A 54898-nucleotide genomic window follows, 5' to 3' on the forward strand; every position below is an offset into this window, starting at 1 on the left:
ACGGTGGAGTACGCCCTGGACGGTGGCGAGTTCCAGGCCTACACGGCTCCGGTGCCGGTGAACCAGGTCGGCGAGCACACTGTGCGATACCGGGCCGCCGACAAGGCCGGCAACACTTCTGAGGTGCAGTCGGTGACGTTCACGGTGGTGGCCCCGCAGCCGAAGGACACCACCCCGCCGACGGTGTCGGCCAATGTGTCCGGCACGAAGGACGCCGACGGCGACTACGTGGAGTCCGCCACGGTGACCATCTCCGCGACCGACGCCGAGTCCGGGGTGGACACGGTGGAGTACGCCCTGGACGGTGGCGAGTTCCAGGCCTACACGGCTCCGGTGCCGGTGAACCAGGTCGGCGAGCACACTGTGCGATACCGGGCGACCGACAAGGCCGGCAACACCTCCGGCGTCGCCACGACCGGCTTCACGGTCGTCGCGGCGCCGCCGCCCGCCGAGACGCCGCTGACCGTTACCGCCTCGTCCCGCTGCCTGGGCACGTCGGTGTACGTCGCGGTCACGGCGGTCAACGACGGCGACGTGCCGGCGACCGTGGCGCTGACCACCCCGTACGGCACCAAGACCGTGGCCGACGTGGCCCCGGGCAAGCAGGCGTACCAGTCCTTCAACGCGCGGGCCACGCAGATCGGCGCGGGCGAGGTCACCGTGACCGGCACGTCGTCCATCGACGGCGAGAAGGTCACCACGCCCTACGAGGCCGCCTACAGCGCGATCAGCTGCGGCTGACCGGGCCGGCGTGACGGTCACGGTGTACGCACCGGGGACGCCACCGCAGTGAAACAGGAGCCGACCGGCCGATGGGCCGGTCGGCTCCTGCCTTTTACAGCCCCGCCTTTTACAACCCCGGCCTTTACAGTCCCGCCGCCGAGGGACCGCCGTTCAGCAGCTCCACCGCGGCCTGGGCGTTGGCGCGGGCCGCGCCGTAGGTCGCGATGTAGGCCCCCGCGCCGGGCCGCCAGATCGGCAGGCCCATCTCCATCACGACGGCGTCCGGGCGCGCGGCGAGCAGTTCGGAGATCAGTTCGCGGCTGTCCGGGTGGCGGTGGGCGTCCTTGACGACCACGATCAGCGAACGCTCCCGGGCCCGGCCGAGCAGCCCCCCGGCGTCGGCCTCTGCCGGCTTGACCCGGACGATCTCGGCCTCCGGCAGCCACGGGGCGATCCCCCAGGGCACCTCGCCCACCGCGATCGTCGGCGGCGTGTCGATCTCGACCACGAACGGATCGGCCAGCGGCCCCGCCGAGCCCGTCAGCGACACGGCGCGCCGGGCGGCGTCCAGGCCGACGACCTCGCCGTCCGCGGCGTCCCCGTTCCTCGACGGGTGTCCTGACGGCAGGTGTGCGCCGGCGAACCAGTCGCGCAGCCGCTCGACCCGGGCGGCGGCCTCTTCCAGCCGCTCGGCCGCGAGCCTGCCCTCGGCCACGGCGTCCACGATGTGGTCCACCATGCCCCGTACGTCCTCCGCGGTGGGCAGCGGCCCGAGGCACAGCAGGTCGGCGCCCGCGGCCAGGGCCCGCACCGCGCCCTCCGCGAGCCCCACGGTCCTGCTGATCGCGTGCATGTCGAGGGCGTCGGTGAGCACGACGCCGTCGTAGCCCAGTTCACGGCGCAGCAGCCGGGTGAGCGCCTGCGCGCTGAGCGTGGCGGGCAGGTCCCCGGTCAGCTCGGGCACCGCCACGTGCGCCGTCATGATCGACTTCGCCCCGGCCCGGATCGCCGCGAGGAACGGAACGAGCTCGCGCTCCCTGAGCACGTCGAGGGAGGCGTCCACCAGCGGGATCTCCAGGTGGGAGTCCTGATGGGTGGCGCCGTGGCCGGGGAAGTGCTTGACGCAGGCGGCGATCCCCGCCGACTGCAGGCCGCGTACGGCGGCGACCGTGTGCCGGGCCACGAGGTCCGGCGACGAGCCGAACGACCGGGTGCCGATGATCGGGTTGTCGTCGGCGGTGTTGACGTCGGCCACCGGGCCCATGTCGAGGTTCACCCCGCACCGCGCCAGGTCGGCGGCCATCGCCTGGTAGACCCGCTCGGTCAGGGCGACGTCGTCCACGGCGCCGAGCGCCGCGTTGCCGGGGTAGGCGCTCCCGGTGTGGTAGGCCAGCCGGGTGACGTCCCCGCCCTCCTCGTCCAGCGAGACGACCGGGCGGCCCGCCTCGTTCAGGCGGGCGCTGAGCGCCGCGACCTGCTCGCCGTCCGCGACGTTGAACCCGAAGAGGCAGACGCCGCCCAGACCGTCCTCCAGGCCGCGCAGGACCCAGTCCGGCGCGGTCGTGCCCTGGAACGAGATCAGCAGTGCGCCCGCCGCGAGCCGGTGCAGGCCCGGGTCGCCGGTACGCGTGGACAGGTCGGCGGCCCCCGCCAGGGGGTCGCGGGTGGCGGACATGGTGTCTCGGCTCCTTTGGTGACAGTGGGAGTGAAGACGCGCGGGCAGGGCCCGTACGGCCACCGGGTCGGGTGGCCGTACCAGCGGTCTTCAGGAGAGGGGGATGCCGGGTGGCGGAGGGGTTACCCCTTGACCGCGCCCGCGACGAGGCCGGAGACCATCCGCCGCTGGACCAGCAGGAAGAAGATGAGGACCGGGATGGTCATCAGGGTGGAGGCGGCCATGATGCCGCCCCAGTCGGTCGACCTCTGACCGACGAAGAACTGCAGCGCGACCGGCATCGTGTATTTGCCCTGGTCGCCGATGAGGGTCAGGGCGTAGACGAACTCGTTCCAGGTGGTGATGAAGGCGAAGATGCTGGTCGCGACGAGACCGGGCGCGACGAGCGGGAACAGCACCCGCCAGAACGTGGTGAACCGGCCCGCGCCGTCGATCCAGGAGGCCTCCTCCAGTTCCTTGGGGACGGCCGCGACGAACGTCCGCAGCATCCAGACGGAGAACGGCAGCGTCAGGCCGACGTTGATGATGATCAGGCCGAGCAGCTGGTCGTACAGGCCGAGCCGCTTGACCATGGTGAACAGCGGGATCAGCAGCGCCTCGGCCGGCACCATCTGCACGATCAGCAGCAGGATCAGGAACGAGGTGCGGAACCGGAAGCGGAACCTGGCCACCGCGGTCGCCGCGAGCAGCGCGAACACCGCGCCGAGCACGACGGCGCTGAGCGCGACGAGCGTGCTGTTGAACAGGTACTGCCAGATGGAGTGGCCGGCGACGCCCTTGGTGAAGACCCGCGAGATGTGGTCCATCGAGGGCGGGCTGGGGAACGGGATGAAGCTCGTGGTGAAGATCTGGTCGTTCGGCTTGAAGGCCGTGGTGACCATCCAGTAGACGGGGAAGACCGCGAAGAGGAACACCACGACCCCGGCCGCGTTCAGCGCGGCCCGTCCGAGCCTCCTGCGGGCGAGCGGGCTCATCGGATGTCGTCCTCCGTCTTCACGATCTGACGCACGTACACGAAGGTGATCAGCAGCAGGATCACGGTCAGCACGACCGCGATGGCGGCGCCCAGGCCCATCTTCGGCGGGCTGCTGAACGCCTCGGCGTAGCTCCACAGCGACAGGTTGAACGCGTCGCGGTTCACCGTGCCGCCGGCCAGCAGGTAGAGCTGGGTGAAGACCTTGAAGTCCCAGATGATCGACAGGACGACCAGCACCGAGAACACCGGCCTGAGCAGCGGGAGAGTGATCCTCCTGAACGTGTGGACCGCGCTGGAGCCGTCCATCTTCGCCGCCTCGTACAGCTCGGAGGGGATGCTCTTGAGCCCCGCGAGCACCGACACCGCGATGAACGGGAACGACGCCCACACCACGGCCACGATCAGCACGAAGTAGAGCGTGAGCGTGTCGTTGAACCAGGGGTAACCGCTCCAGTCGGCGTGGCCGAACAGCAGGTTCGACAGCCAGTCGGGCAGGAGGTTCAGCGCCCAGTTGACGATGCCGGAGTCGGAGTCGAACAGCCACTTCCACACGATCGCCTGAGCGGTGGGCGGGGTGGCCCAGGCGGCCATGATGCCGACGACCACGAAGGTCGACATCTTCGGGCCGAGCTTGTTGAGCAGCAGGCCGACGAGGGTCCCGAGGATGAGTGTCAGCGCGACGGTGACGACGGCGAACAGCACCGTGTTGCGCAGCGACGACCAGAACAGGTCCGAGCCGAGGATCTGCGTGTAGTTGTCCCAGCCGACGAAGTCGGCGGGCGCGGGGTTGACGGCCTTGATCTGCCGGAGCCCGACCTTGTGGAAGGACATCTCGACCATCTGGTACAGCGGGTAGAGCAGCAGCACCGCGATGACCAGTAAGCCGGGCAGGAGCAGGACGTACGGGACGGCCTTCGGGGACAGCCCCGGTCCGCGCTCCCGCTTGCGACTGCGCCGCGACGGGGCGGAGGTGTCGGCTCCGCCCCGGGCGAGGGTTGACGTGTCGGTCATGATCTACTGGTTGAGGATCGTCTCAAGCTCGGAGTTCGCGTCCCTCAGAGCCTGGTCGACGTTCTTCTTGCCCTCGATCACCTCACGCGCCGCGTTCTGCAGCACGGCCTTGGTGTCGTTGGCCTCCGCCCAGTTGGGGCTGGCCGGGAAGCCCTTGGCGACCTGGAAGGTGTCCGTGAACGGCTTCTGGGCGGGGTCGCTGCCCATCTCCGCGAGCGCGTCGGGGTAGAGCGGGAGCAGGCCGCCCTCCTTGGCGTACCGGACGCCGAACTCCTTGCCCGCGGCGAGCTTGACGTACTCGAGGGCGAGCTCGGGGTTCTTGGCGTCCTTCCAGACGGCGATGTCGTTGCCGCCCTGGAAGGCCGGGGCCGGGCCGGATCCGTCCTTGGCGGGCAGCGAGAAGAAGCCCATCTTCGACTCGTCGACCTTGCCCTTGCTCTGCTCCTTGATGGCCGCGATGTCCCAGCCGCCGGTGACGTACATGCCGACCTTGCCGGCGGCGAAGCGCTGGGCGATGTCGACGGAGTTCTGCGTCAGGCGGCCCTTGCCGGACACGCCGTCCTTGGCGACCAGGTCCGTGTAGAACTGGAAGCCCTCCTTGAAGCCCGGCTGGGTGAGCTGGCCCACCCACTTGCCGCCCTCGAACTTGGCGAAGTCGCCGCCGGCCGACCAGACGAACGGCGACAGCGACATGTTCGCGTCGGAGCCGCCGTTGAAGGCGAAGCCGTCGACGTCCTTGCCCTGCTTGTCCACGATCTTCTTGGCCGCGGCGACCAGGTCGTCCCAGGTCTTGGGGACCTCGATGCCGAGCTTGTCGAACCAGTCCTTGCGGTAGAGCACGGCGCGGGTGCCGCCGCCCCACGGCACGGCGTAGACCTTGCCGTCGATCGTCTCGTAGCTCCACAGGTTCTGCGGGATCTGCTGGAGCTCGGCGTCGCCCTTGACGGAGTCGGTGATGTCGGCGAGCGCGTCCTGCGCCACCCAGGCGGCGACCTGGTCGTTGCCGAACTCGGTGACGTCCGGACCCTCGCCGCCGGCGAGCGCGGTGGTCCACTTCTTCTGCGCGTCGGGCCAGGGGATCCACTGGACCTTCGCCTCGGCGCCCGTCTGCTCCTTGAACTTGGCGTTCAGGTCGTCCATGTATTTGGTGAAGACGTCGGTGGGGGCACCGAGTCGCCACACGGTAAGAGTCTGGCCGGCGAACTTCGGACCGCTCGCGGCGGCGGAGGCCGACGGGGCGGTCGTGCTTCCGGAGTCGTCGCTTCCGCAAGCGGCGAGTCCCAGGGCCAGGGCAGCGGTCGCGGTAGTCGCGACCGCGAGCTTCACGATCTTCACGATTGGTCTCTCCCTTCCCGGCTTCGCGTCGGGGGTGCGCCTCGTGGGGGGTGTCGGCGGGCCGCTCACCTGCTGGAAGGCGCTCTCCTTTCGGTCGGCGCTCTGGCGTCCCGAGGCTGATCGGTTGCCTCCGGGCTGGCTGGCGATAAACTAACAAGAAACTTTCTTATAAAAAAGACCGCGTTAGCGGATCGTGACGAGAGGGGAACCAGCCGGTGGCTCAACGACCGGGTACGCCTCGCCTGCTCCGGCAGATGAACGACCGCGCGGCACTGGAACTCCTCATCTCCAGAGGCCCGCTGACCAGGGCCGAGTTGGGAGAGCTTACCGGGCTGTCCAAGGTCACATCCGGCCAGCTCCTGGCCCGGCTGGAGGCGCGCGGGCTGGTCACGGCGGCGGGGGAGCGCCCCGGCGGGCGCGGTCCCAACGCCGCGCTGTACGGCGTCAACCCGTCCAGCGCGTACGTCGCGGGGCTGGAGGTGCTGCCGGACAGCGTCACGGCCGCCGTCGCCGACATCGCCGGCACCGTCGTCGCCCAGGTGACCGTGGACCCGAGCGAGGCCCGCGACCCGGTGGGCCTCGTCCACGAGGCCGTGCAGCGGGCCTGCGGGACGGCCGGGATAGAACTCGCCCGGCTGCGCTGCTTCGTCATCGGCACGCGCGGGGTGGTCGATCCGCTCACCGGCGACGTGCGCTACTCGGTCGACCTGCCCACCTGGCACGTCGGCATCCTGGCCGGGCTGCGCACCCTGCTCGGCGAATGCGTGATCATCGAGAACGACGTCAACCTGGCGGCCCTCGCCGAGCAGATGTACGGCGCGGCGCACGGCGCCGACGACTTCGTGATCCTGTGGACCGGCGTCGGCCAGGGCCTCGGCGTCATGCTCGGCGGCCGGCTGCACCGGGGCATCACGGGCGGCGCGGGCGAGATCGGCTGGCTGCCCGTCCCCGGCGAACCCCTGCCCAGCGCGGTCACCGCGCCGCAGACCGGCTCCTTCCAGCGCCTCGTCGGAGGAGAGGCGCTGTGGAACCTGGCCCGCGCGCACGGCCTCCCCGCCCCGGACGCGCGGGGAGCGGAGGTGGCCGACCTGGTCCGTACGGCCATCGACACCGGCAACGACGACTTCGTCGAGGATCTGGCAGGACGGCTCGCGGTCGGGGTCGCGGCGGTCTCCGTGGTCCTCGACCCGGGACTCGTCGTGCTCGGCGGTGACGTGGGCAGGGCCGGCGGCGGTCACCTCGCGGAGCGCGTCGAGGAGGCGGTGGCCCGGGTGTGTCCGAGCCGTCCCACGGTGGTGGCCACCGGAGTGGAGGGCAATCCCGTTCTCATGGGGGCGATCGTCGCTGCATTGGACAGAGCGCGTGAAGAGGTCTTTTCGGACACTGTCTGACGGTAGGTTGATCCTCATGCCCGACTTCCCCCGTGATCGCTCAACCGCGCCCGCCCTCGCCGAGGGTCCGGTGCTCATCTCCGACCCCCGCGTGACCTCGATCGGCGTGAACGAGTGCGGGGAGAAATTGAGCGACGTACGCGGGCGGCTGCGGGTGGACGGGCGGCTCGCCGACCCCGCCGGGGCCTACGCCCATCTGCGCGAGGGCCTGCTCGCCCGTCTGGAGGAGGCCCAGGAGCGCCTGCCCGCCGGGTGCCACCTGGTGGTGGTCGAGGGCTACCGCCCGCCGGCGCTGCAGACCAGGTATTTCGAGGAGTACAAGGACGAACTGCGGGCGGCGTTCCCCGGGATGTCGGCTGCGGAGCTGCACGTCGCCGCGAGCCGGTACGTCTCGCCGATCGAGGTGGCCCCGCACACGGCGGGCGCGGCCGTCGACCTCACGCTCTACGACGACGACGGGGTGGAGCTCGACATGGGCACGGCGGTCAACGCCACCCCCGAGCAGAGCGGCGGCGCGTGCTACACCGCCGCCCCCGTGGGGGCCGAGGCGCGGCGCAACCGCGACGTGCTGGGCGCCGCCCTGGAGGCGGCCGGGCTGGTCAACTACCCGACCGAGTGGTGGCACTGGTCGTACGGCGACCGCTACTGGGCCATGACCCGCAGCGCCCCCGCCGCCATCTACGGCCCCGTCGAGCTGTAGGGACTCACCCCCCGCAGTCCGCGTCCGCGTGGTGCGGCGGGGCGAGCGAGTCCGCGGACACGGTGCGCGCGGGCCGGCCGTGAAACGCCCGGCGGTAGTCCATCGGGGCCACGCCGGCCGACCTGGTGAAATGGTGCCGCAGGTTCCCGGCCGTGCCCATGCCGCACAACCGGCTGACCTGCTCGATCGGCAGATCGGTCGTCTCCAGGAGGTGCCGGGCCCGCGCGAGACGCTGGGCGTGCAGCCATCGCAGCGGGGTGGTGCCGGTGGCCGCGTGGAACCTCCGGACCAGCGTGCGTGTGCTGACCGATGCCCACGCGGCCATCTGCGCGACGGTGAGCTGCCGATGCAGGTGTTCGAGCGCCCATTGGAGGACGGGGGCCAGCCCGTCATCGCCGCAACGGGGCACCGGAGCCTCGATGTACTGCGCCTGCCCGCCGGGCCGATGAGCGGGTGTGACCATGCGCCGGGCGACCTGATTGGCGACCTCGGCGCCGAGGTCGGTCCGGACGAGGTGCAGGCACAGGTCGATCCCCGCGCTGCGTCCCGCGCTGGTGAGCACGTCGCCCTCGTCCACGTAGAGGACAGCGGGGTCGACCCGCACCCGGGGATGACGCGCGCCGAGGATGCCGGTGTACATCCAGTGCGTGGTGGCCCGCCGCTCGTCGAGGAGTCCCGCCGCGGCCAGAACGAAGGCGCCCGTGCACAGCGAGACGATCCGGGCGCCGTTCGCGTGCGCCGCCCGCAGCGCCTCCGGCAGCCCCGAGACGTTCATGCGGGCCGTGTCGCCCGCGAGTACGGCGTCGGCCGGGATCGCGGGGACCACCACGGTGTCCGCGGTGGTGAGGGCGTGGAAATCGTAGGGCGTGTGCAGCGCGAACCCGTTCTGCGTACGTGTCGTCCCGGGTTGGGCGGCGCACAGCCGCAGCTCGTACCAGGGATCGGCGAGTTCGCTGCGGTCGGTTCCGAAGATCTCACAGGCGATGGACAGCTCGAACATCGGCATGTCCGAGGTGACGGCGAGGGCCACGACGCCGGGAACGGCTCTCATGCGCTCACCATAGCGGCAGGATTTTGACGGACAGCGGCAGTTCTGCCACTCGTCCGCGCGCGGCGCCCCGGTCAGGCTGACACGTGTGAACAACGCGACTCCCACTGCTCCGTCCGCGCGACGGCCGACGCCGGGGCAGGCGTTCGCTCTGACGGCCGGGGTCATCGGGCTCTGCCTCGCCGCGTCGGCCGTGCCGTCTCCGCTGTACAGGTTGTACACGGTCCGATGGCATCTGCCGACCTCCACCGTGACCCTGATCTACGCCACGTACTGCCTGGGGGTGCTGGCCTCGCTGCTGGTCTTCGGCCGGGTCTCCGACACCTGGGGCCGCCGGCCGGTCATCATGACGGGCCTGGCCGGCCTGCTCGCCTCGATGGGCCTGTTCGTGTACGCGTCCGGCGCGGCCTGGTTGTTCGCCGCCCGCGCGGTCCAGGGGCTGGCCACCGGCATCGCGATCAGCGCGTCCGGCGCGGCCCTGCTGGAGTTGCGCCAGGGCCGCGATCCGGCCACGGCCAGTCTCTTCAACGTCGTCGCCAGCGCCCTGGGCGTCGGAGCCGGTGGCCTGCTCGGCGCGGTGCTCCTGCAGTTCGCGCCGGGACCACTGGTCACCCCGTTCGTCGTGCTCGCCGTGCTGATCCTCGTTCTGCTCCTGGGCTTGACGGTGGTCCCCGAGACCGTGCCACGGGAGTCGCGCTGCGGAGTCCGGATCGCGGCACCGGGCGTGCCACGGCAGATCCGCGCCCCGTTCGTCCTCGCGGGCCTCGCGATCACCTGCGCCTGGTCGATCATCGGCATCTACCTGGGACTCGCGGGTACGCTGGCTCCCGCTCTGCTCCACACCGCGAGCCCGCTCGCGGCCGGTCTGGCCATCCTGGCACTGGGGGGCGCGTCGGCGGTGCCGCCCCTGGTCGCGCGGGCGCTGCCCCCGGCCGTCCAGATCGCCTGGGGGACGCTCGCGCTCATCGGCGGCATCGCGTCGATGGCGTGGTCGCTGTCCGCCGACAGCGCGGTGTCGTTCGTCGCGGCCAGCGTGGTGATCGGCGTCGGCGTCGGCTTCGCGATGTTCGGCGCACTGCGCACCGTCGGCGCCGCCGCGCCGCCGGACGGCCGGGCTCAGGTCATGGCCGCCTTCTACATCGTCGCCTACGCCGCGATCTCGCTGCCCGCCGTCGCCGCGGGGTTCGCGGTGCGGCGGATGGGAGCGGTGGCGACGTTCCAGATCTTCGGTGCGGGCATCGTCGTCGTCTCCGTGGGGACCCTGCTGTCGGCCGTGGCGTGGCACCGTGCCCGGCACCGAGCGACGCGGGCCGCGGGCGTGACCACGCCGGCCGGGCCCGGGTCAGCTGCGGATCCGCAGGCCACGGGGAGTGGGGTGGAACCCGGCGGCTTCCAGGGCCTCCGCCAGAGGTGAGTCGGCGATGGCGGCGCCGTCCGCCCGCTCGACCGTCAGCTTGCCCAGGGCCCCCCGCTTCACGGCGACGGCCAGGGCCTGCACGGCCTGCCGCAGGTCCTCCTCGGGCCCGAAGGAGAGCAGGGTCTTCCCGCCGCGTTCCACGTAGAGGATCAGCGCGCCCTCCACCAGCACCACCAGCGCGCCGGCCTTGCGGCCCGGCTTGTGGGTCACGTCGTCGGCGCGGTCCGGCCAGGGCAGGGCCGCGCCGTACGGGTTGGCCGGGTCGGTCGCCGCGAGCACGACCGCACGGCGGGGCGGCGGCGGGGCGGGGATCGACCACAGGTCCTCGGCCGGAGCGGGGCGTGTGGAGGACCCTGTGGAGGACATGGCGCGCATGCGGTCGACCGCGCCCGGCAGGGCGAACTGGGCGCCGCCCAGACCTTCGACGAAGTAGCCGCGGCGGCACCGCCCGCTCTCCTCGAACGCGCGCAGCACCTGGTAGACCGCGGAGAAGCCACCGGGCAGGCGCTCGGGCGTGATGCCGCCCCGCGTCAGCACGCCGTGCCGCTCCAGCAGGACTTCGGCCTGCGCGTGCGCCCGCTGGGTGGCGTCGGCCGACGGCGCGGGCAGCAGCCACCATCGGCCGCTCACGGTCGGCGGGCCGCTTCTCGTCGGCAGCACCGCGCGGCGGCGCCTGGTCGTCGGCGGCCGGTGGGCGGGCCGCCCGGTGCCCAGCGTCGAGCGAAGCGGGGCGAGCGTGTCACCGGTGATCCGCCCGGCCCAGACGAGGTCCCACAGGGCCGCCGCGAGCGTCGTGTCGTCAGGCGCCGCGCTCGCAGGCGCGACACCCGCCGCCCTGTCCGGCCCGGCGGCGCCCGGCCCCGGGGTGCCGGTGCGGCCGAGGATTCTGGCCCGGCGGGCCGAGGCGGCGTCGGGGCCGGGCAGGGGTGGCGCCCCGTCGCCGAGCGTGGCCGTCGCGACCCGGTTGGACAACTCACGGAAGAACAGCGCGCCGCCCCCGCTCAGGATCTCCAGGATCTGCTCGTGCAGCGGAGTCATGGTGATCTCCGACGGCTCGGGGAGCAGCAGGGGCGCGGTGTCGGCGAAGTAGAGACCGACCCACCCGTCGCCGCCGGGCAGGGACCCCTGACCCACCCAGACGACCTCCCCCGACGAGGTCAGTTCGTCGAGCAGGGCGGGGGAGTATCCGGGCACTCGCGCGGGGAGCACCAGCGACTCCAGCGCGGAGGCGGGAACGGCCGCCCCCTGCAGCCGTTCGATCGCGGTGATCAGCGCGTCCATGGCCCGCGCCGAGCCGTGGCCCTGGCTGTTCTGGGCGCCGGGTTCCGCGAGCCCGGTCCGGCCGCCGGTCCCGCCCTGCCCCGTCCCGCCCTGCCCGGTGCCGGTCGGCGCGCCGCTCTGCGGGACGATGCCGTGCCAGGCGGGCAGGAACGCCGCCAGCGTCTCCGGAGGGACCGGTTCGACCTCTTTGCGGAGCCGCGCCAGCGACCGACGCCGCAGCAACCGCAGCACCCCGGCGTCGCACCACTCCTCGCCCCGGCCCCCGGGGCGGAACTCGCCCGCGACCACCCTGCCCGCCGCCGCGAGGCGGCGCAGCGCCTCGTCCACCACCGCGACGCCCACGCCGAAGCGCGCGGCGGCCGTGCCGGAGGCGAACGGCCCACGAGTGCGGGCGTGGCGCGCGACCAGGTCGCCGAGCGGATCGGGGCCGGCGGCCCGGCCCGCCCCGCCGGCGAGGGGCGCTTCGAGGAACTCGTGCGGAACGCCCACCGGCAAGGGCGCCCCGAGCGCGTCGCGCAGGCGCCAGGCGTCCTCCACCGCGGCCCATTGCTCGTGGCCCGCCACGCGCACCCGGATGGCCCGGCGCGCCCGTTCCAGGTCGGCCAGCCAGCCGGGGTCTCCCTCGCGGATCGAGACGTCCTGGGCGAGCAGCGGGCCGTGTGAGCGCAGCAGGTCGGCAAGGTCCTCGGCGTCGCGCAGCGGCCTGTCCAGCCGCGCCAGCTCGCGCTCGGTCTCGACGACGACATCCGGGTCGAGCAGCTCCCGCAGGTCGGCCTGTCCCATGAGCTCGGCGAGGAGCGCGGTGTCGAGGGCGAGCGCCTGCGCCCGCCGCTCGGCCAGCGGCGCGTCACCCTCGTACATGAACGCGCCGATGTAGTTGAACAGCAGCGACGCCGCGAACGGGGACGCCTGGGAGGTCTCCACCTCGACCACCCGCACCCGGCGGGCGGCCACGTCCCGCATGAGCTCCACCAGGCCCGGCACGTCGAAGACGTCCTGCAGGCACTCGCGCATCGTCTCCAGCACCACCGGGAACCCGGCGTACTTGCTCGCGACGCCGAGTAGGTGGGCCGCGCGCTGGCGCTGCTGCCACAGGGGGCTGCGCCTGCCGGGCGAACGGCGGGGCAGCAGGAGGGCGCGTCCGGCGCATTCCCGGAACCGGGAGGCGAACAGGGCCGAACCCCCCAGCTCCTCGATCACGACCTCCTCGATCTCCTCGGCGTCGAACACCGCGACGTCGGTCGGCGCGTCCTCGAAGGTGTCGGGCACGCGCAGCACGATGCCGTCGTCGGAGTGGACGGCCTGGACGTCGACGCCGTACCGCTCGCGCAGCCGCCGCCCGATGGCGAGCGCCCAGGGGGCGTGGACCCGCGCGCCGAAGGGGGAGTGGATCACCACACGCCAGTCGCCCAGCTCGTCGCGGAACCGCTCGACCAGGAGCGTGCGGTCGTCGGGCACGTAGCCCGTCGCCTCCCGCTGCTCGGCCAGGTAGGCGAGCAGGTTGCCGACGGCGTAGTCGTCGAGCCCCGCCGCGCGGATCCGCTCGCGCGCCGACGCCGGGTCGCCTCGGCCGCCCGCCCCGGCCGCCGCCAGCTCGCGGAGGAACGCGCCGATCGCCCGGCCGAGCTCGGCGGGCCGGCCCGGCGCGTCTCCGTGCCAGAACGGCAGCTTGCCTGGTTGCCCGGGGGCGGGGGAGACCAGCACCCGGTCGGCGGTGATGTCCTCGATCCGCCACGAGGTCGCGCCCAGCACGAACACGTCGCCGACGCGGGACTCGTAGACCATCTCCTCGTCCAGCTCGCCCACGCGCGACGCCTTCTCGCCCACCAGGAACACGCCGAACAGGCCGCGGTCGGGGATGGTGCCCCCGTTCGTGACAGCCAGGCGCTGGGCCCCGGGACGGCCCTGGAGGGTGCCCGTCACCCTGTCCCAGACGATGCGCGGCCGCAGCTCGGCGAACTCCTCGCTGGGGTAGCGCCCGGCGAGCATGTCGAGCGTTGCCTCCAGCGCGCTGCGCGGCAGCGTGGCGTACGGCGCGGCCCGGCGCACCAGCGTCTCCACCGAGTCGACCGTCCACTCGTCGAGCGCGGTCATCGCGACGATCTGCTGGGCCAGCACGTCGAGAGGGTTGCGCGGATAGCGGATCTCCTCGATCTGCCCGGTGCGCATGCGCTCGGCCACGACGGCCGTCTGGACCAGGTCGCCCCGATACTTGGGGAAGATCACGCCGCGGGACACCGCCCCGACCTGGTGCCCGGCGCGGCCGATGCGCTGCAGGCCGCTCGCCACACTGGGCGGCGCCTCGACACAGGCCACCAGGTCGACCGACCCCATGTCGATGCCCAGCTCCAGGCTGGAGGTGGCGACCACCGCGGGCAGACGGCCCGACTTCAGCGCCTCCTCGATCTGGGACCGCTCCTCCTTCGAGACGGAGCCGTGATGCGCGCGCACCACCTCGGGAATCGCGCCGCCCGAGGCCCCCGCCTGGGCCATCAGCTCCGACGGCACGGCCCGCCCGGTGTCCCCGCGCCCGGTGTCCGCGGGGAGAGCGTCAGGGTCTTCGCGCAGGTCGGACCATCGCGCGTGCAACTCCTCGAAGGCATCCGACCAGTGGGCCGGATCTCCCGGACCCGGGCTCGGGCTCTCGCCCGGGGCGGGCGCGGTCCGGCGTTCCCAGGCGAGCTCGTTGAGCCGGGTGCACAGGCGCTCCGACAGACGCCGCGAGTTGGCGAAGACGATCGTGGACCGATGGGCCTCGATCAGATCGAGAAGGTGCTCCTCGACATGCGGCCAGATGCTCCTGCGGTGCTCCGGCGACTCGGCGTCGACGCCGGGCGGAGGCGGCGCCAGCTCGGTCATGTCCTCCACCGGCACCACGACGTCGACCTCGATGACCTTCTCGGAGGGCGGCTGCACGACCGTGGCCGGGCGGGACCCGCCGAGGAACGTCGCCACCTCCTCGACCGGCCGTACGGTCGCCGACAGCCCGATGCGCTGGGCCGGAGCGGGCAGCAGGGCGTCGAGCCGCTCCAGGGTCAGCGCGAGGTGCGCCCCGCGCTTGGTCCCCGCGACGGCGTGGACCTCGTCCACGATCACGGTCTCGACGCCGCGCAGCGCCTCGCGCGCCTGCGAGGTGAGGATCAGGAACAGGGACTCGGGCGTTGTGATCAGGATGTCGGAGGGCCGCGCGGCGAAACGGCGCCGGTCCTCGGCAGCGGTGTCTCCCGAGCGGATCGCCACCGAGATGTCGGGGGCGGGCAGGCCCATCCGCAGCGCGGTCTGCCGGATGCCCGTGATCGGGGCTCGCAGGTTCCGCTCGACGTCCACCGCGAGAGCCTTCAGCGGGGAGACGTACACGACCCGGCAGGGCCGGGGCGGCTTCGCCTCATCGTTCCGGCCGCGTCGCGCGCCGCGGCGGCCGTCGGCGCGCCCCACCTCGGCTCCCGGCGAGGCCTGGCCCGTCGTGTGCTCGACGGCGAGGCGATCGACGGCCCAGAGGAAGGCCGCGAGCGTCTTGCCCGACCCGGTGGGAGCGACCACGAGCGTGTTCTCGCCCCGCGCGATCGACGACCACGCGCCCTCCTGCGCGGCGGTCGGCGTCGCGAAGGCGCCGGTGAACCACTCCCTGGTCACCGGGCTGAAGCCGTCGAGCGCACCCACCTGCCCATCATGCATCGCCCCACCGACAGAAAACGCCGCACCGCCGTCCCGCGGGGTGACGGGCACGTGCGGGACCAGACCGCCGGACACCACCAGGCCCGCCAGGTGCGATGCGAGGCGCCGCGAGCGAACGCGTGAGTGGGGCGAAGACGCTCGTTCCCCTGATCCCGTCTGGTATGAGATGTCGCTCTCGGGGCGTTCCTCGTGAGTATGGAAATCGACTACGCGGCCATCGAGTCGGAGCGCGCGCGGATCCGCGAGCGCTACCTGAGTGAGCGCCGTGCCCCCAGCAGCGCGAGGGGCCTGCACCATTTCGCACTGATCTCGTCCGACGTCGAGCGGACGATCCGCTTCTATCACGAACTCCTCGAGTTCCCGCTGACCGAGATCTTCGAGAACCGCGACTACCGCGGGTCCAACCACTTCTTCTTCGACATCGGCAACGGCAACCTGCTGGCGTTCTTCGACCTCCCCGGCCTCGACCTGGAGCCGTACAAGGAGGTCCTCGGCGGGCTCCACCACATCGCGATCTCCGTGGAGCGGGCGACGTGGGAGCGCCTGCGCGGCAAGCTCGACGCCGCCGGTGTGCCCTACCAGGTGGAGAGCGGCAGCTCGATCTACTTCCAGGACCCGGACGGCGCCCGCCTCGAACTGCTCGCCGATCCGCTCGGCGAGATGTACGGCACCCGCGTCATGTGAGTCGTCGCCCGCAGGCGGGGGAAGTGATCGCGGCGCCGCGGCCCGGACGGGACATCCGGGCCGCGGCGTCATACTGAACGCATGCGCCTCACAGACTTCTGGAACAGGATGCGCCGCCACTTCGGGGAGGCGTACGCGGAGTCGTGGGCGAAGGACTACGTGATCTCCGGGCTCGGCGGTCGCACGGTCGAGCAGGCCCTCGCGGAGGGCGTGGCGGCCAAGCAGGTCTGGCAGGCCGTCTGCCAGGAGGTCGAAGTGGATCCCAGGCTGCGCTGATCCCCCTCTGCGCCTGCGCGGCGGGCCGCACAGGCGGCTGCGGCGCTGTGACGTCCCCGCACACTCCACTCAACTCCGTGACCGCGGCCGTGTGATCCCGTCGCGCGCGGATCCCTCCATGACCCATGTCCTCCGTCGTCCATGGCAACCACTTGAATGGCGGTTGAGTGCTTGCTAGCGTGTTGAGCAGATGAACACGGAGGAAGCGTATGACCGGAGATCACTTCACTCCCGATGAGGCTCTCCAGGAGATCGGGCGCGTGGGGCAGCGGGTCGGGAGTTCCTCGCGCGGGCCCGGACGGGCGTACCTGTTCGTGGGACTGGCCACGATGGTCTACTGGCCGGCGATGTTCCTCGGCGGCTATCCCTTGCCGTTGCTCGCCGGGGCCGGGTGGATCGTCCTGACGGTCGCCCTGTGCGTGTACTGGGCCCGGCTGCGGGTGCACAACCGGCTGCTGAAGCGAATCAACGGGCCGGTCTCGGCCGCGTACGTGGTGACGATGATGGTGCCGTTCGTCGTGGGCGTCTGGCTGCGTCCCGACCGGCCCACGGCGGGCTGGACGGCGGTGCTCGTCGCTCTGTCGGTGCTCGCCGGGCTGCCCCTGGTGTACGGCGGACTCCGCCTGATGAGGAATCGATGACGGCCCATCCGCGCCACGAGCTCGACGAGATCATCCACGCGCCGGTGCGGCTGTCGATCATGGCGGCCCTGGCGGCGGCGGACAAGGCCGACTTCCGCTTCCTCCGCGACACCATCGAGGTCAGCGACTCGCTGCTCAGCAAGCACATCCTCACGCTCGAAGAGGCCGGCTACATCCGGGTGGACAAGGCCTTCGTCGGCAAGCGGGCGCGCACCTGGCTCTCGCTGACCGATCAGGGGCGTGCGGCCTTCGAGACCTACATGGACGTTCTGCGACGAATTGTGGAGGCAACCCCCCGTGCTTGAGATCGACGGCCTGCGCAAACGCTATGGAGACAAGACCGCCCTCGACGGGGTGGGCTTCGCCGTACGGCCCGGCGAGATGTTCGGGTTCGTCGGGGCCAACGGCGCGGGCAAGACGACGACGATGCGGATCGTCATGGGCGTGCTCGACGCCGACTCCGGCGAGGTGCGCCTCGACGGGCGCCCCCTGACGTACGACGACCGCCGCACGTTCGGCTACATGCCGGAGGAGCGCGGCCTCTACCAGAAGATGAAGGTCGCCGAGCAGATCGAATACTTCGGCAGGCTCCACGGGCTCGCCCCGGCCGCCGCGCGCTCGGCCACCGCCGCCCTGATCGAACGGCTGGGCCTGGCCGAGCGGCGCGACGACGCCGTGGAGGCGCTGTCGCTCGGCAACCAGCAGCGGGTGCAGCTCGCGGTCGCGCTCGTCCACGAGCCGGCGGTCCTGATCCTCGACGAGCCGTTCTCGGGCCTCGACCCGCTGGCGGTCGACGCGCTCGCGGAGGTGCTCAAGGACCGCGCCGCGGCGGGTGTGCCGGTGATCTTCTCCAGCCACCAGCTCGACCTGGTCGAACAGCTCTGCGACTCGGTCGGCATCATCTCGGCGGGCCGGATGGTGGCGTACGGACCGGTCGGCGACCTGCGCGAGCGGGAGGGCCGCGGGGTGCTGCGGGTCGTGGTCAGGGACGCCGCGCCCGGCTGGGCCGACCGCCTGCCCGGCGCGCTCACCCGCGAGGGCGACCGCGACGTCCTGCTGTGCGAGGAGGGCGACGACCAGGACATCCTGCGTACGGCGATCGGGGCGGGCAAGGTGGAGCACTTCGGCCGCAGGCAGCCGACGCTGGCCGAGATCTTCAGGGAGGCGGTGGCATGAACGGCCTGTGGCTGGTGGCCCAGCGGGAGATCCGCACGCGCATCAGGACGAAGTCATACCTGATCAGTCTCGCGGTCAGCGCGATCCTGGTGGCCGCGCTCGCGTTCCTGCCCAAGGTCCTGGGCGGCGACGACACCTACGACGTCGGCGTGGTGGGACAGGCGCCCCCGCCCGCCGCCCAGCTCGCCTACTCCCGGCTGCCGGACGAGGCGGCCGCGCGGAAGGCCGTGGTCGACGGGGACGTCGACGCGGCCCTGATCAACGGGGACAAGGTCCTCGCGGACGGCGAGCTCGACCAGCGGCTGGGTCTGATCCTGGAGAGCGTCCACCGCGACGCGCAGATCTCGGCGGCCGGCCTCACGATCACGCCGCTGACGGTGGAGTCGGTCGGCGCGGACGCCCGCTACCAGGGCGTGCGCACCGGCATCGCCACCTTGATCGTGATGGTGCTGTTCTTCCTGCTCATCTACTCCTCGATGTTCGTCGCGATGGGCGTGGTGGAGGAGAAGGGCAGTCGCATCGTGGAGATCCTGCTCACCTCGGTGCGTCCCTGGCAGCTCCTGGGCGGAAAGATCGTCGGGCTGGGCGCGCTGGGGCTGGTCAACCTCGTCGTGGTCATCATCGCCGGTCTGGCGGCGTCGTCCGCGACCGGCTTCACCGCCGACTTCCCGCCGGGGATGGGGGGAATCGTGGTCGGCGCGGTCGTCTGGTTCGTGCTGGGCTACGCCTTCTTCTCGGCGCTCGCCGCCGCCTTCGGCTCGCTGGTGTCGCGGCAGGAGGAGCTCAACACCGTCCTGACGCCGATGACCATGCTCATGATGTTCACCTACCTGACGGCCTACTTCGCCGCCGTCGAGCCGGCGGGCACGGTCGCGCGCGTGCTGTCGTTCGTGCCGCCGTTCTCGTCGATGGTCATGCCCGTGCGTACGGCGGCCGTCGACGTGCCGCTGGTGGAGATCCTCATCGCCGGAGCGCTCATGGTCGTGGCCGTGGTCGCCGTCCTGCTGGGCGCGGCCCGCGTCTACCGGCGGGCGGTGCTCCGCACCGGCGCCCGGGTCAAACTGGGCGAGGTCGTCCGCTGACGGCGGACGCAGGCGCGGAGGATCAGGGGGGCCGGGAGAGGGTCTGACCGATCAGCTCGGCCGCGCGGCCGGGGTCGTCGGCGCTCTCCTGGCCGCCCGGAGCCCACAGGAACATCCATCCTTCCTTGGTGGGCGTCGCGAAGACGATCGTCTGCCTGCCGGTGCCCGGGTGCCAGACGGACAGGACCGGATCGTCCGTGCCGAGCAGTCGCGCGGAGAGACCGAGCCCGGGGAGTCGCGCGGCGAGCGCCCCAAGGCGGGCCAGACGCTGTCGGCTGTAGTCGCCGGTGCCCGTCACGTGGCCCTCCAGCGGGGAGATCCAGCTTTGCTACAAGGATCGTCCCAGGTCAGAGCGCTGACAACCACGGCAGAGTAACGCCCGGGAATGTAACGGCACGGTTGGGGCGCCGCTCGTTCCCGGGCTTGGTGGCGTTCCGGCATGTGATCGAACAGTCGTTCGGCTATATTGGACTGGTCGCCGCCGGGGTGCGCGCCGTCAGGTCGCCGGGGCGCGACAGGCTCCCGGCCCACCTCTCGGGGCGGTGTGCGGGAAGCTCCGGAAAATGTCGGTGGCACCCCGTAGCTTTTCGGTGACCGAGCAGACGACACCCTTCAGGGGGCACCCAATGGCAATCAACGACCGCGAGAAGGCCCTTGAGACCGCCCTCGCACAGATCGAGCGGCAGTTCGGCAAGGGCAGCGTCATGCGCCTCGGAGACGACGCGCGTGCCCCGATCGAGGTCATCCCCACCGGTTCGATCGCTCTCGACGTCGCCCTCGGCATCGGCGGCTATCCCCGCGGCCGGATCGTCGAGGTGTACGGCCCCGAGTCCTCCGGTAAGACCACGGTCGCCCTGCACGCCGTGGCCAACGCCCAGAAGGGCGGCGGCATCGCCGCGTTCATCGACGCCGAGCACGCCCTCGACCCCGAGTACGCCAAGAAGCTGGGCGTCGACGTCGACGCGTTGCTCGTCTCCCAGCCGGACACCGGTGAGCAGGCGCTGGAGATCGCGGACATGCTGATCCGTTCCGGCGCCGTCGACATCATCGTGATCGACTCGGTGGCGGCCCTCGTGCCGAAGGCCGAGATTGAGGGCGAGATGGGCGACAGCCACGTCGGTCTCCAGGCCCGCCTCATGTCGCAGGCCCTGCGCAAGATCGCCGGTGCGCTGAACCAGACCCGGACCACCGCCATCTTCATCAACCAGCTCCGCGAGAAGATCGGCGTCATGTTCGGAAGCCCCGAGACCACCACGGGTGGCAAGGCGCTGAAGTTCTACGCGTCGGTGCGGCTGGACGCGCGCAGGATCGAGACGCTCAAGGACGGCACCGAGCCGGTCGGCAACCGGACCCGGGTGAAGGTCGTCAAGAACAAGATGGCCCCGCCCTTCCGCCAGGCCGACTTCGACATCCTGTACGGCATCGGCATCTCCCGTGAGGGCGGGCTGATCGACATGGGCGTCGAGCACGGGTTCGTGCGCAAGGCCGGCGCCTGGTACACGTACGAGGGCGACCAGCTCGGGCAGGGCAAGGAGAACGCCCGCAACTTCCTCAAGAACAACCCCGACATCGCCAACGAGATCGAGAAGAAGATCAAGGAGAAGCTCGGTGTCGGGCCGCGGCTCGACTCGCCGAGCGAGCCCCCCGCCGCTCCGGCGGCGCCGCCCGCCCCGACGTCCGGCCGGGGCAGCAAGGCGGCCAGTGCGCCCAAGCCGGGTGACGTCTGAGCACAGGCATGAGGCACGAGGAGCCCCTCGGCCCGGACGGCGGGATCGGGCCGGGGGACTGGAACTCGGGGCCCTGGGGGCCGGCCGAGGAGCCGCACAGGCCGGCTGAGGACGCCTCCGCGACGATCGCCGCCCTGCGCGAGGAGATCCGGCGTGCAGAACTCCGGCGTGCGGAGACCGGGCATGCGGACATCGGCCGCGAGGAGACAGCGCGGGCGGAGGCGGGTCAGCAGGCCGGCCGCGCCGGCCGCCGACGCCAGGGACGTGGCAGCAGGCGCGGAGACCGGGCACGCCTGGGGGAACCCGCGGCGCTGGGAGATTGGGCAGGCTCGGGGGAACCGGGCGCGCCGGAAGATCGGGCAGGCTCGGGAGAACGGGCAGGCTCAGGAGAACGGGCAGGTCCGGGAGAACCGGGCGCGCTAAGGGACTGGGCAGGCCAGGGGGAACCGGGCTCGCCGAGACGCCGGGGGAAGCGCAAGAGGTCCGGCGGGTGGCTTCCCGACGGGCCGGAGGAGGGCACCGCGGCGAGCGAGGGGCCGCCGGCCGACCCCGAGGCCGTGGCCAGAGCCATCTGCCTGCGACTGCTGACGATGGCGCCCAAGACCCGGGCTCAGCTCGCGGACGCCCTGCGCAAGCGGGAGGTGCCCGAGGAGGCGGCGAACGCCGTGCTTGAGCGGTTCTCCGAGGTCGGGCTCATCGACGACGAGGCGTTCGCCGCAGCGTGGGTGAGCTCACGGCACACGGGTCGCGGGCTGGCCCGCCGCGCGCTCGCCCAGGAACTGCGGCAGCGCGGCGTTGCCGAGGAGACGGTCAAGGACGCCGTCGGGCGGCTCGATCCGGACGAGGAGGCCGAGACCGCACGCAGGCTCGTGGATCGGAAGCTGGCCGCCACCCGCGGGGTGGAGCCGCAGGCGCGCATGCGGAGACTGGTCGGCATGCTGGCCCGCAAGGGCTATTCGCCGGGGCTTGCCTTCCGCGTGGTCCGAGAGGCGATCGAGGCCGAAGGCAGCCCGTCAGATGGGCTTCCGGACACCTTCGAGTGAGCTATAGCACCACGCAAAAGTCACTTGACAGGGCATCTTTGCTTGCTCGTTACCTCTCTGACGCTTAATCTCGACCGCAGTGAGGAGTTACTCCGCGCAGCGCGGATTGCCATAACGGTGTACCACGACGGACGAGAGACATTGACCGGCCTTCGGGCCATATCGGCCGCCCCTCGGGGCGTCCGGGCATTGCGACGATATTTGTCCTGGTGACGCCACCGGGCGCTGCCGTGCTGCGCGTGTGACCCCTGCCAAAAGTTGTCGTGAGGGGTGAGCGCGCATGGACACGATCGTGATCGTTCTTGCGGTTGCGGTAGTGCTGCTGGCTCTCGTGATGATCGCCGCCCTCGTCATAGTCATGCGCCGTACCGGCGTCGTTGCACCGTCCGGCCCCTCGCCCGAGCAGCTCGCAGAGGTGAAGGCCGAGGTCAACGAGGAACTCGAACGGGCCAGACGTGAGGCCGAGGAGATCCGCACGAAGGCGGAGCGTGACGCGGGGGAGATCCTCAAGAAGTCGGAGACATTCGCCGAGAGCGCAGCGCTGATGCGCAAGGAGGTCGAGGAGGAGTCGCGGATCCTCAAGACGGAGCTCAAGGAGTTGCGCTCCGACCTCGAACGCCGCGAGAACCGACTGGCCGAGCGCGAGCAGCGGCTCGACGAGGAGGCACGCAGGCAGACAGAGCGGGCCCGGAAGCTGGCCGAGACCGAGACCGAGCTGGCCGACCGCCGCGAGGAGCTGGAGCGGGTGGCCGAGCGGCGGCAGGAGATCCTGGAGCGGGTCGCCGGCCTGACGGCCGAGCAGGCCAAGTCGGAGCTGGTCAAGGAGATCGAGAACCAGGCCAAGCGCGAGGCCGCGCTGATCGTCCGGGAGATCGAGGGCGAGGCCCGGAAGGAGGGCGAGAAGCGCGCCTGCAAGATCGTGACGCTGGCCGTGCAGCGCGTCGCCACCGAGCAGACGGCCGAGTCGGTGGTGAGCGTCCTCCATCTGCCCGGCGACGAGATGAAGGGCCGCATCATCGGCCGGGAGGGCCGCAACATCAGGGCCTTCGAGTCCACCACCGGGGTCAATCTGATCATCGATGACACACCGGAGGCGGTGCTGCTGTCGTGTTTCGACCCCGTCCGGCGGGAGACGGCCAGGCTGACGCTGGAGAAGCTGGTCCTCGACGGCCGGATCCATCCGCAGCGCATCGAGGAGGCGTACGAGCGCAGCAAGGCCGAGGTTCGGGACCTGTGCGTGCGGGCGGGAGAGGACGCCCTGGTCGAGCTGGGCATCACCGAGATGCATCCCGAGCTGGTCACGCTGCTTGGCCAGCTCCGCTATCGCACCTCCTACGGCCAGAACGTGCTCAAGCACCTGATCGAGTCGGCGCACATCGCCGGAATCATGGCCTCCGAGCTGCGGCTCGACCGTGACCTCGTCAAGCGGTGCGCGCTTCTGCACGACATCGGCAAGGCGCTCACCCACGAGGTCGAGGGCAGCCACGCGATGATCGGCGCGGAGATCGCCCGGCGGTACGGCGAGCACGAGGACGTCGTCCACGCCATCGAGGCGCACCACAACGAGGTGGAGGTCAAGACCGTCGAGGCGGTGCTCACCCAGGCCGCGGACGCGATCAGCGGCAGCCGCCCCGGCGCCCGGCGCGAGTCCCTGGAGGCGTACGTCAAGCGGCTGGAGCGCCTGGAGGAGATCGCCCAGTCGTACGACGGCGTGGACAAGGTCTTCGCCATGCAGGCGGGCCGGGAGATCCGGGTGATGGTCCGGCCCGAGAACGTGGACGATATCCAGGCCCAGGTCATCGCCAGGGACGTCGCCAAGCAGGTCGAGGAGGAGCTGACCTACCCCGGCCAGATCCGGATCACCGTGGTCCGCGAGTCCCGCGCCACGGAGTTCGCCCGGTAAGCCTCATCCGGCAGGCCTCGCCCGGGAGCCTCATCCGGTAAGCCTCGCCCGGCCAAAGCCATCCGGCAAGCGTCGCTGGTGAGGCCTCATCCGGTAGGCGCCGCTCGTGAAGCCCACCGCTCGGTAAGCCTCGCTCGGCCGAGGCCATTCGGTAAGCGTCGCTGGTGAAGCCCCATCCGGTAAGCCGCCCGGTGCAACCCGCCCGGCAAGCGTCACCCCGCATAGCCTCGGCCCGCTCGTCTCACACCCCGAGGGCCCCGGCTCCTCATGACGAAGGGCCCCCGCCCACTGCTGGGCGGGGGCCCCGGTCGTGTGGGGACTCCCCCAGGGACGCCCCAGGGACGCCCCCCAGGGACGGCCCCGCAGGGACGCCCCCCGGGATGCTCCTGTGAGACGCCCCCGATCAGCTCAGGCCTTGAGGCTGAGCGCGTCGGCGAGGTCGTTGAGCGCCTTCGCCAGCGTCGCCTGCGCGCCGACGGAGGTGTCGAGCTGGTGGGAGACGGCCCGAAGCTGCGCCACTGCGGCGTTCTTCTGCGGCCCGTCCGTGAACCGCTCGGCCCGGTCGACGAACTTCCGCACGTTGTCGGCCGTGGCCTTCTTCAGGGTGCCGGTGCGCAGCGCCTGCGCGTAGTAGGCGCGCACCAGCGGGAAGCTCGCCGGCCATGTCACCCGGGGCTGCTGCTGGGTGTTGAACCGGTCGAAGGTGGCCGTGGCCGCCGCGTCGATCTCGGCCTGGTCCAGGTGCTCGCTCGGAGTCAGCGTGAACGCGTCGAACCCGCGGGCGATCTCGCTGCCGTAGACGTGGCCGTTGTAGTAGTACGCGGACCAGAAACCGCCGAGGAGAAGAGAGCTGTCGCTCACCGGACCCCGGTCGAAGTACGCGATCTCCTGCGGGTTGGCCGAGTCGGTGAAGTCGAACACCGAGACGCCGCCCTGATACCAGGCCTGGACCATGATGTCCCGGCCGGGCACCGGAACGAGCGACCCGTTGTGCGCGACGCAGTTCTCCTGGTTCGTCTGCGGTACGGGCAGCTTGTAGTAGCTGCGGAACTTCAGCTTGCCGTCGACGATGTCGAAGATGGCGTCCGCGCCCCACGACGGCTCGTCGGTGACGCGGCAGCGCGCCCCACTGCCGCCGCCCCACTCGTCCGTGAAGATGACCTTGGTCCCGTCGTTGTTGAACGTGGCCGAGTGCCAGTAGGCGAAGTTCGGGTCCGTCACCGCGTCGAGCCGCTTGGGGTTGGCCAGATGTCGATCAGGAGTCCGTTGCCCGCGCACGCCCCGGCCGCGAGGCCGATCTCCGGGTAGGCCGTGATGTCGTGGCAGTGGGTGGTGACGGGCGACGGCGACCAGGACGAGCCGGACGGGTGCCGCGGGGCCTGCGGGGCGTTCTGGAGACCGTTGATCGCTCCGGTCTCCGGGTCGGTGAACAGGCGCGGTGTGGAGACGATCGCCGCGTTCTGCGGGGCCGCCACCGGCACCTTGATGACCTCGATACGCCACTGGGCCGTGTTCGGGTCGGTCGCCGCGGTGTTGGCGCAGCCCGCGAGCTCGGAACCCGAACGGACGCTCGCCGTGCCCTGCACGTAGACGTACACGTTGTCCGGATCGTTCTTGCTGGTCACCAGGGTGTGCGTGTGCGAGCCGCGGCAGGTCTGCACGGCCGCCACCTGGACCGGCTTGCTGATGTCGCTCACGTCGAAGACCCGGACGCCGCGGAAGCGGTCCGGGTTCACCGTGCCGCTCGCGCCCTGCGTGCCGCAGTCGATCCGGCCCCGGGTCTCCTCGACCGACATGAACAGCAGGTTGCCGTACACCGACAGGTCGCCCTGGCCGCCCGGGCACACCACGGACGTGGCCAGGACCGGGTTGGTGGGTGTCGAGACGTCGTAGATGTTGAAACCGGTGAAGTTGCCGACGAACGCGTACTTGCCGCTGAAGGCCATGTCCGAGTTCGCGTACGACGTGTTGCCGGGGTTCGAGGCCTGGTAGAAGCCCTCAGGCTTGTCCCGGTGGGCCAGGAGCTCCAGCCCCTGGCTCGCCTGCTGGGCATCAAGCCATCCCGCTCCCAGCCCGGCTCGCGGATCGGCGTCGTCCGCCATGGCCGTGGCGGGCATGAGGCCCACCAGGACCGCCCCTACGGCGACGACTCCGATCTTCCTTAATCCAGCACGCCCCCAACGTGCTGCCGCACGGCTGATCCTCAAGGGTCGCACCCCTCCTTTTCTGGTCTTTCCGGCGTGACCCGATGCGCGTGCGACAGATCCCGGGGCCCGGCCCGACCCAAAAGATCTACGCGGCGTTTGGGGGACAGTAACTGAATATGGGGCGAATGTGCTATACCCCTTCACATCCTCCGGTTTGGCCGGTGTCCCCCCAACCGCCAATGAAGCGAGCGCAGGACATGATCTCCTCCACCTCCTCACGGCAGCTTCTCGCGCTCGCGCTCGCCGCCGCCGCGATCAGCGCCTGCACTGCCGAGACCGCCCCGCCTCCCAAGGTGAACGTCGTGCAGCCGGGCGCGCCGGGACAGGGCAGCAAGGTCCTGCCGGCCGACCAGGTGCCGAGCTCCGACGACAGGGAGTACACCGACGCCGACGTGCGGTTCATGCAGGGGATGATCCGGCATCACTCCCAGGCCCTGCGGATGACCGCGCTCGTCACCGGGCGCAGCGAGAGCAGTGAGCTCCCGCGCTTCGCCAAGCGGATCGAGATCTCCCAGCAGGACGAGATCGACCAGATGGTGCGCTGGCTCAGGGCCCGGCTCCAGCAGGTGCCGAGCGTGGGCTCCGGCGGGGGGCACGACCACGGCGGCGGGGAGCTCATGCCCGGCATGCTCAGTGAGGCGCAGTTCGCCGAACTGGAGCAGGCCACGGGGGAGCGGTTCGACCGGCTCTTCTACGAAGACATGATCCAGCACCACCTGGGAGCGCTGACCATGGTGGAGCGGCTCTTCGGCGACGGAGGAGGCGAGGAGTCAGAGATCAACCAGTTCGTCACCCATGTCGACGCGGACCAGCGCATCGAGATCGACCGGATGCGCACGCTTCTCGCCGAGACGAACGGGTGATCGGCCCCGCTCATCGGAAGATCTGCAGGTAGAACGACAGCTCGGCGGCGAGTGCCGCCGCCTTGGTCTCCAGCCGCCGGAACCCGTGGGCCTCGCCCTCGAACGTCAGATAGGTGCAGGGCACGCCGCGCGCCAGCAGGCGCTCGGCGAACGCCCGCGACTGGGTCGGCGGCACGACCGGGTCGGCGAGCCCCTGCATGAGGAGCATGGGGCAGTTCACCCGGTCGGCCCGGGCCAGCGGCTCGCGCTCGCCGTACCGGTCCTCGGGGCCGACCAGCCACTCCACATACCGCGACTCGAAGTCGTGGGTGGCCGCGACGAGCGGCCCGAGCGCGCTGACGCCCGCCACCGAGACACCGCCCGCGAAGACGTCCGACGCGCCGCAGGCGGCCATGACCGTCCACCCGCCCGCGCTCGCGCCGCGTACGGCGATCCTGGCGGGGTCGGCGAGGCCCTCGGCGACCAGCCACTTGGCCGCGGCGATCACGTCCTCCACGTCGGTCACGCCCCACCGGCCGCGCAGGCGCTCCCGGTAGGCCCGGCCGTACCCGCTGGATCCGCCGTAGTTCACGTCGATCACGCCGATGCCGCGGCTGGTGAAGAACGCCTTCTCCAGGCTGAGCTCGCTCGTCGCGTGCCCGGTCGGCCCGCCGTGCACGAAGACGACGTAGGGCACGCCGCCCTCGTCCGGCTGTTCCGGCGGATACAGGTACGCGTGGACGCGGACGTCGGGCCCGGCCACGAACTCCACGACATGGGGCGCGGGGAGGACGCCGGCGGGAACATCGTCGATCTCCCGGCGCAGTTCCTCGGACCGACCGGCCAGAGCGGCACGACCGGCCAGACCGGCGCCACCGGCCAGACCGGCACGAGGGGCACGAGCGGCGCCACCGGCGCGAGCGGCCAGAGCGGTGCCACCGGCCTGAGCGGCGTCACCGACGCCCTCGCGGGCACCCTCTCCATGCGCGTCACCCGCATCACTGGGGTCATCGGGGCCGCCGGCGGTGTCGATCCTTACGACCGAACGCGGCGCGCCCGACCGGTAGCCGAGGCCGACGAGCACGTCGCCGTCCGCGTGCAGCACCGGCGCCCACCCCTGGAAGGGGACGTCGATGTCGGCCAGCGTGCGCGTCTCCGGGTCGAGGACACCCAGGCGCAGGTCGCCGCGCCCGTGCAGCACGGCGAGCCGCCCGTCGCCCAGCACCGCGTACGGCAGGCCGCCGAGCTGCCACAGCGGGCCGGCGAACTCCTCCTCCGCCGGCCAGAGGGGCTCGCACGACGATCCGGAGATGCCGGCCCGGTAGAGGTTCCACCAGCCCGACCGGTCGGAGACCGCGTACAGGCGCCGCTCGTCGCACCACAGCGGCGCGAGGACCGACTCGGCGGGCGCGCCCAGCACCGTCCGCGTGGCGCCGTCGGACAGCCGCGTGACCCGCAGCTCGGTGCGGGTCCAGGGCATGTGCGGGTGGTTCCAGCAGATGTACGCGAGATGCCGGCCGTCGGGGGACGGCGTGGGAGAGGCGTAGAAGTCGCAGCCGGTGATCACCTCGGCGACCTCGCCGGTCCCGGTCGGCTCCACGGCCACGATCGAACGGGTGACCTTGGCGTCCTGGTGGTGGCGTTCCCGGACGCACCACACCCGCGGGCCGCCCGTACCACCCGCGCCGTCCTGGACCCGCAGGTCGGCGTAGCGCAGCGCGCCCGGCTCGTCGGGCTCCGGCGTGACCGGACGGGGCCGTTCCGCGCCCGGGCCCGGCTCGCCGCCGGCGGGGGGCCGGGCGAGATAGAGCCGCTGGTCGGTGTGGTGCGCGAAGACGATCCCGTGGCCGGGGACGACGGCATAGGACCGGCCGCCGTACTCGTGGACGCGCGTACGGGCGTCCCAGGGCGCGGGAAGCAGGTCGGTGAGGGAGCCGTCGGCGGCCCGGTGGACGACCGTACGGCGGCCGCCCTCGGCGGGGCGGTCCTCCTCCCACCAGGTCTCCCCGCCCAGCACGGTCGGGAAGCCGAGCCGCAGACCGGCGCGTGCCACGTCGGCGGTGGAGATGGACGACGGCCGTGGCGAGAACGGCCTCGGGCCGGGCGTGGGGGGCATGACCGCATCCTGCCGGACGGGCCCGCTCCTGGGGGTGCAAATGCTGCAACGATCAGTCGAGGGACGGGGGAGTGGTGTAGCGAGTGGCGAGCGCGCCCAGCTGGTCGATGACCGTCCGCTTCCAGGTGCCGTCCTCGAACATCCGGCGCAGCGCCTCCTCGACCTGGTCGCGCAGCGCGGCCGTCCCGGTGGCGATGCGGTACTTCTCGGTGGCCAGGGACCTGCCGCTGAAGCGGAACCTGCCGGGATACTGCGCCGACAGCCCGGCGAGCACGGGGGCGTCGGCCACGATCGCGTCGGTCCTGCCGGAGGCCAGCAGCGGCGCGCAGGCCGCGGGCAGGTTCGCCTCGGCGAGGAACACCTGCCGCCAGCGGGTGCCGAACCGCTTCACGAGCGGCTCGGCGGACTCACGGGTGGCGCAGACGCGTTTGCGGGCGAGGTCGCGGGGGCGGCGGATGGACAGGTCGCCGGCCCGGACGAGGACGTCGGTGCTGGTGACGAGGTAGGGGCCGGCGACATACCGGGAGCCCGGCGGGCCGGTCGCGCCGACGACGAGGTCGGCTCGCGCGGTGTCGAGCGTGTAGACGACCTGGTCGTCGCGATAGCCGAGCGCGCGGGCGACGTACTGCGCGACCTCGATGTCGAAGCCGCTGTAGCGCCCGTCGGGGAGCCGGGTGACCAGGCCCGGCTGCCCGGGACGCACGCCGACCACCAGCGTGCCGGCGTTCCCGCATCCACCGGACAGGAACGCGGCCGCCAGGACGCCGACCACGGCAACGCCACGCCACACGCGCTCAATATCGAGGTCGCGCCCGTCCCCTCGCCAGCAGCGACACGGCAAAGCTCCCTTTACCCGAGCTACCCGAGGCCCCTGCAGGTCAGCGCATCAGCGCGACCTCGCCGCCCGCCGCCGCCTCGGCGGCGGCCGGGTCGGCCGCGACCTTGCGGCTGCGCCTGCTGCGCCGTTCCAGCCAGTTGGCGAGATAGCCCAGCGCCAGGTTGATCGCGATGTAGACGGCCGCGATGACGATGACCGAGGGGATCAGGTTGGCGTAGTTGGCCGGCACCACGCGGGCGCCCGCGTTCAGCAGGTCGGCGTACGCCACGACGAACCCGAGCGCGGTGTCCTTGAGCAGCACCACGAGCTGGCTGACGATCGCGGGCATCATCGCGGTCACCGCCTGCGGCAGCAGGATCAGCCGCATCACCTGGTTCTTGCGCAGGCCGATCGCGGATCCCGCCTCGGCCTGGCCGCGCGGCACGGCGAGGATGCCCGCGCGCACGATCTCCGCGAGGACCGACCCGTTGTAGACCGTGAGGCCGAAGACCACGGCCGCGAACTCGGTCACGACCAGCCCGGCCAGGCTCCCGCCGTACTGGGCGAAGAAGATCAGCATGAGCACCGGGACCGCGCGGAAGGCCTCGACGACCACCGCGGCCGGGATCCGCACCCAGCGGTGGTCCGACAGGCGGGCGATGCCGAACACGGCCCCGAACAGCAGCGCGAGCACCGCGGCGACCGCGGCGGCGACCAGCGTGTTGAGCAGCCCGGGCAGGATCAGCTCGGTCCAGGTGTCGGCCCGCAGGAACGGCTGCCACAGCTTGCCGTCCCACTGGCCCTTCTCGTCGAACTTCGTCCAGACGAAGTACGCGACCAGCAGCAGGACGACGCCGAACGCGAGGGTCAGCGCGTTGTTGCGCAGGCGGGCGCGCGGGCCCGGGACGTCGTAGAGGACGGAGGCGCCGCGCTCGGTCATCGGACCACCGCCAGGCGCCGGGCCAGCCGGCCGGACAGCAGGTTCAGGGGAAGGGTCAGCACGACGAACCCGGCGGCGAAGCCGAGGAAGATGGGAATGATCGCGTCTCCGTGGGCGTCGAACAGGTTCTTCATCCGCAGCGCCGCCTCCATGACGCCGATCGCGGCCGCGACCGTCGTGTTCTTGACCAGCGCGTTCAGCAGGCTCCCGAGCGGCGCGATGACCGTGCGCACCGCCTGGGGAAGGATCACCAGGCGGAGCGTCTGCAGGAACGTCAGCCCGATCGCCCGGGCCGCCTCGGCCTGCCCGATCGGCACGGTGTTGATCCCGGACCTCACGACCTCGCACACGAAGGCGGAGGTGTAGGCGGACAACCCGATGATCGACAGCCAGAAGCTGTTGAGCGACAGGTCGTCCCGGGAGAACTGGACGCTCATCACCGTGCCCAGGCCGAGACCGCAGAACACGATGATCAGTGTGAGGGGCGTGTTGCGGAGCACGTTGACGTACACCGCGCCCGCCCCTCGCAGCACCGGCAGCGGACTGACGCGCATGGCCGCCAGCACGATCCCCCAGATCAGCGAGATCACCCCGCTGACCACCGTGAGCTTCACCGTCAGCCAGAACGCGCCGAGGATGACGGGAAGCTCGTCGACGACGGCCTCCACCGCCGGCCTCCTCTCAGTGCCGCTTCCGCGCCGTCCTAGTACCGCTCGACGGACGGCGGCGTGGTGAAGTACTTGCCGAACTCGCCGAGGTTGGCGTCGAGAGCCTTGCGCCAGCTGCCGTCGTTGAAGAACTTCTCGATGGCGTTGTTGATCGCGTCACGGCCGGCCTTGTCGTCCATCTTGATGCCGATGCCGTACTTCTCCTCGCTGAAAGGCTGGCCGATCAGCTTGAACTTGCCGGGGAACTGGGCGGCGAACCCCGCGAGGATCGTCGCGTCCGTGGAGATCGCGTCGACCTGCTTGTTCTCCAGCAGCGGCAGGCACGCGCCGTACCCCTGCTGCTGGGTGAGGTTCTTGGACTCCCACTCGGGCCCGAACTTGTCGGCGAGGCGCTTCGGCGACGACGAGCCCTGCGCGCCGCAGACCTTCTTGTCCTTGAGGGAGTCGACCCCGGTGATCGAGGTGTCGTCGGTGCGGACGAGGATGTCCTGCCCGGTGATCAGGTAGGGCCCGGCGAAGGAGATCTTCTTCTTGCGCTCGTCGGTGATGGAGTAGGTCGCCACGACCATGTCCACCTGGCCCTGCTGGATGAACGGCTCACGGTTGGCCGACTGGGCCTCCTTGAACGTGATCCCGCTCTCCGGCACGCCGAGTTCCTTGGCGACGTACCTCGCCACGTCGACGTCGAACCCGCCGTAGCTGCCGTCGGGCTTCTTCAGCCCCCATCCCGGCTGGTCGATCTTGACGCCGATCACGAGCTTCTTGTCGTTCTTGGCCTTGTCGACGATCGAGTCCGCACCGGAGTTGCCGCAGGCAGTCAGGCCGGTGGCCAGGGCGGCCAGCGCGAGCAGGCCGGCTCCGAATCGCATCCGCGTCACCTTTCGCTTCTTGTGGAGCTTCGTTGTGAGCTGGGATCAGTGAGTGAGGATCTTGGAGAGGAAGTCGCGGGCGCGCTCGGTGCTCGGCTGGGTGAAGAACTCCGAGGGCGACCCCTCCTCGACGACCTGTCCGTCGGCCATGAAGACGATGCGGTTGGCCGCCCGGCGGGCGAAGCCCATCTCGTGGGTGACGACCACCATCGTCATGCCGTCTCTGGCCAGGCCGGTCATCACGTCGAGCACCTCCTGGACCATCTCGGGGTCGAGGGCCGAGGTGGGCTCGTCGAAAAGGATCATTTTGGGGTCCATGGCCAGCGCGCGGGCGATGGCCGCGCGCTGCTGCTGGCCGCCGGACAACTGGGCGGGATACTTCTCCGCCTGCGTGGCGATGCCGACCCGTTCGAGCAGTTCCATGCCCCGCTGCTCGGCCTGCTGCCGGGAGACCTTCCGCACCCTGGTCGGGCCGAGCGTGACGTTCTCCAGGATCGTCTTGTGCGAGAAGAGGTTGAAGGACTGGAACACCATCCCGACCTCGGACCGCAGACGGGCCAGAGCACGGCCCTCCGCGGGCAGCTCCCGCCCGTCGAAGACGATGGTCCCGGTGTCGATCGTCTCCAGCCGGTTGATCACCCGGCACAGCGTGGACTTGCCGCTGCCGGAGGGGCCGATGACGACGACCACCTCGCCCCGGCCCACGCTCAGGTCGATGTCCCTGAGCACGTGCAGGGGACCGAAATGCTTGTTGACTCCCTCCAGCCTGACAAGCGGGTCGGAACCACTGATCTCCGTCATGGTCAACAACGTAGGGGGGTCAATGCTGCCGAGTCACTAACGGGCCGGTACCGAATAGATCACATCCCGGCTGCTCAGGACATCACTCCCGGTTTGTCCGTACGGCCCGCCCCATGCGGCCCGGGACGCGGTCCCGGTTGGCTCCTGCCGATCTCTCACGTGTAGGAGTGCGGATGCTGAAAAATCCGGATCTGTTTCGGAAGACCGTCGCGGCGGCGGCCATGCTGGTGTGGCCCGTCCTGCTCGGCCTGGCCTTCCTGACCTCGCCGCCGGGCACCGAGCACGATCCCGCGGTGTTCCGCGCCGGCCCGGTGCAGGTGCAGGCCAGCGCGCTGCTGTTCCTGTGGGCGACCGCCTGCCTGGTGCCGGTGATCCTCGGGCTCGCCCACCTCCTCCGCTCGCGGGCGCCGCGCACCGGCAACATCGGGGCGGCCGTCGCCCTGACCGGCGCGGTCACCGCCACCAGCCTGTTCATGACCGACTTCTACGACCTGGCGCTGGCGCTCACCCTTCCGGACGCCCCGGCGGCCCGGGTGACCGAGGCGGCCGGCGCGCTCGGCGGCTTCGTGTACGGCATCCTCCTGCCGGGCTTCCTCCTCCACGTGGGCCTGCTGGTGCTCCTGGCGGGCCTGGCGGCGGTGCGGCGGGCGCCGTGGTGGGTCCCGGTGGCGGCGCTCGCGGGGACCTGCGGGCCGTTCCTCACGATGGGGCATCCGTCGGCGGTGCAGGCCATCGGGTCGCTGTTCCACCTCGCGGCGTTCGGCACGGTCGCGCTGAAGGTCCTGCGGATGCCCGTGGACGACTGGCGGGCCGCCTGAGCGTCCGCGGCTCGCCCGTCCCTCCGCTGATGGGCCCGACTCCCATTATGGGCCCGACTCCCTGACCCGCATGATCGCCTCGGCCCGATCGGCCACGCGCAGCTTCGTGAAGATGCTGGACACGTGGTTGCGCACGGTCTTCTGGCTCAGCCCGAGGCGGGCCGCGATCTGGACGTTCGTCAGATGGCCGGCGACCAGGCCCAGGATCTCGCGTTCCCGCGGGGTGAGCTCGGGAAAGCTCGGCTCCGGCTTCCGGCCGAGATCGGAGAAGTAGCCCATCAGCCGCCCGGCGAGGGCGGGGCCGAAGATCGCCTCGCCCTCGGCCACGGCCCGGATCGCACGCACGAGATCGGCCCGCCGCGCGCCCTTGAGCACGTATCCGCGCGCCCCCGCCCGCAGCGCCGCGAAGACCGCGTCGTCGTCGTCCGCCATGCTGAGCACCAGGACCCGCACGTGCGGGTTGTCCCTCGTGATGCGCTCGGTCGCGGCCACCCCGCCCATGCCGGGCATGGCGAGGTCCATCAGCACGACGTCGGGCTGCACGCGGGGGAGGAGGGCGAGGGCCTGCTCGCCGCTTGCCGCCTCGTCGGCGACCTCCAGCTCCTCCACCGGCCGCAGGAGTGCGCGCAGCCCCGCCCGGAAGGCCGCGTGGTCGTCAACCAGCAGCACGCGGATCGGCTCCATCGCCCGCCTCCCGTCTCGTGTCCTGCGCTGTGCCCCGCGTTGTGTCCGGGGCTGTGTCCTGCGCTGTGTCCGGGGCTGTGTCCTGCGCTGTGTCCTGCGCTGTGTCCGGCGCTGTGGTCCGCGCCGGGAGGCGGGCCAGCACCCGCGTCCCGCCACCGGGTCGCGGGCCGATCGCGCAGGTGCCCCCGAGCTCGGCCGCCCGCTCGCGCATCGACGCCGTGCCGACCCCGCTCCCGCCACCGTCCGCGTACGGCTCGCCGTCCGCGTGCGGCCGGCCGCCCTCGTCGGCGACCTCCACTTCGAGCGCACCCGCGTGAGCCCCGCCGGTCATGCCGAGCCGGACGCGCACCCGCCCTGCCCCGGCGTGGCGGCGCGCGTTCGCCAGCGCCTCGGCCGCTATCCGGTACGCCGCCACCTCGACGGCCGCGGGCAGCGCCGGGAGTGATCCGTCGATCTCGACGTCGATCTCGACGCCGGGCAGCCGGGCCGCGTGCGACCTGATCGCCCCGGCCAGGCCCAGCGTGTCGAGCGCCGGTGGCCGCAGCCCCTCCACCAGCGTCCGTACGTCGGCCATCGCCGTGCGGGCGTCCGTCATGATCTCCTCGAGCATTGCCAGGGCGTCCGGGTCCCGCCCCATGTCCTGCAGCATGTCCTGCACCGCCTCCGCCCGCATCGTCAGCGCGGCCAGCGTCGGCCCGAGGCCGTCGTGCAGGTCGCGCCGCAGCCGCCGCCGCTCCTCCTCGCGGGCCGTCACCAGCCGTTCACGCGAACGCTGCAGGTCCGCCGACAGCCGCACCGCGTGCACGGCGATGCCCGTCTGCCGGGCGAGGTCGGCGAGGACCCGGCGGTCTCTCGCGCCGAGCCCGGTCTCGCCCGGGCGCGGAGACAGGACCAGGTCGCCCACCGGCTCGCCCCGGTGCACGAGCGGCAGCCGCAGGGCGCCGGGGGAGGCCACGCCGTACGCGTGGGTCGGCCCTCCGGCGACCTCGACCGCGACGTGCGGCAGGCGCAGCGCCTCCGCCACCGACCGGGCCGCCGCGGCCAGCACCGCACCCGGCTCCGCCGCCTCCTCCAACCGCCTGCCCAGCAGGGCCAGCGCCGCGTACGGATCGTCGCGCCTGCCGTACATGACCAGGTTGACGGCGCGTTGCAGCCGCTCGCGCAGCGGCGCGAAGACGAGGGCCACCACCCCGGCGGCGGCCACCGACACCGGCAGCCCGTCCGCCGCGCGGAACACGGCGCCGAGATAGGTGACCACGAGCACGTAACCGCCGAACACGCACGCCGACAGCAGCACGTAGACGAGCGTGCGGTTGATGACGAGGTCGATGTCGAACAGGCCGTGCCGCAGCACCGCCACCGCGGCGGCGGCCGGAAGCAGGCAGGCCGCGAATGTTCCCATAACCTCCCAGAACGGGCTGGTGATGGGCCAAATGGAGCGCGGGTCGCCGTCCGACAACCCCGCGGCCACCCGTCCGGCCACGATCAGCCCGGCGAGGCCTGCGGCGTACCCGAGCCACTTGAGCTGGACCCGCTCGTCGGCGTCGCCGCGCCCGGCCCGGCGTACGAGCCCGGCCGCGCCCGTCACGAACAGGGCGCCCATGAGCCCGGTCGTCAGCGGCTCGACGAACGGGGAGACGACGGCGAGCGCGGGCACCCCGAGGGGGTTGGGCAGCGGTGTGCCCCACCCGAGCTGGTGGCTGGGGCCGGGCAGCAGGGCGCTCAGCGCGGTCGTCACGGCGGCGACCGCGGCGAGCGCCCACAGTGCCGCCCGCCATCCGGGCGAGGCCGGCCGCCCCGACGGGAAGAACGCGGGCACCGCGGCGACCGACAGGTTGGCGGGGACCCACAGCCACGTCTGCGGCCAGGACATCGGCGTCGCGAACGGCAGCCCGGCCAGGGCATAGTGCCCGGTCGCGTCCAGCAGCGCGAAGCACAGGCCGCAGGTCGCCATCAGCCATCCGACGGCGTTGCCCGGGCGTTCCACGGTGATCAGGCCGCCGACCAGCGCGCAGACGGCGACGAACAGGAGGTGGCTCTGGGCGAACAGCCCGGCGCCGTTGCGGTGTCCGAACACCAGGGCCGCGACGACCAGGAGCAGGCTGAGCACGCAGACCGCCCACGCCGTACGCCGCACTGCCCGCCTCCTTCGCGCCTCGGGCGCGACCGCCGAGTCGGGCTCAGGCTAGCGACCGATATGCCCAGACGAACAGGACGATGTCCCAGGACGTCCGGGTCGTCGCGGCGCCGGGACCTACCGGTCCTGCGGACCGCGTCATCGTCGGAGTCCGCGGTCCCGGGGAGCGGCTCACGGTGAGACGGGGTAACTGAAAAAGCCGGCGTGCCCGGTGCCGCGCTCGCTTCGGCCGGAGGTCTGCGGCGCTTCGCGGACGGGGAGGCGCAGGACGAACCGCGCTCCCCTTTCGCTGTCCTGGATGGTCAAGGTGCCCTGGTGCGCCTCTGCGATCTCCCGTGCGATCGCCAGCCCCAACCCGGTCCCTCCCGAGTCCCGGTCGCGTGAGGCGTCCAGCCGGGTGAAGCGGTCGAAGACCCGTTCCCGATGCTCCGGAGCGATCCCGGCGCCGTCGTCGAGGACCTCCAGCGTCGCCGTCGGCCCGTCGGACCGCACGCTGACGGTGATCCGTGAGCTGGCGTGCCGTTCGGCGTTGTCGAGGAGATTCACCAGCAGCCGGGTGATCCGCAGCCGGTCGCAGTCGACGAACACGTTCTGCCGGAGACTGCGCACGATCTCCATCCGGTAGGCGTGGCGGTCGAGCTCCTCGCCGACCAGCCGGCCGAGGTCGGTCGCGCTGAGGTCGAGAGGGGCGCGGGCGTCCAGCCTGGCCAGGGTCAGCAGGTCGGTCACGATCGCCTGGAGCCGGTCCACCCCGGCGAGCACCGCCCCGGTCATCTTCGGCCAGTCGGTGTCGTCCGGATGCATGAGGGCGTCCTCGAGCTGAGCCCGCATGGCGGTGAGGGGGTTGCGCAGGTCGTGGGACGCGTCCGAGGTGAACTGCCGCAGTTGCTTGTACGCGCCTTCGAGCCGGTCCAGGGTGTCGTTCACCGTCCCGGCCAGGAGCTTGATCTCTTCCTGGTTGTTGCACGCCACGGGTACCCGGCGGTGCAGATGACTGGCGGTGATCTCCGCCAGCTCCGTGCGGATGGCGTCCACCGCGGTCATATCCCTTTTGACCACATGGAAGGTCCCGGCCGCCGTCATCGCGGTCGCGAGCAGGGACATGCCGATCGCGAAGGACAGCGCCGCCGTATTCCCATACCAGGGGACCGTGGGCGCCGCCACGTAAAGGATCCACGGCCCGTCCGGCTGATAGACCTTGTACGAGAAGACGAGCCTGCAGCCCGTCAGCCCGGCCGGAGGGCACAGCACCCGTTCGGAGTGCACGCTCGTGCTGGTCGCGCGGAAGGTGGCCATCGGAGGCTTGTGGGCGAGTTGCGGTGTGGACGCGACGACCTGCTGCCGCGTGTCAAGGACCTGGATGGCGATGTCCTGGCCGGCCGGCAGGATGGGAGGGAGGTATCCCTCCCTGATGAGGGGCACCGTCCGGTCCCACGCCCCGGTGACCCGAGCCCGGGCCGTGTCGGCGTCCTTGCTGCCCACGACGACGAGGAAGAGCAGGCTGACCCCGGTGCACACGAGTGCGGCCACAGCGGAGTAACCAATCGTCCTGCGGACGAGAACGGATGATCGGTTCCAGTTCGACATCTGTTCAGGCCAATCGGTGGAGGGAGTGTGGTCCGGTGCCTTCACCAGGCCACCACATAGATATGAATGGTTCAATAAAACGAAACTTTCACTTTTCACAAGCCTGAGTAATGCCAGATGCGAGCCCTGGTCATGACACCGGCTCCACACCCACGAGCCGGTCCGCGTCCGGCAGGGTCTGGCAGGGTCCAGGGGTGTCGCGACGCCGCCCGTCATCGCCGTCCGTCGTCGCGTCCGGTCGCCGCCGAGTGTGCTGCTCCGGTACGGGCGGGGGCGGGGAAGCGCCTACCCTTGTAGTGCGATGACTGCGACCACACACACTGCGACGACCCAGGGCGCCGAAGGCGCGGCCCGGACCTACGAGGTGCGGACCTACGGGTGCCAGATGAACGTGCACGACTCGGAGCGGCTGTCCGGGCTGCTGGAGGACGCCGGATACGTCCGCGCGGCCGAAGGGGACACGCCGGACGTCGTCGTGTTCAACACCTGCGCCGTCCGCGAGAACGCCGACAACCGGCTCTACGGCAACCTGGGCCACCTGAGGCCGATCAAGATGGCCCGCAAGGGCATGCAGATCGCGGTCGGCGGGTGCCTGGCGCAGAAGGACCAGGGCGAGATCGTCCGCAAGGCCCCCTGGGTGGACGTGGTCTTCGGCACCCACAACATCGGGTCGCTGCCGGTGCTCCTGGAGCGGGCCCGGATCGCCGAAGAGGCTCAGGTCGAGATCAAGGAGTCCCTGGAGACCTTCCCCTCCACGCTGCCGAGCCGCCGCGAGTCGGCCTACGCGGCCTGGGTGGCGATCTCGGTCGGGTGCAACAACACCTGCACGTTCTGCATCGTGCCGTCGCTGCGCGGCAAGGAGAAGGACCGCCGTCCCGGCGACATCCTCGGCGAGGTGCGCACCCTGGTCGACCAGGGTGTCCTGGAGGTCACCCTGCTGGGCCAGAACGTCAACACCTACGGCGTGGAGTTCGGCGACCGGCTGGCGTTCGGCAAGCTGCTGCGGGCCTGCGGAGACGTCGAGGGCCTGGAGCGGGTCCGCTTCACCTCGCCCCACCCGGCCGCCTTCACCGACGACGTGATCGCCGCCATGGCCGAGACGCCGAACGTGATGCACCAGCTGCACATGCCGCTGCAGTCCGGTTCCGACCGCGTCCTCAAGGCGATGCGCCGGTCGTACCGGTCCGAGCGCTACCTCGGGATCATCGAGCGGGTCCGGGCCGCGATGCCGGACGCCGCGATCTCGACCGACATCATCGTGGGCTTCCCCGGCGAGACCGAGGAGGACTTCCAGCAGACCCTCGACGTCGTGCGGCAGTCGCGCTTCGCCAACGCGTTCACGTTCCAGTACTCCATCCGCCCCGGCACTCCGGCGGCGACCATGGAGGACCAGGTGCCCAAGGCCGTCGTCCAGGAGCGGTACGAGCGTCTGGTCGCCCTCCAGGAGGAGATCTCCTGGGAGGAGAACAAGAAGCAGGTCGGCCGCACCCTGGAGGTGCTGGTCGCCGAGGGCGAGGGCCGCAAGGACGACGCCACCCGCCGCCTGTCCGGCCGCGCGGCCGACAACCGTCTCGTCCACGTCGCCGCCGCCGATGCCCGCCCGGGTGACATGGTGACGGTCGAGGTGACCTACGCGGCGCCGCACCACCTGGTGGCCGACAAGGTCCTGTCCGTACGGCGGACCCGCGCGGGCGACGCGTGGGAGGCGCGGCAGGCCGCCCCGCAGCGGGGCAGCGCGGTCAACCTGGGGATGCCCGCCATCGGCCGTCCCGCTCCGCTGCCCGCCGAGCCGTCCGCCTGTTCGGCCGTCTGAGGCGCCGAGCCCGGCGACGGCCGGGTCATTGGCCGAGGGCGCGCAGGACCTCGTAGCAGTAGGCGCGCTGCAGGTCGTCGTCGAACCGCAGGCAGGGGTCCTGCATCTGGGTGGGACCCGCGGCGTCCGCCCCGCCACGAGGCACGGCCGTGCCGGACGCTCCCGTGCCCTTGGTGTTTTCGGCGGCCGTGGTCTCGGCCGCCGCGGCGTCGGCGGGTCGCGGCCGCTGGGCCTCCCCGGTCCCGGTGCGGCCCGCCGCACCGGTGGAGTCGCTTCCGCCGCTCCTCGACGACGAGACCGCAGAGGGCGGCCGGGACCGTGAGGAGGGGGCCGCCGTCCGGTCAGGGCGCCGGGACGACCGCGACGCTTCGATCTCGTGATCGGGCGGCGGTGCACCGTGTCGAGTCGCTCGCTGCTCTTGCACCGGTTGCTTTCTCGCCGGTTGTCCCTTTTCTAAGTCGTTTCCCGGATCGTTTTCCGCGCCGTCTCGCGTGGCCGCTTCTTCCGCCTCCTCGCCGCGCTCGGGCACGCGTTCCGGCTCCTTTTCCGGCTCCGTTTCCGGCCGCTCGGACGCGGGTTCCCGTGAAGCGGTCGCGGACGGGAAGAAGGGAGCGGCGGAGGGAAATCCGGGCGCCGGGCGTGCGGATGTGGCGGCAGTGCTCATGCCGGCGGCCACCGATCGGGCGGCGGAGGGCGTGGGGTCCCGCGCAGGCAGGACGGCCAGGACGACGCCGAGCCCGGCTACGGCGGTTACGCCGATCACGCCCGTCAGGGCGAGGACGGGATGACCGTCGCGCCGGTGCCGTGGGGCAGGGGAGAAATCCGGCATGATCGTGTTCTTCCATGCGGCGGTCGGTTGTTTCCGATTTCTCAGTGTGCCCGCCGGATGCGAATTCCAGCGGCGGTTCCGCCGATTTCCGGGGGCTCCAAATACGCCGCCCGGTCATTATCGCAAGGAATGTCCTGAATATTGGTGAGTCGAGTCATTCCTGGCGGAAGGCCGCGCGTGACGGTGTCCCCGTCCGGGACGCGGCGGGGCCCTACCGCCGGGCACGTCCTAGCATCGCCGTGTGTCCGTTCGTGAACTGGTCGTCCTCGGCACCTCGAGCGCGGTGCCCACCCGTCACCGCAACCACAACGGCTACCTGCTCCGCTGGGACGGCGAGGGATTCCTGTTCGACCCGGGGGAGGGCACCCAGCGGCAGATGCTGCACGCCGGGGTGAGCGCGCACGACGTCACCTGGATCTGCGTCACGCACTTCCACGGCGACCACTGCCTCGGAGTGCCCGGCGTGGTCCAGCGGATCGCCAGGGACAAGGTGGACCACGAGGTGCGGGCGGCCTACCCTGCGAGCGGCGAGACGTACTGGCGCAGGCTGCGCAACGCGTCGGCCTTCGCCGACACCGACGTGATCGCGCCGCGCCCGGTCTCCGGCGAGGTGGCCGAGTGGCCGTCGGGACCCGTGACGCTGACCGCACGGCCGCTGTCGCACCCCGTCGAGTCGTACGGCTACCGCGTGGACGAGCCGGGCGGGCGCCGCATGCTGCCCGGGGAGCTGGCCAGACGGGGCGTGCGCGGGCCGATGATCGGTGAGCTCCAGCGGCACGGCTCGCTGACCATGCCGGACGGGTCGACGGTCACGCTGGAGCAGTGCAGCGCCCCCAAGCCGGGACAGAGCGCGGCCTTCGTGATGGACACCCGGATGTGCGACGGGGCGTTCGCCCTGGCCGACGGCGTCGACCTGCTGGTGATCGAGTCGACGTTCCTGTCGGCCGAGAGCGCGATGGCCGCGCAGTACGGGCACCTGACGGCGGCGCAGGCGGGCCGGATCGCCGCGGACTGCGGGGTGCGGCGGCTGGTGCTCACCCACTTCTCCGAGCGGTACACGACGGCGGACGAGCCGCGCTTCGTCGACGAGGTGCGCACGTCCTACGCCGGGGACGTCGTGACGGCGCGCGACCTCATGCGCGTCCCCGTGCCGAAGCGCGCGGACTACCAGGCCCAGCGGGCGGCGAAGTAGCCCACGCCGTACGGCGCATCGTCGTACAGCAGCTCGGACGCGGCGGGCGGGGGCGCTTCCCGCGCCGCGCCGCCGAGGACCTGGAGGGCCGCCCGGCCCGTCGCCCACAGCTCCCGCGCCTCGTCCGGGTCGAGGCCCAGCAGACGACCGGCGTCGCCCGAGGCGAGCGCGCCGGCGAGCATCTCGTCGTACGGCACGGCGCCGGGATGGATGTAACCCGGCGCCTTCTCGGTGCGCCTGGCCGAGCCGTCGCCCATGACCAGCAGCGCCACCCGTCCCGCCGAGTCCGCCAGGCGGCGGCCCAGCGCGGCGCACTCGGCCGGCGAGGCGTCGAACCCGACCGCCTCGAACCGCAGCGCGGGAAGGTCGCCTCCGGAGGCGTGCGCCCGCTCCAGCAGCCAGCGGCCGATCGTGAGCGACAGGGGCAGGACGGGATCCCCCGGGCCGACCCGGACGTCGGGGCCCCACGGGCGCAGCGTCCCCGCGGCGTTCCCGGGGAAGGACGCGGCGGCGTCCGCGCCGCCGACCACGGCCAGCACGTCGGCGCGGGCGTCCAGAAGCGAGCCGACCGCCGCGGCGCAGGCGGCACGCAGATCGTCGAGTTCGGGTGCGGCGGCCCCGGCGACCTGCGGGACGAGCAGCGGAGGATGCGGGCAGACGGCAGCGGCGACCAGCACCCGATCACCCTACCCCGCCCGGGCGCGCGCAGAATGGGACGTATGGACAGCAGCACGGTGGCGTTCGCGACCGTACCGACCAGGCTGGGCGACGTGCTCGCCGCCGTCACCGAGGACGGGGTCGCCGCGACGCACTTCCAGGACGACCCCCGGCTCAGGGAGCGGATCGCCGACCGCCTCGGCATGGCCGTCGCCGACGACCCGGTCCGTACGGCCGCCGCGAGGCAGGAGCTGACGGCGTACTTCCGGGGCGAGCTGAAGGAGTTCCGCGTGCAGGTGGACTGGCGGCTCATGTCGCCGCTGCAGCGGCAGGTCCTCGGCACGTTGTTCGCGACCGTCCCGTACGGCGAGGTGGTGACGTACGGGGAGCTGGCGGCGCGGAGCGGCACGGGGGTCCCGGCGCGGGCCATCGGCTCGATCATGGGCGCCAACCCGCTCCCGATCATCGTGCCGTGCCACCGGGTCGTGGCGAGCAACGGGCTCGGCGGCTTCAGCGGCGGCGAGGGCGTGGAGTCCAAGCGGTGGCTGCTCACTCTCGAAGGCCACCTGCCTCCCACCCTCGACTGGGACATCTGACCTCCCCGCCGCTGGGACACTGGACGGGTGGGGCAACTACCGGTGATCGCCGTCGTGGGCGCGACCGCGGCGGGCAAGTCCGACCTGGCCGTCGAGCTGGCGCTCCGTCTGCACGGCGAGGTGATCAACACCGACTCCATGCAGCTCTACGAGGGCATGGACATCGGCACGGCCAAGCTCTCCATGGAGGAGCGGCGCGGCGTCCCCCATCATCTGCTGGACCTCTGGCCGGTGACGCGGACCGCCAGCGTGGCCGAGTATCAGCGGCTCGTCCGCCCGCTGATGGATGATCTGCGCTCCCGCGGCCGGGTGCCCGTGCTGGCGGGCGGCTCCGGGCTCTACGTGCGCGCCGCGATCGACGATCTGGAGTTTCCGGGGACCGACCCGGACGCGCGGGCCCGGCTGGAGAAGGAGCTCGCCGCGACCGGCCCGGCGCCCCTGTACGAACGGCTCAAGGGTCTCGACCCGGTGGCCGCGGACAACATCCTGCCGAGCAACGGCCGCAGGATCGTCCGCGCGCTGGAGGTCATCGAGCTGTCCGGGCGGCCGTTCTCCGCCACGATGCCGTCGTACGACGCGGTCTACGACAGCGTGCAGATCGGGGTCGAGGTGCCGCGGCCGGTCCTCGACGAGCGGATCGAGCGCAGGGTCGCCCTCATGTGGGAGGCCGGGCTGGTGGACGAGGTGCGCGCGCTCGCGGCGCGCGGCCTGGCGGACGGCAGGACCGCCAGCCGGGCGCTCGGATACGCGCAGGTGCTGCGCTTCCTTTCCGGGGAGTGGACCGAGGAGCAGGCGCGGGAGGAGACGGTGCGCGCGACGCGCAGGTTCGCCCGGCGGCAGGAGTCGTGGTTCCGCCGCGACCCCCGGGTGGTGTGGCTGCCGTTCGACGCGCCTGATCTGGCCGACCGCGCGATCGCCGTGATCACCGGCTCCTCCTAGACTGCTGCCATGCGGTTTCTGAAGGGCCACGGCACCGAGAACGACTTCGTCATCCTGCCGGACGCCGACGCCACGCTGGACCTGTCCCCGGTGGACGTCGCGGCGCTGTGCGACCGGCGCGCGGGCATCGGCGCCGACGGGGTGCTGCGCGTGGTGCCCACCAAGCTCTGCCCCGAGGCGGCCGGGCTGGCCGGCGAGGCCGAGTGGTTCATGGACTACCGCAACGCGGACGGCGGAATTCCCGAGATGTGCGGCAACGGCGTCAGGGTCTTCGCCCGCTACCTCGTGGACGCGGGTCTCGCGGCGCCCAGCGAGTTCGCCGTCGCCACCCGCGGAGGCCTCAAGCGCGTACGGCTCGGGGCGACGGGCGACGTGACCGTGGACATGGGCATGCCGCGGGTGCTGGGGGACAGTCGCGCGCTCGTCGACGGGCGCGAGTGCCGCGGCGTGAACGTGAACATGGGCAACCCCCACCTGGCGTGCGCCGTGGAGGAGCCGGTGGCCGGGTTCGACCTCGGCCGCGAGCCCGGCTTCGACCGCGGGGTCTACCCCGAGGGCGTCAACGTCGAGATCTTCAACATGGTGGGCGACCACAGGGTGTCCATGCGGGTGCACGAGCGGGGCTCGGGGGAGACGCGCTCGTGCGGCACCGGGGCGGTCGCGACGGCCGTCGCCGCCGCCCACGCCGCCGGCGAGACCACCGGCACGTGGGAGGTGCGGATCCTCGGCGGCACGGTCACCGTGACGCTGGAGGAGGACACGAGCTACCTGTCCGGGCCCGCCGTCCTCGTCGCCTCGGGCGAGTGGCCCGCCGTTCTCTGACCGTTTCAGGTACTTGCAGAACCTTGTTCTGATCGGCCACCCTGAGTCTGGAGATCAGACCGAGGAGGGCGCATGGACCCGCGTGATGCGGTGCTGGAGACGAAGGCGGCCATCGGGGCCCTCGGCGGGGGCTTCATGCTGTCGAGGGAGGTAAAGGCGCTGTGCGAGCGTCACGGCCTCGGCCCACGGGAGATGTACTTCCGCGGCAGGTGCGGCGTCCTCGGCGAGGTGGACGCCGATGTCGTGCTCGCGGCGGTCGTCTTCTTCCCGGCGGGGCACGTCCGCGAGTCGTGGGAGGGCGGGCGCAAGCTCGCCGCCGAGGAGGCCGCCGCGCTCTACGCCGGCGCCTGCCACGACTGGGGACGGCGCAGGCTCGCCGGGCTCGGGAACGCCGACCGGCTGGCCGAGCTTCTCGCGGCCGTCGCCGACGGGGCGGACGCGTTCTGCGCGCCGCTGTTCGCCGGATGGCGGGCCATGCCGCGGCCCGGCGGCGGGCCCGCCCTGGCCGCCCATCTGCTGCACGTCGTGCGGGAGCTGCGCGGCGCCCGGCACGCGACGGCCGTGGTGGCGCAGGGACTCGGCCCGCTGGAGGCCACCCTCGTGGGTGCGGACGGCACCGGGACTCCGATCCCGTACGACCGCACCGCCGACGTCGCCCGATTCCTCGCCTGGCCCGAGCCCTACCCCGTGCCGTCGGCGGAGGCGGCGGAGCGCAGGGCCAGGGCGGAGGAACTGACCGACGATCTCGTCGCCCGCGCCTACGCGGCGCTCGCCCCGGCGGAGCTCGCCGAACTCTCTGGCCTGCTCCGGGAGGCGTCCGGGGCGGCCCGGGCGCGCTGACGCGCCGGTGAGCAGAAGGCCGCGTTCGTTTGGGTCATGGTCGGCGACCTGGCAGACTGACTGCTCATGGACGTGGACATCTGGGCCTGGGTCGGTGGCACCCAGCGTGAACTGCACGAGGCTGGCAACACGGGGCTGGCCATGGCGCTGGGTGACGTGCCGGCGCAGGCGCTGGAGGGCCGTTTCACCCAGCTCGACGTCGTGGCGCCGGCGATCGCGCAGCACGCGGAGACGCTGGAGAAGCCGTGGTTGGAGTTCTTCGCGCGCTACTGGCACCTGCTCGGCCGGGTGGGCGACCGGGCGATCGGCGCGGCCGCGCTCGACGACGCCGTCGCGCTGGCGGACTTCGCCCAGCGTGACGACGTCCGCGACTGTCCCGCGGCCCCCGGCGCCGTGGAGATCCTGGCGATGGTCCAGGCGAACACCGACGGCCCCGGTTATGCCGAGACCCGGCTCGCCGCCCTGGGCGCCGCCCTCGACGGCGTCGGCCCCGACTCGCTCGCCTTCTCCGGCCTGGCCACGCAGTACGTCGCGGCGCTCATCGACGCCGGCCAGGCGGCCGAGGCCGTCGCGTACGCCGAGGCGGCGGTCGAGCGCCTGCGCGGAGAGGGCCGCGAGGCGAGCTGGGAGCTGGGCGCCGCCTCCGCGCGCGCCCTGCTCGCGGCCGGACGCCCGGACGACGCCCTGACCGCGCTCGACGCCTCGACCGGCTTCAAGCCGGACGACCCGGTCGCGAAGGGCCGCCGCGAGACCCTGCTCAGGTCGCAGGTGCTGGCCACCCTCGGCCGGGTGCAGGAGGCCGTTGACGCGCTGCCCGACCTCGACGTCGTGGGCGACCACGCGCGCGAATGGGTGGAGTGGGCCCGCACCGTCCGCATGCTCACCGAGGGCATCGCCAACACCTGGCAGCTCGGCCGCATCCTGCGTCAGTGGATCACCTACTTCGAGAGCGTGGGCGGCCACCGCGCCAGGTTCGAGCTGGCGCTGACGGCCGGGCACCTGGCGGTCGCCCGGCAGGGCCTGTGGCAGGCCCGCCTGCTGGCCGACTACGCCGAGGCCGCGATCGCCGCCCTCCGCGTCACCGAGGGACTGGCCGAGCGGGTGGCCGAGCTGCGCGCCGCCGCCGACGCCGCCAAGGAGCTTCCGGCGCCCGGCCCCCGCGACGAGCTGGTCGCCTACTTCGACGCCGCCGACGGCCGCACGGCCGACCCCGAGCGGTGGGTGGGGTGGCTGTGGCCGCTGTCGGGCACCGACCTCGAGGCCACCCGGCGCCACACCACGACGCTCGGGTTCCTCGGCTACGCCCCGGTGGGCGCCGACGTCTACTGGAAGACGGTCGTCGAGGACGGCGACCCGGCCGCCGCCGGCGACGAGGACATCTCCTACCTCACCGGCCTGCTCATCGAGGCCGGGCAGGACGAGCGGGTGGAGACCCTGGCGACCCGGCTGCCGGAGACCCGTTCGCACCTCGCGCTCGCCCGGCTCCACCGCGCGCGCGAGCGCTGGGAGCAGACGGCGGCCGAGGCCGAGCAGGCGGTCGCCCACGAGGGCGGGCTGGAGGCGCGCCGGCTGTGGTCGGGCGCCGTGCAGCAGCTCGGCGACAACGCCAAGGCGGCCGAGATCATCAAGCCGGTCGTCGACTCCGGTGAGGGCGAGGAGGAGGACGTCTGGCGGCTCATCGTCCTGTCCACCGCCGTGGAGGACTGGGCGACCGTCCGCGCCGCCGGCGCCAAGCTCGGCATGCCGATCGAGCCGGGAGAGGGCCCGATCGAGGAGGAGTGGCACCTGGTCCGGGTGATCCTCCCCGCCCCCGACGGCAGCCAGCGGGAGGTGCTCGCCGTACGGACCGGACCGGCTACCGCGCGCCTCGCGATCCCGCAGCCGCGCGGCATGGAATACAACGCGGGCGACGTGGTCGTGATCGACCCCCGGCCGCTGGAGCCGATCCCGGAGAACGAACAGGAACGGGAGAGCTTCGTCATCCCGTTCGCCGGGGTGACGATGCTGCGCCCGGGCGGCTACACGAGCTGGTTCTTCGACGGCGCGGCGCCCTCGGAGGACGAGTGGGCCGAGTTCAACGAGGTCCTCGCCGAGCGCGGCTGGCCCATGTGGGTCTACAGCGACGAGAACTACCGCGTCACCCACCCCGCCACCGGCGAGCAGCTTCCCGGCGTGTTCGGCTGGATCGCGATCCCGCCCACTGTGGGGCCGGCGGAGCTGGACGCCGTCCTCGACGACGTCACCGAGCAGTGGTCCCACCCGCTCGCGTGGCTCGACCTCGCCCGCGAGGTGGGCATCGAGGCCGAGCGGCACGAGCGGATCTCCAAGGAGTACGGCCTCTGATCCGCCTGCCCGCCACCCTGGCGGAACCTTGCTCTAGAGTCGGGTTCGATTCGTGAGCGAGGAGGCGGCGTGATCCTGGACCGGTTCCGTCTGGACGGCAAGGTGGCCATCGTGACGGGAGCCTCGTCGGGGCTCGGCGTCGCCTTCGCCAGGGGCCTCGCGGAGGCGGGCGCCGACGTGGTGATCGGGGCCCGCCGTCCCGAAGGGCTGGAGCGGACGCGGCGGCTGGTCGAGGAGACCGGCCGCCGCTGCCTCGCGGTCCCCACCGATGTGTCGGTCCCCGAGGAGTGCCAGGCCCTCGTCGACGCGGCCATGGGCGAGTTCGGCCGGGTCGACGTGCTGATCAACAACGCGGGCGTCGGCACGGCCGTGCCCGCCCTGCGGGAGACACCCGGAGAGTTCCGCCGGGTGCTCGACGTCAATGTGAACGGCACCTACTGGATGGCCCAGGCCTGCGCCCGCGTGATGCGGCCGGGCTCGTCGATCGTCAACATCGGCAGCGTGCTCGGCGAGACCACGGCCGGGCTGCCGCAGGCGGCCTACAGCGCGTCGAAGGCCGCCGTCGTCGGGCTCACCCGCGACCTCGCCCAGCAGTGGACCTCGCGCCGGGGCATCCGGGTCAACTGCCTGGAGCCGGGCTTCTTCGACTCCGAGATGACCGCGCAGTATCCCGACGGCTACCTCGACCGCATGCGGGAGCAGCGGGTCCTGATGAAGCGCTCGGGCGACCCGCGGGAGCTCGTCGCCGCCGCCGTCTTCCTCGCCTCCGACGCCGGCTCGTACGTCACCGGGGCCGTGCTCCCGGTCGACGGAGGCATCCTCGCCACCTGAGCCCGTCACGACGCGTGCCGCATCGGCGGGCGCGTTCTCGCCACCCGAGCCGGTCACGACGCGTGCCGCATCGGCGGGCGCGTTCTCGCCACCTGGGCCGGTCATGACGCGTGCCGCCGTGCCGGGCGGCGCTCTCGCCACCTGAGCCTGTCACGACGCCGCTGCCGCCTCCCCAGGGCGGGTCCTCACGCCGCGCCGCCGCGCCTTCACTGCCCGGTACGGCCCCTGGGGAGAAAGATCACCGGACGGTCACGATATGGAGATTAGGTGGCATTTTTCACCATAGGAAGGGCAGCAGGGCCCTAGCCTCAGACCTGTTGTCAAAACAGGATCCGTGTTGCGCCTAGCGCAACGCCTGTGCGTGTGCCCTGAGGAGTCGTTGGCCCCCCGCTCTTCATTCACGGCGTTCGAGCGGCAGCCCTCGCGCCGTGCTTTGGCGTTCCCGGGCGTCCACGCCGCCTCGCGGGCGAGCGCCAAGTGAGGGGAATCAGAGTGGGCACAGCCGCGATCGAGGTTCGCGGGCTCTGGAAGATCTTCGGTCCCAAGGCCGACCGGATCATCGGCAGCCCCGACGCAGATCTGGAGCCCGCGCAACTGCGGGCGAAGACGGGGTGCACCGCCGCCGTCAGGGACGTCGGCTTCGAGGTACGCCCGGGCGAGGTCTTCGTCGTCATGGGCCTTTCCGGCAGCGGCAAGTCGACGCTGGTGCGCTGTCTCACCCGGCTGATCGAGCCGACGGCGGGCGAACTGCGCATCGACGGCCAGGACGTGCGCGCCATGTCGGCCAAGCAGTTGCGTGAGCTTCGCCGCCACCGTGTGAGCATGGTCTTCCAGCACTTCGGGCTGCTGCCGCACCGGAAGGTCGTGGACAACGTCGGCTACGGCCTGGAGATCCAGGGCGTCGGAAAGGCCGAGCGGCACGAGAAGGCCCGGCGCATCCTGTCGCTGGTCGGGCTGGAGGGCCATGAGGACTCCTACCCCGAGCAGCTGTCGGGCGGCATGCAGCAGCGGGTGGGGCTGGCCAGAGCGCTCGCCGTCGACCCCGAGGTGCTGCTGTTCGACGAGCCGTTCAGCGCGCTCGACCCGCTGATCCGCCGCGACATGCAGGCCGAGGTCATCCGGCTGCACCGCGAGGTCGGCAAGACCATGGTCTTCATCACCCACGACCTGTCCGAGGCGCTCAAGCTCGGCGAGCGCATCGCGATCATGCGGGCGGGCGCGATCGTGCAGGTGGGCACCCCCGAGGAGCTGGTGGGCGCGCCCGCCGACGACTACGTGGCCGACTTCGTGCGGGACGTCCCCCGGGCGCAGGTGCTGTCGCTGCGCTGGATCTCCCGCGACCCCGAGCCCGACGAGCCGCTCGACGGCCCCGAGCTCCCCGCCGACACCGTGATCCACGACGCGGTCCCGGCCGCGATGGCGTCCGACCGGCCCATCCGGGTCGTCGCCGACGGCGAACTGGTCGGCGTGGTGAGCCGCGTCGACCTCCTCGGCGCGGTGCGGCCCGGGACCGAGCCCGTCGCGGTCGCGGCCTCCGCCGGCGCGACCGGGGAGGCGTAGATGGTGAGTGCGCCTGTGCAGGTCGCGCCGCCCGTGGAGGCCCCGGCGCGGGTCCGCCGCCTGCCGCGGTGGGTCGCGCCGGTCGCCGGAGTGGTAGCGGTGGTGGCCCTCTACGTGGCCTTCCGCGGCAAGGCCGTGCTGCCGCACGACGACGACGCCACCCTGTTCCACTGGCTCAACGACGCCCGCGACTGGGTCGACGAAAACCGCAACAGCAGCCCGATCTTCCTGTACGTCGTCAACTACCTCCGCCTGGGCGCCGCCGGCGTCTACGAGGGGCTCCAGGCCGGCCTGGTCGCACTCGGCTGGCCCGGTCTCCTCGGGCTGGCCGCCGGACTCGGGTGGCTGGCCGGCGGGTGGCGGATCGCGCTCGTCTCGTTCGCCGGCTTCGCCGGCGTCGGCGTGCTCGGGTTCTGGGAGGCGAGCGTCGAGACGCTCGCGCTGACCCTGTCCGCGGTGCTGCTGTCGCTGCTGTTCGGCATCCCGCTGGGGATCTGGGCGGGCCGCTCGCACCGCGTACGGCGGATCGTGACGCCGGTGCTCGACGTCATGCAGATCATGCCGACGTTCTCGTACCTGTCACCCATGGTGCTGCTGTTCCTCATCGGCCCGGCGTCGGCGACGATCGCCACGATGATCTACGCGATGCCGCCCGCGATCAGGATCACCGCGATGGCCATCCAGCGGGTCTCCGGTGTGGCGGTGGAGGCGTCGGAGTCGCTGGGCGCCACCGGGTGGCAGACGCTGGGCAAGGTCCGTCTGCCGCTGGCGCTGAACACGATCACGCTGGGCGTCAACCAGACCATCGCGGCGGCGCTGTCGATGGTGCCGCTGACGGCGCTGATCGCGGCGCCCGGGCTCGGCGAGGACCTGCTCCGCGCGCTCGCCCGGGTCAACGTGGGCGCCGCGCTGGTGCCCGGCGTCGCGATCGTGCTGATCGCCATCGTGCTCGACCGCATGACGCGGGCGGCGGCGCAGCGGCGCGAGAGCGGCACCCGGGCGAGGGCCGTCCGCTGGGGCGGGTTCGCCGTCCTGACGGCGGCCGGGCTCGCCCTGCTCCCCGCGATGGCGCAGGAGTTCCCCGAGCAGTGGCAGGTGCAGATCGTCCGGCCGATCAACGACGTGGTCGACTGGATCGAGGCCCACTGGTACACCTTCACCGGCTTCCTCAACGACGTGGTGGCGTACGGCCTGCTCAACCCGCTGCAGGACGTGCTGACCAGCGCGCCCTGGTGGCTGGTCACCGCGGCGGTGCTGGTGTTCGCCTGGCGGGTGAGCGGGCTGGCGGCCGGTCTCGTCGCCACCGCCTGCCTCCTGTGCGTCGCCGCGCTGCAACTGTGGGAGCACGCCATGGAGACGCTGACGTTGGTGCTGGTCGCCTCCGTGATCACCATCGCCGCCGGGCTCGCGCTCGGCGTGGCGGCGGCGCGGTCGCGGTGGTTCGCCGCCGGGCTCCGTCCTGTGCTGGACGCCGCGCAGACGATGCCGTCGTTCTCCTACCTGCTGCCCGCCGTGGCCCTGTTCGGCAACGGCCGCTTCACCGCGATCACGGCCTCCTTCATCTACGCGGTGCCGGTGGTCGCCCGCCTCGTCGAGGACGGCCTGCGCGCGGTCCCCGGGACCGTCATGGAGGCGGCGCGGTCCGCGGGCTCCACCGACCGGCAGCTGCTGTGGAAGGTCCAGTTGCCGATGGCGCGCGGCTCGCTGCTGCTCGCGGCGAACCAGGGCATCGTCATGACGCTGGCGATGGTGGTGATCGGCGCGCTGGTCGGCGCCGGAGCTCTTGGATACGACGTCGTGGCCGGGTTCGCGCAGCAGGAGGACTACGGAAAGGGGCTCGCCGCCGGCGTCGCCCTGGTCCTCCTCGGAGTCATGCTCGACCGGATCACGCAAGGCGCCAACGGGCGCCGCTCTCCCCACAAGAAGAGGAACGCATGAAGAAGTTACGCCTAATCGCAGGGGTACTCGTTCTCGGCCTCAGCGCGGCCGCCTGCGGAGGCGCCAAGGTAGAGGACGACTCCGCGGCGGCGCCCAGCGCGAGCGCCGCGGGCTCCGCGGCCGCGTCCGCCGGGGGCACGGTCAAGATAGCCATCAACGGCTGGGTCGGCTACGAGGCCGACGCCGCCGTGGTGTCGTACCTCCTGGAGCACGAGCTCGGCTACAAGGTCGAGAAGGTGACGCTCGCCGAGGAGCCGTCCTGGCAGGGCATGGAGTCGGGCGACGTCGACGTCATCCTCGAGAACTGGGGCCACCCGGACCTCAAGAAGAAGTACATCGAGGAGAAGCAGATCGCCGTCGAGGCGGGCAGCACCGGCAACAAGGGCGTCATCGGCTGGTACGTGCCCGAGTGGATGGTGGAGAAGTACCCCGACATCACCGACTACAAGAACCTGAACAAGTACGCCGACCTGTTCAAGACCTCCGAGTCGGACGGCAAGGGCCAGATGCTGGACGGCGACCCGTCCTTCGTCACCAACGACGAGGCGCTGGTCAAGAACCTCAAGCTCGACTACAAGGTGGTCTACGCGGGCAGCGAGGCCGCGCTGATCAAGGCCGCCAAGCAGGCGACCGATCAGAAGAAGCCGCTGCTCATGTACTTCTACGAGCCGCAGTGGCTGTTCAACCAGGTCAAGCTGGTCAAGGTCAACCTCCCCGCGTACACGGAGGGCTGCGACAGCGACCCCAAGAAGGTCGCCTGTGACTACCCGCCGTACGACCTCGACAAGATCGTGAGCAAGAAGTTCGCCGACACCGGCGGCAAGGCCTACGAGCTGATCAAGGCCTTCCAGTGGACGAACGACGACCAGAACGCCGTCGCCGACGACATCACCAACAACGGGATGTCGGCGGAGGACGCGGCCAAGAAGTGGGTGGAGGCCAACACCGCCAAGTGGCAGGCCTGGATGCCCAAGTGATCCAGGTCGTGTGGCCCGTGCGCGAGTTCGGGCGCTGACCACGCGTCGGCCGCGATCCCCGCGATCGCGGCCGACCCCGCGTGTTGTGGAATACTCTGCCGGTGTCGCCGCGGCCCCGCCGCTCGCGCTCCGCGCCCGCACGACCCGCCCGTACGACATCAGATGAGGCTAGATATGAGGATCCGTCTCCTTGCCGGCGTGCTGACGCTCGCGCTGGCCATGACCGCCTGCAGTGGCGGGAGTTCGGATGACGCCGCCGGAGCAGGCGCCGGAGGCGGCACGAAGACCGTACGACTCGCGATCAACCCCTGGATCGGCTACGAGGCCAGCGCCGCGGTCGTCGCCTATCTCCTCGAGCACGAGCTCGGCTACAAGGTCGAGACGGTCGAGAGCGGCGAGGCGGACTCCTGGAAGGGCTTCGAGAAGGGCACGGTCGACGCCGTCCTGGAGAACTGGAGCCACCCGGAGCTGAAGAAGGAATACATCGACGACAAGAAGGTCGCGATCACCGCGGGTGAGGACGGCAACAAGGGCGTCATCGGGTGGTATGTCCCCGAGTGGATGGTCCAGAAATATCCGGACATCACGGACTGGCACAACCTGCCCAAGTACAAGGACCTGTTCAAGACCGACAAGAGCGAGGGCCTGGGTCAGTTCCTCGCCGGCGACAAGTCCTTCGTCACCAACGACGAGGCGCTCATCAAGAACCTGAACCTGCCCTACAAGGTGGTCTACTCCGGCAGTGAGGACGCGCTGATCGCGGCGGCCCGCAAGGCCACCGAGAACGAGACCCCGCTGCTGATGTACTTCTACGAGCCCCAGTGGCTGTTCAACCAGCTCAAGCTCGTCAAGATCAACCTTCCGCCGTACGCCATCGGGTGCGACAGCGACGTCAAGACGATCAAGTGCGACTACCCGCCGTACCTGCTCGACAAGATCGTCAGCGTGAAGTTCGCCAAGACCGGCGGCAAGGCGTACGAGCTGATCAAGAACTTCGTCTGGACCAACGACGACCAGAACGCTGTGGCCTACGACATGGCGGTGAACAAGATGAGCGCCGAGAACGCCGCCCGCAAGTGGATCGAGGCCAACAAGATCGTCTGGCAGGACTGGATCCCCGCCTGATCCACCGCATCCGATCCACCGCATCTGATTTACCGGGCCCTTCACCGGGTCCGATCGAGGGGCGGGGGGCCCCCCGCGGGGCCCCCCCCCCCGCGGGTTTTTAGGGGGCGGGGGGGGCCCCCCGTTGCCCGATTTTTTAAATTTGTTTATATTTGGGGGGGCGTTTTATTAATATTGGGGGGGGGT

At 71.6% G+C, this 54898-nt stretch carries 47 protein-coding genes; 28 read left to right on the forward strand and 19 right to left on the reverse strand.

All coding sequences use genetic code 11. From position 1 onward, the window contains the following. Window positions 1-741: OmpL47-type beta-barrel domain-containing protein (locus tag ACIBK1_RS28225; protein WP_396738748.1), on the forward strand; the 741-nt coding region annotated here is incomplete at its 5' end. Window positions 742-865: 124 nt separating this feature from the next. On the opposite strand, the gene ACIBK1_RS28230 is transcribed toward ACIBK1_RS28225, so the two are convergent. From ACIBK1_RS28230 to ACIBK1_RS28245, 4 genes are all read right to left on the reverse strand, one after another. Beyond that, entirely contained in the window at window positions 866-2398 is a 1533-nt protein-coding gene (locus ACIBK1_RS28230) for a glycoside hydrolase family 3 protein (protein WP_396738750.1), read from the reverse strand. A gap of 122 nt (window positions 2399-2520) precedes the next feature. Further along, window positions 2521-3372, reverse strand: coding sequence for a carbohydrate ABC transporter permease (locus ACIBK1_RS28235; protein WP_030506489.1), 852 nt, complete (start codon window positions 3370-3372; stop codon window positions 2521-2523). After that, window positions 3369-4385, reverse strand: a complete 1017-nt coding sequence (locus ACIBK1_RS28240; protein ID WP_357325795.1) for a carbohydrate ABC transporter permease — start codon at window positions 4383-4385, stop codon at window positions 3369-3371. Before ACIBK1_RS28240 ends, ACIBK1_RS28235 begins: the two co-directional genes overlap by 4 nt. A gap of 3 nt (window positions 4386-4388) precedes the next feature. Continuing rightward, on the reverse strand, window positions 4389-5720 hold the full coding sequence (locus tag ACIBK1_RS28245) for a sugar ABC transporter substrate-binding protein (RefSeq protein ID WP_396738752.1): 1332 nt from the start codon (window positions 5718-5720) through the stop codon (window positions 4389-4391). A 215-nt stretch (window positions 5721-5935) separates the two neighbouring features. Between ACIBK1_RS28245 and ACIBK1_RS28250 the strand changes: the two genes are divergently transcribed. After that, window positions 5936-7111, forward strand: coding sequence for an ROK family transcriptional regulator (locus tag ACIBK1_RS28250; RefSeq protein ID WP_363420571.1), 1176 nt, complete (start codon window positions 5936-5938; stop codon window positions 7109-7111). 16 nt (window positions 7112-7127) lie between these two features. Beyond that, a complete protein-coding gene (locus ACIBK1_RS28255; protein WP_357328853.1) occupies window positions 7128-7811 on the forward strand; it encodes a M15 family metallopeptidase in 684 nt (227 codons plus the stop codon). A gap of 4 nt (window positions 7812-7815) precedes the next feature. On the opposite strand, the gene ACIBK1_RS28260 is transcribed toward ACIBK1_RS28255, so the two are convergent. Next, the gene (locus ACIBK1_RS28260) at window positions 7816-8862 is read right to left on the reverse strand and encodes a helix-turn-helix domain-containing protein (protein WP_051761360.1); all 1047 of its coding nucleotides are present in this window, start codon (window positions 8860-8862) and stop codon (window positions 7816-7818) included. Window positions 8863-8947: 85 nt separating this feature from the next. Between ACIBK1_RS28260 and ACIBK1_RS28265 the strand changes: the two genes are divergently transcribed. Next, window positions 8948-10273 carry an MFS transporter gene (locus ACIBK1_RS28265; RefSeq protein WP_396738755.1) on the forward strand — a complete coding sequence of 442 codons (1326 nt, stop codon included), beginning with the start codon at window positions 8948-8950 and terminating at the stop codon, window positions 10271-10273. On the opposite strand, the gene ACIBK1_RS28270 is transcribed toward ACIBK1_RS28265, so the two are convergent. Beyond that, the gene (locus ACIBK1_RS28270) at window positions 10202-15232 is read right to left on the reverse strand and encodes an Lhr family helicase (protein WP_396738757.1); all 5031 of its coding nucleotides are present in this window, start codon (window positions 15230-15232) and stop codon (window positions 10202-10204) included. The genes ACIBK1_RS28265 and ACIBK1_RS28270 overlap by 72 nt on opposite strands. Window positions 15233-15427: 195 nt before the next feature. Between ACIBK1_RS28270 and ACIBK1_RS28275 the strand changes: the two genes are divergently transcribed. The 6 genes from ACIBK1_RS28275 to ACIBK1_RS28300 all read left to right on the forward strand — a co-directional run bounded on the left by ACIBK1_RS28275 (window position 15428) and on the right by ACIBK1_RS28300 (window position 19091). Then, complete coding sequence (locus tag ACIBK1_RS28275) at window positions 15428-15916, forward strand: VOC family protein (RefSeq protein WP_030506481.1); 489 nt, start codon at window positions 15428-15430, stop codon at window positions 15914-15916. An 81-nt stretch (window positions 15917-15997) separates the two neighbouring features. Next, complete coding sequence (locus ACIBK1_RS28280; RefSeq protein ID WP_030506480.1) at window positions 15998-16192, forward strand: DUF3046 domain-containing protein; 195 nt, start codon at window positions 15998-16000, stop codon at window positions 16190-16192. Window positions 16193-16401: 209 nt separating this feature from the next. Then, entirely contained in the window at window positions 16402-16833 is a 432-nt protein-coding gene (locus ACIBK1_RS28285) for a hypothetical protein (RefSeq protein ID WP_030506479.1), read from the forward strand. Continuing rightward, window positions 16830-17138: a winged helix-turn-helix domain-containing protein gene (locus ACIBK1_RS28290; RefSeq protein WP_030506478.1), complete on the forward strand. Its 309-nt coding sequence runs from the start codon at window positions 16830-16832 to the stop codon at window positions 17136-17138. The genes ACIBK1_RS28285 and ACIBK1_RS28290 overlap by 4 nt, the downstream gene beginning before the upstream one ends. After that, window positions 17131-18009, forward strand: coding sequence for an ABC transporter ATP-binding protein (locus ACIBK1_RS28295; protein WP_030506477.1), 879 nt, complete (start codon window positions 17131-17133; stop codon window positions 18007-18009). The genes ACIBK1_RS28290 and ACIBK1_RS28295 overlap by 8 nt, the downstream gene beginning before the upstream one ends. After that, window positions 18006-19091 (forward strand): ABC transporter permease, encoded by a 1086-nt coding sequence (locus ACIBK1_RS28300; protein WP_396738759.1) that lies wholly within the window; start codon window positions 18006-18008, stop codon window positions 19089-19091. Before ACIBK1_RS28295 ends, ACIBK1_RS28300 begins: the two co-directional genes overlap by 4 nt. A 22-nt stretch (window positions 19092-19113) precedes the next feature. Here ACIBK1_RS28300 and ACIBK1_RS28305 read toward each other — a convergent pair whose 3' ends face one another. Next, the gene (locus ACIBK1_RS28305; RefSeq protein ID WP_076437707.1) at window positions 19114-19389 is read right to left on the reverse strand and encodes a hypothetical protein; all 276 of its coding nucleotides are present in this window, start codon (window positions 19387-19389) and stop codon (window positions 19114-19116) included. A gap of 328 nt (window positions 19390-19717) precedes the next feature. Between ACIBK1_RS28305 and recA the strand changes: the two genes are divergently transcribed. The 3 genes from recA (at window position 19718) to rny (ending at window position 23764) form a co-directional block, all read left to right on the forward strand. Then, window positions 19718-20818 (forward strand): recombinase RecA, encoded by a 1101-nt coding sequence (recA, locus tag ACIBK1_RS28310; RefSeq protein WP_030506474.1) that lies wholly within the window; start codon window positions 19718-19720, stop codon window positions 20816-20818. An 8-nt stretch (window positions 20819-20826) separates the two neighbouring features. Then, window positions 20827-21861, forward strand: coding sequence for a recombination regulator RecX (gene recX, locus ACIBK1_RS28315; protein WP_396738761.1), 1035 nt, complete (start codon window positions 20827-20829; stop codon window positions 21859-21861). Between the two features lie 280 nt (window positions 21862-22141). Next, window positions 22142-23764, forward strand: a complete 1623-nt coding sequence (gene rny / locus ACIBK1_RS28320) for a ribonuclease Y (RefSeq protein ID WP_030506472.1) — start codon at window positions 22142-22144, stop codon at window positions 23762-23764. A 408-nt stretch (window positions 23765-24172) separates the two neighbouring features. Here the strand turns inward: rny and ACIBK1_RS28325 are convergent, their stop codons facing one another. Both ACIBK1_RS28325 and ACIBK1_RS28330 read right to left on the reverse strand, forming a co-directional pair. Beyond that, on the reverse strand, window positions 24173-24985 hold the full coding sequence (locus tag ACIBK1_RS28325) for an LVIVD repeat-containing protein (RefSeq protein ID WP_396738763.1): 813 nt from the start codon (window positions 24983-24985) through the stop codon (window positions 24173-24175). Next, window positions 24982-25881, reverse strand: a complete 900-nt coding sequence (locus ACIBK1_RS28330) for a hypothetical protein (RefSeq protein WP_396738765.1) — start codon at window positions 25879-25881, stop codon at window positions 24982-24984. The genes ACIBK1_RS28325 and ACIBK1_RS28330 overlap by 4 nt, the downstream gene beginning before the upstream one ends. A gap of 287 nt (window positions 25882-26168) precedes the next feature. On the opposite strand from ACIBK1_RS28330, the gene ACIBK1_RS28335 reads away from it, so the two are divergent. After that, window positions 26169-26834 (forward strand): DUF305 domain-containing protein, encoded by a 666-nt coding sequence (locus ACIBK1_RS28335; protein WP_396738767.1) that lies wholly within the window; start codon window positions 26169-26171, stop codon window positions 26832-26834. A 10-nt stretch (window positions 26835-26844) separates the two neighbouring features. Here ACIBK1_RS28335 and ACIBK1_RS28340 read toward each other — a convergent pair whose 3' ends face one another. The 6 genes from ACIBK1_RS28340 to ACIBK1_RS28365 all read right to left on the reverse strand — a co-directional run bounded on the left by ACIBK1_RS28340 (window position 26845) and on the right by ACIBK1_RS28365 (window position 33024). Continuing rightward, window positions 26845-28929 carry a S9 family peptidase gene (locus ACIBK1_RS28340; RefSeq protein WP_396738769.1) on the reverse strand — a complete coding sequence of 695 codons (2085 nt, stop codon included), beginning with the start codon at window positions 28927-28929 and terminating at the stop codon, window positions 26845-26847. Between the two features lie 52 nt (window positions 28930-28981). Beyond that, window positions 28982-29719 carry a transporter substrate-binding domain-containing protein gene (locus ACIBK1_RS28345; RefSeq protein WP_159454829.1) on the reverse strand — a complete coding sequence of 246 codons (738 nt, stop codon included), beginning with the start codon at window positions 29717-29719 and terminating at the stop codon, window positions 28982-28984. 88 nt (window positions 29720-29807) lie between these two features. Beyond that, on the reverse strand, window positions 29808-30686 hold the full coding sequence (locus tag ACIBK1_RS28350) for an amino acid ABC transporter permease (protein WP_036405316.1): 879 nt from the start codon (window positions 30684-30686) through the stop codon (window positions 29808-29810). Then, entirely contained in the window at window positions 30683-31354 is a 672-nt protein-coding gene (locus ACIBK1_RS28355; protein ID WP_030506466.1) for an amino acid ABC transporter permease, read from the reverse strand. The genes ACIBK1_RS28350 and ACIBK1_RS28355 overlap by 4 nt, the downstream gene beginning before the upstream one ends. A gap of 35 nt (window positions 31355-31389) precedes the next feature. Continuing rightward, window positions 31390-32223: a glutamate ABC transporter substrate-binding protein gene (locus ACIBK1_RS28360; RefSeq protein WP_030506465.1), complete on the reverse strand. Its 834-nt coding sequence runs from the start codon at window positions 32221-32223 to the stop codon at window positions 31390-31392. Window positions 32224-32268: 45 nt separating this feature from the next. Further along, window positions 32269-33024, reverse strand: coding sequence for an amino acid ABC transporter ATP-binding protein (locus ACIBK1_RS28365; protein WP_030506464.1), 756 nt, complete (start codon window positions 33022-33024; stop codon window positions 32269-32271). A gap of 173 nt (window positions 33025-33197) precedes the next feature. Here ACIBK1_RS28365 and ACIBK1_RS28370 point away from each other — a divergent pair, with 173 nt between their 5' ends. Then, on the forward strand, window positions 33198-33842 hold the full coding sequence (locus ACIBK1_RS28370) for a hypothetical protein (RefSeq protein ID WP_396738771.1): 645 nt from the start codon (window positions 33198-33200) through the stop codon (window positions 33840-33842). Between the two features lie 45 nt (window positions 33843-33887). Here the strand turns inward: ACIBK1_RS28370 and ACIBK1_RS28375 are convergent, their stop codons facing one another. From ACIBK1_RS28375 to ACIBK1_RS28385, 3 genes are all read right to left on the reverse strand, one after another. Then, a complete protein-coding gene (locus ACIBK1_RS28375) occupies window positions 33888-34526 on the reverse strand; it encodes a response regulator (RefSeq protein ID WP_396738773.1) in 639 nt (212 codons plus the stop codon). Continuing rightward, window positions 34498-36663 (reverse strand): sensor histidine kinase, encoded by a 2166-nt coding sequence (locus ACIBK1_RS28380; RefSeq protein ID WP_396738775.1) that lies wholly within the window; start codon window positions 36661-36663, stop codon window positions 34498-34500. The genes ACIBK1_RS28375 and ACIBK1_RS28380 overlap by 29 nt, the downstream gene beginning before the upstream one ends. A gap of 171 nt (window positions 36664-36834) precedes the next feature. Further along, window positions 36835-38193, reverse strand: a complete 1359-nt coding sequence (locus tag ACIBK1_RS28385; protein ID WP_396738777.1) for a sensor histidine kinase — start codon at window positions 38191-38193, stop codon at window positions 36835-36837. Window positions 38194-38614: 421 nt separating this feature from the next. On the opposite strand from ACIBK1_RS28385, the gene miaB reads away from it, so the two are divergent. The 3 genes from miaB (at window position 38615) to ACIBK1_RS28400 (ending at window position 42084) form a co-directional block, all read left to right on the forward strand. Beyond that, window positions 38615-40063 (forward strand): tRNA (N6-isopentenyl adenosine(37)-C2)-methylthiotransferase MiaB, encoded by a 1449-nt coding sequence (gene miaB, locus ACIBK1_RS28390; protein ID WP_030506459.1) that lies wholly within the window; start codon window positions 38615-38617, stop codon window positions 40061-40063. Between the two features lie 164 nt (window positions 40064-40227). Further along, window positions 40228-40443, forward strand: a complete 216-nt coding sequence (locus tag ACIBK1_RS28395) for a hypothetical protein (protein ID WP_156080793.1) — start codon at window positions 40228-40230, stop codon at window positions 40441-40443. A 690-nt stretch (window positions 40444-41133) separates the two neighbouring features. After that, window positions 41134-42084, forward strand: coding sequence for a ribonuclease Z (locus ACIBK1_RS28400; RefSeq protein ID WP_357321350.1), 951 nt, complete (start codon window positions 41134-41136; stop codon window positions 42082-42084). On the opposite strand, the gene ACIBK1_RS28405 is transcribed toward ACIBK1_RS28400, so the two are convergent. Next, the gene (locus ACIBK1_RS28405; RefSeq protein WP_396738779.1) at window positions 42057-42761 is read right to left on the reverse strand and encodes a class III extradiol dioxygenase subunit B-like domain-containing protein; all 705 of its coding nucleotides are present in this window, start codon (window positions 42759-42761) and stop codon (window positions 42057-42059) included. The genes ACIBK1_RS28400 and ACIBK1_RS28405 overlap by 28 nt on opposite strands. Before the next feature lie 42 nt (window positions 42762-42803). On the opposite strand from ACIBK1_RS28405, the gene ACIBK1_RS28410 reads away from it, so the two are divergent. From ACIBK1_RS28410 to ACIBK1_RS28455, 10 genes are all read left to right on the forward strand, one after another. Continuing rightward, window positions 42804-43337: a methylated-DNA--[protein]-cysteine S-methyltransferase gene (locus ACIBK1_RS28410; protein WP_036405313.1), complete on the forward strand. Its 534-nt coding sequence runs from the start codon at window positions 42804-42806 to the stop codon at window positions 43335-43337. 27 nt (window positions 43338-43364) lie between these two features. Then, window positions 43365-44276, forward strand: coding sequence for a tRNA (adenosine(37)-N6)-dimethylallyltransferase MiaA (miaA, locus tag ACIBK1_RS28415; protein ID WP_076437743.1), 912 nt, complete (start codon window positions 43365-43367; stop codon window positions 44274-44276). A gap of 9 nt (window positions 44277-44285) precedes the next feature. Next, window positions 44286-45098, forward strand: coding sequence for a diaminopimelate epimerase (dapF, locus tag ACIBK1_RS28420; RefSeq protein WP_396738782.1), 813 nt, complete (start codon window positions 44286-44288; stop codon window positions 45096-45098). A gap of 72 nt (window positions 45099-45170) precedes the next feature. Continuing rightward, entirely contained in the window at window positions 45171-45938 is a 768-nt protein-coding gene (locus tag ACIBK1_RS28425; RefSeq protein WP_030506452.1) for an SCO6745 family protein, read from the forward strand. Between the two features lie 66 nt (window positions 45939-46004). After that, on the forward strand, window positions 46005-48281 hold the full coding sequence (locus tag ACIBK1_RS28430) for a tetratricopeptide repeat protein (RefSeq protein WP_030506451.1): 2277 nt from the start codon (window positions 46005-46007) through the stop codon (window positions 48279-48281). A 69-nt stretch (window positions 48282-48350) separates the two neighbouring features. After that, window positions 48351-49112 carry an SDR family NAD(P)-dependent oxidoreductase gene (locus tag ACIBK1_RS28435; protein WP_239104948.1) on the forward strand — a complete coding sequence of 254 codons (762 nt, stop codon included), beginning with the start codon at window positions 48351-48353 and terminating at the stop codon, window positions 49110-49112. Window positions 49113-49604: 492 nt separating this feature from the next. Next, a complete protein-coding gene (locus ACIBK1_RS28440; protein ID WP_396720904.1) occupies window positions 49605-50672 on the forward strand; it encodes a glycine betaine/L-proline ABC transporter ATP-binding protein in 1068 nt (355 codons plus the stop codon). Further along, entirely contained in the window at window positions 50673-52610 is a 1938-nt protein-coding gene (locus ACIBK1_RS28445) for an ABC transporter permease (RefSeq protein WP_030506448.1), read from the forward strand. Continuing rightward, the gene (locus ACIBK1_RS28450; protein ID WP_030506447.1) at window positions 52607-53587 is read left to right on the forward strand and encodes an ABC transporter substrate-binding protein; all 981 of its coding nucleotides are present in this window, start codon (window positions 52607-52609) and stop codon (window positions 53585-53587) included. The genes ACIBK1_RS28445 and ACIBK1_RS28450 overlap by 4 nt, the downstream gene beginning before the upstream one ends. A 174-nt stretch (window positions 53588-53761) precedes the next feature. Then, a complete protein-coding gene (locus ACIBK1_RS28455) occupies window positions 53762-54712 on the forward strand; it encodes an ABC transporter substrate-binding protein (protein WP_030506446.1) in 951 nt (316 codons plus the stop codon). Window positions 54713-54898: the final 186 nt, after the last annotated feature.

Origin of the sequence: Microbispora rosea (genome assembly GCF_044460045.1) — a bacterium.
GTDB lineage: Bacteria > Actinomycetota > Actinomycetes > Streptosporangiales > Streptosporangiaceae > Microbispora > Microbispora rosea.

Excerpts from the sequence above, each read along its gene's own strand:
- ACIBK1_RS28230 (WP_396738750.1), bottom strand. The coding sequence starts at position 2,398 with ATGTCCGCCACCCGCGACCCCCTGGCGGGGGCCGCCGACCTGTCCACG.
- ACIBK1_RS28235 (WP_030506489.1), bottom strand. The coding sequence starts at position 3,372 with ATGAGCCCGCTCGCCCGCAGGAGGCTCGGACGGGCCGCGCTGAACGCG.
- ACIBK1_RS28240 (WP_357325795.1), bottom strand. The coding sequence starts at position 4,385 with ATGACCGACACGTCAACCCTCGCCCGGGGCGGAGCCGACACCTCCGCC.
- ACIBK1_RS28255 (WP_357328853.1), top strand. The coding sequence starts at position 7,128 with ATGCCCGACTTCCCCCGTGATCGCTCAACCGCGCCCGCCCTCGCCGAG.
- ACIBK1_RS28260 (WP_051761360.1), bottom strand. The coding sequence starts at position 8,862 with ATGAGAGCCGTTCCCGGCGTCGTGGCCCTCGCCGTCACCTCGGACATG.
- ACIBK1_RS28270 (WP_396738757.1), bottom strand. The coding sequence starts at position 15,232 with ATGCATGATGGGCAGGTGGGTGCGCTCGACGGCTTCAGCCCGGTGACC.
- ACIBK1_RS28275 (WP_030506481.1), top strand. The coding sequence starts at position 15,428 with ATGGAAATCGACTACGCGGCCATCGAGTCGGAGCGCGCGCGGATCCGC.
- ACIBK1_RS28280 (WP_030506480.1), top strand. The coding sequence starts at position 15,998 with ATGCGCCTCACAGACTTCTGGAACAGGATGCGCCGCCACTTCGGGGAG.
- ACIBK1_RS28285 (WP_030506479.1), top strand. The coding sequence starts at position 16,402 with ATGACCGGAGATCACTTCACTCCCGATGAGGCTCTCCAGGAGATCGGG.
- ACIBK1_RS28290 (WP_030506478.1), top strand. The coding sequence starts at position 16,830 with ATGACGGCCCATCCGCGCCACGAGCTCGACGAGATCATCCACGCGCCG.
- ACIBK1_RS28300 (WP_396738759.1), top strand. The coding sequence starts at position 18,006 with ATGAACGGCCTGTGGCTGGTGGCCCAGCGGGAGATCCGCACGCGCATC.
- recA (WP_030506474.1), top strand. The coding sequence starts at position 19,718 with ATGGCAATCAACGACCGCGAGAAGGCCCTTGAGACCGCCCTCGCACAG.
- recX (WP_396738761.1), top strand. The coding sequence starts at position 20,827 with ATGAGGCACGAGGAGCCCCTCGGCCCGGACGGCGGGATCGGGCCGGGG.
- rny (WP_030506472.1), top strand. The coding sequence starts at position 22,142 with ATGGACACGATCGTGATCGTTCTTGCGGTTGCGGTAGTGCTGCTGGCT.
- ACIBK1_RS28330 (WP_396738765.1), bottom strand. The coding sequence starts at position 25,881 with ATGCCCGCCACGGCCATGGCGGACGACGCCGATCCGCGAGCCGGGCTG.
- ACIBK1_RS28335 (WP_396738767.1), top strand. The coding sequence starts at position 26,169 with ATGATCTCCTCCACCTCCTCACGGCAGCTTCTCGCGCTCGCGCTCGCC.
- ACIBK1_RS28340 (WP_396738769.1), bottom strand. The coding sequence starts at position 28,929 with ATGCCCCCCACGCCCGGCCCGAGGCCGTTCTCGCCACGGCCGTCGTCC.
- ACIBK1_RS28350 (WP_036405316.1), bottom strand. The coding sequence starts at position 30,686 with ATGACCGAGCGCGGCGCCTCCGTCCTCTACGACGTCCCGGGCCCGCGC.
- ACIBK1_RS28360 (WP_030506465.1), bottom strand. The coding sequence starts at position 32,223 with ATGCGATTCGGAGCCGGCCTGCTCGCGCTGGCCGCCCTGGCCACCGGC.
- ACIBK1_RS28365 (WP_030506464.1), bottom strand. The coding sequence starts at position 33,024 with ATGACGGAGATCAGTGGTTCCGACCCGCTTGTCAGGCTGGAGGGAGTC.
- ACIBK1_RS28370 (WP_396738771.1), top strand. The coding sequence starts at position 33,198 with ATGCTGAAAAATCCGGATCTGTTTCGGAAGACCGTCGCGGCGGCGGCC.
- ACIBK1_RS28375 (WP_396738773.1), bottom strand. The coding sequence starts at position 34,526 with ATGGAGCCGATCCGCGTGCTGCTGGTTGACGACCACGCGGCCTTCCGG.
- ACIBK1_RS28410 (WP_036405313.1), top strand. The coding sequence starts at position 42,804 with ATGGACAGCAGCACGGTGGCGTTCGCGACCGTACCGACCAGGCTGGGC.
- dapF (WP_396738782.1), top strand. The coding sequence starts at position 44,286 with ATGCGGTTTCTGAAGGGCCACGGCACCGAGAACGACTTCGTCATCCTG.
- ACIBK1_RS28425 (WP_030506452.1), top strand. The coding sequence starts at position 45,171 with ATGGACCCGCGTGATGCGGTGCTGGAGACGAAGGCGGCCATCGGGGCC.
- ACIBK1_RS28430 (WP_030506451.1), top strand. The coding sequence starts at position 46,005 with ATGGACGTGGACATCTGGGCCTGGGTCGGTGGCACCCAGCGTGAACTG.
- ACIBK1_RS28445 (WP_030506448.1), top strand. The coding sequence starts at position 50,673 with ATGGTGAGTGCGCCTGTGCAGGTCGCGCCGCCCGTGGAGGCCCCGGCG.
- ACIBK1_RS28450 (WP_030506447.1), top strand. The coding sequence starts at position 52,607 with ATGAAGAAGTTACGCCTAATCGCAGGGGTACTCGTTCTCGGCCTCAGC.
- ACIBK1_RS28455 (WP_030506446.1), top strand. The coding sequence starts at position 53,762 with ATGAGGATCCGTCTCCTTGCCGGCGTGCTGACGCTCGCGCTGGCCATG.